This window comes from Streptomyces marinisediminis (assembly GCF_026262575.1).
Taxonomy (GTDB): domain Bacteria; phylum Actinomycetota; class Actinomycetes; order Streptomycetales; family Streptomycetaceae; genus Streptomyces; species Streptomyces marinisediminis.
The window spans coordinates 1-53,573 of the sequence record NZ_JAPKFL010000033.1 but is presented as its reverse complement, the minus strand read 5'-3'; the positions used below and the strand labels follow the sequence as shown (position 1 = coordinate 53,573).

Genomic DNA, 53,573 nt, shown 5'->3' with positions numbered 1-53,573 from the left:
CCCCACCGCAACCCCCCCCCCCGCTCCCCCACTCGTTCCCCCTCACGGACCCCGCTGCGGAGGTGGGGGGGAGGGGGCAGGCATGCCGATGCCCGACACCGGGGGCGCCCCGGGCGGGCCGCGGGCCGTCGGAGCGCGGCCGGGCGAGCGGCGCGGAACGGCCGCCGCGGCCGGGGGCTACGTGCGGGAGAAGCTCGCCGCGGCCGTCGCCCGCTCGACCACCTGGTCGGGGGTTCTGCGGGCGCTGGGCTTTCGACCCAGCGGCGGGCGCAGGCGCACCGTGCAACGGCGTGTGGCCGAGTACGGGATCAGTACCGCGCACTTCGCGGGGCGGAGCCACTGGCACGCCCACTCCGACGCCGCGCTCGCGGACGCCGTGCGGGCGTCGACCTCACTGCGGGAAGTCGCCGTCAGACTCGGCGTGCGGCCCGCGAGCGGCAGCCTGTCCCACCTCGGCCGCCGCGTCCGCGCGGCCGGTCTCGACGTCACGCACTTCCCGGGGTTCGCACGGCGGGAGCAGACGCTCGACCCGCCCGTCGAGGAGCTGCGCCGTGCCGCCGCTCACGCGTCGGACGTCCGCGCGCTGGCGCGCCTCCTGGGCGTCCCCGAGGACGCGGGCGGCCGGGCGGAGCTGCGGCGCCTGCTGCGTCGGCACGCCGTCGACACGAGCCACTTCCGCCACGCGCGGGTGCCGCTGCCCGAGGAGGAGCTGCGCCGGGCGGTCTCACGGTCCACGAGCATCGCGGAGGTGGTGCGCGCCCTCGGGCTGCCGGACTCCAGCGCCAACTGGCACAGGGTGCGCCGCCGGGTGACCCGGCTCGGCCTGGACACGTCGCACTTCCGCCGTCGCCTCCGCCCGGCGGTCCGGCCACCCCTGGCCGACCCGGGGACGGGCAGGGTCTTCCGGGTCCTGCCTCCCGGGTCGCCGCGCACGGAGCACGCGCGGCTGCGGCGCGCGCTGGACGCGGCGGGCGTCCCCTACGCGTGCGTCTCCTGCGGCAACACGGGTCAGTGGCTCGGCAGGCCCATGACGCTCCAGATCGACCACCGCAACGGGGACTGGCGAGACAACCGCCGGGACAATCTGCGGTACCTGTGCCCGAACTGTCACGCCGTCACGGACACCTGGTGCGGGCGCGGCCGGGGTCGGCGCACGGCGCGGGCGGCGCGACCCGTGACACCGCCCGGGCACGGACCAGTATCATGACCCGTACTTGCGGCGGTGGCGCAGCAGGTTGACGCAGCAGACTTAGGATCTGTGGCCCGCGAGGGCTTGAGGGTTCGAATCCCTTCCGCCGCACCAGCACGGCCCGTGACCCTGGGGGTTGCGGGCCGTAGTTGTTTCGGGGGTGGTGCCCGCGGTGCGGTGCGGGGTGGGTCAGGGGAGGAGGGTGCGGAGTTCGCGGGTGAGGGCGCGGAAGGCCTGGCCGCGGTGGCTGATGGCGTTCTTCTCGTCCGGGGTCAGCTCGGCGCAGGTGCGGGACTCGCCGTCGGGCTGGAGGATCGGGTCGTAGCCGAAGCCGCCGGCGCCCGCCGGGGCGTGGCGCAGGGTACCGCGCAGTCGGCCCTCGGCGACGCGCTCGGTGCCGTCGGGCAGGGCGAGCGCGGCGGCGCAGGCGAAGTGGGCGCCCCGGTGTGCGTCGTCGATGTCGGCGAGCTGGGCCAGGAGCAGGTCGAGGTTGGCCTGGTCGTCTCCGTGGCGGCCGGCCCAGCGGGCGGAGAAGATGCCGGGGGCGCCGCCGAGGACGTCGACGCACAGCCCGGAGTCGTCCGCGACGGCGGGCGTGCCGGTGGCGCGGGCGAGCGCGTGGGCCTTGAGGAGAGCGTTCTCGGCGAAGGTGACGCCGGTCTCCTTGACGTCGGGGACGTCGGGGTGGGCGTCGGCGCCGACCAGGTCGACGGCGAGGCCGGCCGCGCCGAGGATGGCGCGCAGCTCGGTCACCTTGTGGGCGTTGCGGGTGGCGAGGATCAGTCGCTGCATGGTTCGCGCTCGCGGGGTCGTGGGGCGGGGCGGGTCAGGCGGGCGTGCAGACGTTGGTGAGCTCGTCGGCGGCACTGCCGACCGGGCTGAGGTCGGGCGCCTGACCGCTGTCGAGGGAGGTGCGGACGCCGTCGACGGCGGTGCGCAGGTCGCTGACGGCCTGGTCGACGTCGCTGTCGCCGGTGTTCGCGTCGATCTTGTCGAGGTTGTCGTCTATGCGGTTCAGCGCCTCGCGGGCCGCGGCCGGGTCCTCGCCGGCGCCGGAGACGGCTTCCTGGAGGTCGGTCACGCTCTCGCCCACCACCAGGGCGGTGTTCGCGCAGCTCAGGGCCTTGTCGACGGCGCTGCACCCCAGGGCTGCGGTGGCGGCGAGGGCGGTGGCGGCGGCGGTGAGGAGGAGGCGGCGCACGTCGGGTCCTCTTTCGGTGTCCGGTGTCGGCCGGGGGCCGGGCTGGCCGGGCCGTACGCCGGTAAGCGTACGGCCCGTGTCGTCAAGGACGTGCGGGGGCCGCCGGTGGTTGCCGCGCCCGGGCCACGCCGGGCCGCGCCCGGGTCCCGGTGGGTGCCGTCCCGGTGCCGGTGCCCGCTTGGGCCGGGGGCGCCGGGGCGCGTCAGGCGTCGGTGAGGGCCTGGCGCTGGGCGCCGTCGAGCTGGGCGCAGCCGGCCAGGGCGAGGTCGAGCAGCGCGTTCAGCTCGTCGCGGGCGAACGGCGCGCCCTCGGCCGTGCCCTGGACCTCCACGAAGCGCCCGTCGCCGGTGCAGACGACGTTCATGTCCGTCTCGGCGCGCACGTCCTCCTCGTAGCAGAGGTCGGCCAGGGGGGCGCCGTCGACGATGCCGACGCTGACGGCGGCGACGGTGCCGGTGAGCGGCTGGGCCTTCGCGCGGATCAGCTTGCGCCGCTGGCACCAGGCGACGGCGTCGGCGAGCGCGACGTAGGCGCCGGTGATGGCGGCGGTGCGGGTGCCGCCGTCGGCCTGGAGGACGTCGCAGTCCAGGACGATGGTGTTCTCGCCGAGCGCCTTGAAGTCCACGACGGAGCGCAGGGAGCGTCCGACGAGGCGGGAGATCTCGTGGGTGCGGCCGCCGATCTTGCCGCGCACGGACTCGCGGTCGCCGCGGGTGTTGGTGGCGCGGGGCAGCATCGCGTACTCGGCGGTGACCCACCCCTCGCCGCTGCCCCGGCGCCAGCGCGGCACGCCCTCGGTCACGCTGGCGGTGCACAGGACCTTGGTGTCGCCGAAGGCCACGAGCACGGACCCTTCGGCGTGCTTGCTCCAGTGCCGCTGGATGGTGACGGGGCGGAGCTGTTCGGCGGTACGGCCGTCGATACGAGACATGCGGCGAGCCTATGCGGTGGGCGCCGATAAGCCGAACGAGGCGGGGCGCCGGCGGCCGCGCGGCTCCGACAGGGTGCCGCCCGCCGGGCCCCCGGGGGCGCCGCCCGTTTCGGCTCCGGGAACGCCGACGGCCCGCCGCGGGGGCGGCGGGCCGGTGTCCCGCGGGTCCCGCGTCCGCCGGGCCTGCGCGGCGTGGTGAGCGGGGCGGGGCGGGGGTGCGGGCGGCGCGGTGGGCGTTACATCATGTCTTCGATTTCGCCCGCGATCGGGTCCGCGTCGGTGCCGATGACGACCTGGATCGCGCTGCCCATCTTCACCACGCCGTGCGCGCCGGCGCTCTTGAGCGCGGCCTCGTCGACCAGCGCCGGGTCCTCGACCTCGGTCCGCAGGCGGGTGATGCAGCCCTCGACCTCGATGATGTTCTCGACGCCGCCGAGTCCGGCGACGATCTTCTCAGCCTTGCTGGCCATATGGCTTCTCCTGTGTGTGTCGAGCCGCCGGGCGGTCAGATTGCCACATTAACCCACGGTTGGCGCACGCTCGCGCGCGTCGGCGCGGGTTGTGCCGAAAGATGGCGGTCACCGGACCCCGCACCCGCTCCGGCTGGTCTACACCAGTCGGGGGCTCCAGGCCAAACCGGGAGGGCCTCATGCGTTCCGAGACCGACGGCAGGCCCCAGCGCGGCTGGCGACAGGCGATCCTGCACGCCCTGCAGAAGCTCGGGCGCAGCCTCCAGCTCCCGGTGGCCGCACTGCCCGCCGCCGGCCTCATCCTGCGGATCGGGCAGCCCGACGTCCTCGGCGCGGAGGGGCTGGGCTGGGACCGGCTGGCGGCGGTGTTCGGCGGCGCGGGCGGCGGCATCATCGACAACATCGCCGTGCTGTTCTGCGTCGGCGTCGCGATCGGCTTCGCGCGCAAGGCGGACGGTTCGACGGCGTTCGCGGCCGTCGTCGCCTACCTGGTCTTCACCTCCGTCCTGGAGAGCGCGTTCACCGACGAGGTCACCGGCGACCCGGTGGATCCCGGGGTACTGGGCGGCGTGGTCCTCGGCGTCGTCACGGCGAAGGTCTGGGAGCGCTACCACCGCACGCGGCTGCCGGACTGGCTCGGGTTCTTCAGCGGGCGCCGCTTCGTACCGGTGCTGATGTCCTTCCTCGCCCTGGTGCTCGCCGTGGCCTTCGGCTACCTCTGGGCGCCCGTCGGCAACGCGCTGGACGGCTCCGCCGAGGCGCTGTCCGATCTCGGCGCCTGGGGGTCGGGCGTCTTCGGCGTCCTGAACCGGCTGCTCATCCCGTTCGGCATGCACATGTTGATCAACACCTTCGCCTGGTACCAGTTCGGGGAGTACACCGACGAGGAGGGCAGGGTCGTCAACGGCGACTTCTTCCGGTTCCTGGCGGGCGACCCGGAGGCCGGGATGTTCATGACCGGCTTCTACCCGATCATGATGTTCGCGCTGCCCGCCGCGGCGCTCGCCATCGCGCACAGCGCGCGCCCGGAGCGCCGCAAGGCGGTCTCCGGCATGATGCTCTCGCTGGCGCTGACCTCGTTCGTCACGGGCGTCACCGAGCCGATCGAGTTCTCCTTCGTCTACCTCGCGCCCGTGCTCTACGGCATCCACGCGCTCCTCACCGGCGTCTCGATGGCACTCACCTGGGCCCTGGGCATCCGCGAGGGCTTCACCTTCTCGGCCGGCCTCTTCGACTACCTGCTCAACTTCAACGAGGCGACGCGGCCGCTGCTGCTCATCCCGATCGGGCTGGCGTTCGCGGTCGTGTACTACGTACTGTTCCGCCTCGTGATCGTGAAGTTCGACCTGAAGACGCCGGGCCGCGAGTCGGACGAGGAGATCGCCGAGATGGAGCGCGAGAACCTGAAGTGAGCCGCCCGGGCGGCACCCCGACGGGGAGCCCGGGGCGGGGCCCGGACGCCACCGGGTGGGAGCGCTCCGGCGGCGGCTCCGCGCGGGGCCGGGACGGCCGTCTGACCGGCGGCGGCGGTGCCGCACCGCGTGCGTCCCGTGGCAGCCGGTGAGGGCCCTCGGCCGCGGGTTCCTGATCGGGTCGGCGGCATGCTACAACAGGTCTAAACCACTGGGCGGCGTCGACGGTGGCGTCGCGCCCCGGCCCAGCACTCGGACGCCGCCGTCCTCCCCCTTCCCCTTGGGCGGCGCACCTGTGCCTCTTGGAGGAAGTACATGTCCACCGCCAACGCCACGGCGGCCCCGGCGAAGCAGAAACCGCCGCTGCGCTCCCGTCTGTTCCAGGGCCTGCAGAAAGTGGGCCGGTCGCTGCAGCTCCCCATCGCCGTGCTGCCCGCCGCGGGCATCCTGCTGCGCCTGGGCCAGCCCGACGTCTTCGGCGCCGACGGCCTCGGCTGGGACGCCGTCGCCAAGGTGTTCAGCGGCGCGGGCGGCGCCCTGCTCGACTCGCACTTCGGCCTGCCCCTGCTGTTCTGCATCGGCGTGGCCATCGGCTTCGCCAAGAAGGCCGACGGCTCCACCGCGCTCGCGGCCGTCGTCGGCTTCCTCGTGTACTACTCGGTGATCCACCAGTTCCCGCTGGACGGTCCCGAGGGCGCGGAGTTCGTGTCGACGAGCTCGCTGACCGGTGCCTGGCGCGCGGGCGAGGAGGTCACGGCCGCCGCCTACCACAACCCGGGCGTGCTGGGCGGCATCATCATGGGGCTGCTCGCCGCGTCCCTGTGGCAGCGCTTCCACCGCACCAAGCTGGTGGACTGGCTGGGCTTCTTCAACGGGCGCCGGCTGGTGCCGATCCTCATGGCGTTCGTCGGCACCGGCATGGGCGTGCTCGTCGTGCTCGGCTGGCAGCCCATCGGCGACGGCATCACCTGGCTGGGTGAGGAGATCACCGCACTCGGCGCGATCGGCGCGGGCGTGTTCGGTCTGATCAACCGCGGGCTCATCCCGGTGGGCATGCACCAGTTCGTCAACACCGTCTCCTGGTTCCAGATCGGCGAGTACACCACGCCGGACGGCACCGTGGTGCAGGGTGACCTGAACCGGTTCCTCGCGGGCGACCCGAGCGCGGGCATGTTCATGTCCGGCTTCTTCCCGATCATGATGTTCGGCCTGCCCGCGGCGGCGCTGGCCATCGCGCACTGCGCCCGCCCCGAGCGGCGCAAGGCCGTGACCGGCATGATGCTCTCGCTCGCCCTCACCTCGTTCGTGACCGGCGTCACCGAGCCGATCGAGTTCTCGTTCATGTTCATCGCGCCGCTGCTGTACGCGATCCACGCGGTGCTCACGGCGATATCGATGGCGGTGACGTGGGCCCTCGGCGTCCACGCGGGCTTCATGTTCTCGGCCGGCATGATCGACTTCTCGCTGAACTGGAGTCTGGCGACGAAACCCTGGCTGATCATCCCCATCGGCCTGGTCTTCGCCGTCGTCTACTACGTCACGTTCCGCTTCGCGATCGTGAAGTTCAACCTGCCGACCCCGGGCCGGGAGCCCGAGGAGGAGGTCGAGGACGCGACCAAGGCGTAGGCCGCACGGCCCGCCCGAAGGGGGGTGGGGGGGGAGCACCGGCTCCCCCCACCCCCCTTCCGCCGCTTCGGCTGCCGCGCCGCTACAGCTCGTACACCGCTCCGGGACGGGCCAGGTCGACGGGGCCGTCGAAGGCCGCCTTCGCGTCGCGGAGGTTGACCTGCGCGTCCGTCCAGGGCGGCACGTGGGTGAGCACCAGGCGGGAGGCGTCGGCGCGGCGCGCGCACTCCCCGGCCTCGCGGCCGTTGAGGTGCAGGCCGGGGATGTCCTCCTTCCCGTGAGTGAAGGACGCCTCGCACAAGAAGAGGTCGGCGTTCTGGGCCAGCTCGTCCAGGGCCCCGCACACGCCGGTGTCCCCCGAGTAGGTGAGGACCTTGCCCGCGTGCTCGACGCGGAAGCCGTACGCCTCCACCGGATGGTTTACCAGCGCGGTGCGCACCCGCAGGGGGCCGAGGTCGAACACGGCGCCGGAGGTGAGCGTGCGGAAGTCGAAGACCTCGCGCATCGCGGTGTCCGACGGGGTGTCGGCGTGCGCGGCGGTCAGCCGCTCCTCCGTGCCGCGCGGCCCGTACACCGGCAGCGGCGGGCAGCGGCCGCCGTCGAAGCGGTAGTAGCGCACGACGAAGTAGGCGCACATGTCGATGCAGTGGTCGGCGTGCAGGTGGCTCAGCACGATCGCGTCGAGGTCGTAGAGTCCGCAGTGGCGCTGGAGCTCGCCGAGCGCCCCGTTGCCCATGTCGAGCAGCACGCGGTAGCCGTCGGCCTCGACGAGATAGCTCGAACAGGCCGAGTCCGCGGACGGGAACGAGCCCGAGGAGCCGACGACGGTGAGCTTCATAGGGGTGGGAACCTCCGCGCAGCCCGGTGAGAGGGAGTTTTCCGAGCGTAAGCGCCGTGCGGGCGGGCGGCTCCTCAGGAACGCTGGGGTGTGGGCGGAATCACCAGCGCGGGGTACGCCCGAAAACCCGTGCCGCACGGCCCCGCCCCGCCCGCCACGGACCGGCCCCGGCCGGACGGCCGGCGGCGGCCCGTGGCGGACGGGGTGGACGGGGTGGAGGCGGAAGCCGGGGGCGGCCGCGACAGAAGTCGGCCGGAGGCGAAGGGCGGGCGGCGGCGCGGTGGCGGATGCCGCACCGCGGAGTCAGGCCGGAACTCGTCCGAAGAGCCGAGCCGGAGCCGGGCTGAAGGCCCGGGCCGCAGCCACAGGGCGGGGCCGAAGTCGGGTCGGACCGAAAACCCAAGCCGGGCTCGGACCCAAACCCCGGGTCGGAGCCGCAGCCGGAGCCGGACGAAGGACGGGCCGAAGCGAAACCCCGAGCCGCAGCCGGAGCCGGACGAAGGCCGGGGCGGAGCCCGGGGCCGGGCCCCCGGCGGGGCCGCCCGGTCCGCTTGGGGCCGGGCGGCCGGGGTCGTCAGGCGCTCAGGCCCAGAGCTGACCCTTGAGCTGGGCCACGGCCTCGTCGGTGGTCGCGGCCGTGTAGATGCCGGTGGACAGGTACTTCCAGCCCCCGTCGGCGACGACGAAGACGATGTCGGCGCTCTCGCCCGCCTTCACCGCCTTGCGGCCGACGCCGATGGCCGCGTGCAGGGCGGCGCCGGTGGAGACCCCGGCGAAGATCCCCTCCTGGGACAGCAGCTCCCGGGTGCGCGCCACGGCGTCCTCGGAACCCACGGAGAAGCGGGTGGTGAGCACGGAGGCGTCGTACAGCTCGGGGACGAACCCCTCGTCCAGGTTGCGCAGCCCGTACACCAGGTCGTCGTAGCGCGGCTCGGCGGCGACGATGTGCACCCCTGGCCGGTGCTCGCGCAGGTAGCGGCCGGCGCCCATGAGGGTGCCGGTGGTGCCGAGCCCGGCGACGAAGTGCGTGACGGACGGCAGGTCGGACAGGATCTCGGGCCCGGTGGTGGCGTAGTGGGCCCCGGCGTTGTCCGGGTTGCCGTACTGGTAGAGCATCACCCAGTCCGGGTGCTCCCCGGCCAGCTCCTTGGCGACGCGGACGGCGGTGTTGGACCCTCCGGCGGCGGGCGAGGAGATGATCTCCGCGCCCCACATGGCCAGGAGCTGGCGGCGCTCCTCGCTGGTGTTCTCGGGCATGACGCACACGATGCGGTAGCCCTTGAGGCGCGCGGCCATGGCCAGTGAGATGCCGGTGTTGCCGGAGGTGGGCTCCAGGATCGTGCAGCCCGGGGTGAGCCGCCCGTCCTTCTCGGCCTGCTCGATCATGTGCAGGGCGGGACGGTCCTTGACCGAGCCGGTGGGGTTGCGGTCCTCCAGCTTGGCCCAGATCCGCACCTCCTCGGAGGGCGACAGCCGCGGGAGCCGCACCAGCGGGGTGTTCCCGACGGCGGCGAGCGGCGTGTCGTAGCGCATCAGCGCATGCCTCCGGCCACGGCGGGGAGGATGGTGACGCTGTCCCCGTCGCTGACCTTGGTGTTGATGCCCTCCAGGAAGCGCACGTCCTCGTCGTTGAGGTAGACGTTCACGAAGCGGCGCAGCTCCCCGCCGTCCACCAGGCGCTCGTGGATGCCGGTGTGCCGGGACTCCAGGTCCGTGAAGAGCTCGGCGAGGGTCGAGCCGTCGCCCTCGACGGTCTTCTGGCCGTCGGTGTGGGTGCGGAGGATGGTGGGAATGCGGACCTCAATGGCCATGGGTGTGCTCCTGACGGGGTCGATGGGATGCGCGGGGCGTACGGCGGCGGCGCGCACGCCCGCCGACCCGGGGCGTGCGGCCGGCGGGCAAGGGCGCGGACTCAACACATGGCGCTGGAAAGGCGGCACAGATCGACGTGCGGGCGCGTGACGAGCAGGCTGCCCGGGGCCTCGTTGTTCACGTCGTGGATAACCATGGGCTCATCGTAGCGATTCCCGCACTCGATTTCGGAGTCGGGTTTCGCACTGCGGACTCACCCGTCTCACGATGTGTCAGACGGCGGTTTCCACGACCTTCACGTCCTCCTCGGTGACGACACCGTCCACGATGCGGAACGAACGGAAGGACACCGGCCCCTCGTCGTTGCCGCACTCGGCGGTGGACACCAGGACGTAGTGCGCGGCCGGTTCGTTGGCGTAGGAGATGTCGGTGCGCGAGGGGTAGGCCTCCGTGGCGGTGTGCGAGTGGTAGATGACCACCGGCTCCTCGTCCCGGTCGTCCATCTCGCGGTAGAGCTTGAGCAGGTCGCCCGAGTCGAACTCGTAGAACGTCGGGGAGCGCGCGGCGTTCAGCATCGGGATGAACCGCTCGGGTCGCCCGGTGCCGACGGGGCCTGCGACGACGCCGCACGCCTCGTCGGGGTGGTCGGCGCGCGCGTGCGCGACGATCTGGTCGTGCAGCGTTCGGGTGATGGTCAGCATGGGCCGAAGCATACGCAGCACTCCCGCGCTCGTCGGCCGAACCGCCTCACATCGCGAGACGGCGGCTCACTGTGCGAGACGTCGCAGGAAGACGCCGTGCGGGCGCCCCGGCGGAGGGCGGCGGACGGGGCGGGGCACAGCGCGGGACGCACCGGCGGGAGCCGCCGGGCGGAGGGAGGCAGCGGGCGGAGCCTGGCACGGCTCCCTCACACGGCACGCCGCCCCGTGCGGCACGGCCTCCTCCCCTCACGCGGCACGGCCGCCGCGTGCCGCGCGGCTCTCCTCCACCGCGCGGCCGCGCCACGGGGCACGGCGGCCGCCCCGGGAACGCGGCGTGCCCCCGGCCTGGTCGGCCGGGGGCACGTGCGGTGCGCGGAGTGGACGCCCGTGGGGCGCCGGGGGCGTCAGATGCTCTTGCGCACGTCGACCGGGGCTTCGGCCGCCGCCTCGTCCGCCTCGATCTGCTCGTCGGACTCGCCCGCGTCGCGCCGGCGGACGTAGTCCAGCACCTTGCGCAGCTCCTTCTTGACCACCGGGGCCAGCAGGTAGAGGCCGATGATGTTGAACAGGGCCGCCATGAACAGCGTGGAGTCGGCCAGGGAGACCAGCGTGCCCAGGCCCAGCAGGGCGCCGGAGATCACGATGGCGCAGAAGACGACCTTGTAGATCAGGTCCTTGGTCCTGCTGTGGCCGAAGAGGAAGCCCCAGCACTTGAGGCCGTAGTAGCCCCAGGTGATGACGGTGGAGAAGGCGAAGAGCACGACCGCGATGGTCAGGATGTAGGGGAACCAGGGCAGCGCGGTGTCGAAGGCGTCGGAGGTGAGGGAGATGCCGAAGCTGGTGCTGCCGTCGACCTCGCCACCGCTGATCGCGGTCTCCCGGGCCTCCTGGTAGAGCGGGCCGCTGGCGATGACGATGGTCAGCGCCGTCATGGTGCAGATGACCACGGTGTCGATGAAGGGCTCCAGCATGGCCACGAGGCCCTCGGTGGCCGGGCGCTTGGTCTTGACCGCGGAGTGGGCGATGGGCGCCGAGCCGATGCCGGCCTCGTTGGAGAACGCGGCGCGCTTGAAGCCGATGATCAGGGCACCCAGGACACCGCCGGCCACGCCCTCCGGGTTGAACGCCTCGCTGACGATCGTCCCGATGGCCTCGGGCACGGCCGTGATGTTGAAGCCGATGACCAGCAGACAGGCGATGACGTAGACGATCGCCATGGCCGGGACGAGGCGGCTGGTGACGGCGCCGATGGAGCGCATGCCGCCGATGAGGACGAGCGCGACGAGCGCGGCGATCACCACGCCGAAGAAGAGCGCGCCCCCGCTGGTGGCGAAGACGCTGTCCTCGCCGCCGGTGACGGAGACGACCTGCTCCAGGGACTGGTTGACCTGGAAGAGGTTGCCGCCGAAGAAGGTGAAGAACAGCAGGCTGATGGCCGCGCCGACGGCCAGCACTTTGCCCAGGGTCGCCAGGCCGCGCTCGGCCAGGCCCTTGCGCAGATACATCATCGGACCGCCGTTGACGGTCCCGTCGGCGTTGAACTCGCGGTACTTCACGCCGAGCGTGCACTCCACGAACTTCGTCGCCATGCCGAGGAGGCCGCAGAGGATCATCCAGAACGTGGCCCCGGGGCCGCCGATGGAGATCGCGATGGCGACACCGGCGATGTTGCCCAGGCCCACGGTTCCGGAGACGGCCGAGGTCAGAGCCTGGAAGTGCGGAACCTCACCGGGCGCGTCCTTCTGGTCGTACTTGCCCCGGACCAGTCGGGTGGCGATCCGCACGTGCCGGAACTGCGCGAATCCGAAGTAGGCCGAGAAGACGGCACCGGCTACGACGAGCCAGCCGACGATGAGCGGAAAATCAGTTCCGAAGACGTTGACGGTGTAGAAGACGATGTCGCCCAGAAAGTTGGAGACCGGGTCGAAGACGTTGTTTACAGCTTCGTCGACCCTGTCGGTCCAAGAGGTTTCGGTGGTTGCCATGAATGACCTCTGGCTCAATGCGGCTGGCTGGTGTAGGGGGTCACCGGCGGGGTGCCGATACCTGATCTGCGAGCGGTGCGTGAAGCGTGGGTGCCCGGGGGCCGTACGCAGTGTGCTCCGAAATTCGCCCGGGCGTCAGCCCTGTGTAAATAACGGATTGGCCGTTCCTACCACGCAGCGCGACACGGGACGTGTGACCTGGATCACATGCTCGCATTACGGTCGGGCGACAGGTCGACATAGCGCAGCAAAACGGGCAGTCGCTGTAATGAGCGTAAACCTCGACACCGATTATCGGCGCATTCCGCTCACCATACGTGACGGTAATCGGGCACAACGCGCGTAGCCCGAACCCGGTGGAAGAACACACGTGAAAGCCGCCGGAAAGCCCCCGGCGGGCCGAACGATGACCACGCGATGACCACCCGGTGAGCGCCACGACCGGCACGGCGGAACCCGGAGAGGCCGGAGAAGCCGAAGCACCCGGAGAGGCCGGAGAAGCGGAGAAGAAGGCGCGGACACCAGGCCGAGCCCACCGCGTCCGGTCTGGCGTAACCGGAAGAACGCGGGCCCGCGCCGACGGCGGAGGCGACAGCCGACGGCGCGGCTACCCGAGGCGACAGCCAGCAGCCGTGGCGCGGACGGAGGCGACAGCCAGCGGCCGCGACGCGGACGGAGGCGGCGGTCGGCGGTCGTGGCGCGGACGGGGCCGGCCCGCGGGCGCCCGCGCCACGTCAGGGCAGCAGCGTCTCGACGAGCGTCTCCTGGAGCCCGCCCAGCCACAGGTAGGCCATGACCAGCGGCTTGCGCGGGTCCTCGTCCGGCAGCCGGTACAGCTCGTCGGCCGTGTCCTCGTCCCCGACGTCCAGGCGGGACCCGAGCGTCAGCCGCAGGTCGTTGAGGGTGCCCAGCCAGCGCCGGGACTCCTCCGGGGCGAGGGTGAGCACCGCGGCGCCGGAGCCGTCCGGCCGCAGGGCGTCCAGCGCGTGCACCACCGCGAGGCCGTCCTCGCGCTTGCGGGTGCGCAGCTCGTTCTCGGTGTACCGGCGGAACTCGGCCGACGCCTCTCGCGCGGCGCGGTCCTCGCGCTCGCCGGGGGCCGAGTAGGCGTCGGGGAAGAGCCGGGCCAGCGCGGGGTCGCTGGGCGGTTCGGTGGGCCCGTCGGTGAACAGCTCGGCCAGCGGGTCGTCGGCGGCGTCGGCGGGCTGCTCGCCGGGGCCGATGAGCTCCAGGAGCTGCACGGTGAGGCTGCGCAGGATGGACAGCTCGATCTCGTCCAGCGCGATCGCCGCGCCGCCGGGCACGCTGGTGGAGGGTTCGAAGTGGCCGGCCATCAGCGCTCCTGCTGCAGCGTCGCCCACAGGCCGTAGCCGTGCATCGCCTGCACGTCCCGCTCCATCTCCTCGCGGCTGCCGCTGGAGACGATCGCGCGGCCCTTGTGGTGCACGTCGAGCATGAGCTGGTGGGCCTTGTCCTTGGAGTAGCCGAAGTACGCCTGGAAGACGTAGGTCACGTAGCTCATGAGGTTGACCGGGTCGTTGTGCACGACCGTCACCCACGGGACGTCGGGCTCAGGCACCGCGGCCGCGGCCTCCTGCTCCTCCGTCTGTTCGATCTCCAGGGGTACCGTCACGGGTCCCATGCTGCCACCGCCCCCCGGTGGGTGCGCAAACGCCCCGCGCCATCGGGGTACCGGGTCCGCCGCCGGGCCCGCCCCCCGATATCGTCACGTTGACGAGATGTGGGGTACGATCGGCCGTATGGACGTTGCTGGAGAGCTGGGTCTGCCGGTCGCCGTGCCCTCGACCGCGCTGTTCACCGACCACTACGAGCTGACCATGGTGCAGGCGGCGCTGCGCGCCGGCACCGCGCACCGGCGCTCGGTGTTCGAGGTCTTCACCCGGCGGCTGCCCGAGGGCCGCCGCTACGGCGTCGTGGCCGGCACGGGGCGGGTGCTGGACGCGGTGGAGAACTTCCGGTTCGAGCCGGACGTGCTGGACTTCCTGCGCGAGCAGCGCGTCGTGGACGAGCCGACGCTCGCCTGGCTCGCCGACTACCGCTTCCGCGGCGACATCTCCGGCTACCCGGAGGGCGAGGTCTACTTCCCCGGCTCCCCGATCCTGCGCGTCGAGGGCACCTTCGCCGAGTGCGTGCTGCTGGAGACGGTCGTGCTGTCGGTCCTCAACCACGACTCCGCCGTCGCCGCGGCGGCGTCCCGCATGGCGGTGGCCGCCGGGGAGCGCCCGCTGATGGAGATGGGCGCCCGGCGCACCCACGAGCTGTCCGCGGTGGCCGCCGCCCGGGCCGCCTACGTCGGCGGGTTCTCGGCCACCTCCGACCTGGCCGCCGGGTTCCGGTACGGCATCCCCACCGTCGGCACGAGCGCGCACTCCTTCACGCTGCTGCACGACACCGAGCGCGACGCCTTCACCGCGCAGGTCGCCTCGATGGGCCGCGGCACCACGCTGCTGGTGGACACCTACGACGTCGCGGAGGCCGTCCGCACCGCCGTGGAGGTCGCCGGGCCGGGGCTCGGCGCGGTGCGCATCGACTCCGGCGACCTGCTGCTGCTCGCCCACCGGGTGCGCGGCCAGTTGGACGAGCTCGGCGCGCACGACACCCGGATCATCGTCACCAGCGACCTGGACGAGTACGCCATCGCCTCACTGGCCGTGGCCCCGGTGGACGCCTACGGGGTGGGCACCCGGCTGGTCACCGGCAGCGGGCACCCGACGTGCTCGATGGTCTACAAGCTCGTCGCCCGCGCGGAGAGCGACGCGCCCGGCGCGCCGCTGTGCCCGGTGGCGAAGAAGTCCATGGGCGGGAAGCTGTCGCTGGGCGGCGCCAAGTGGGCGGCGCGGCGCCCCGACGCCGACGGGGTGGCCGAGGCGGAAGTGGTGGGCACCGGGACGGTTCCCGCGGAGCTGGCTGGGCATGAGCTGGCCGTGGAGCTGGTACGCGGGGGCGAGGTCGTCGGCCGGGAGCCGCTGGAGGTGCCGCGCGAGCGGCACCGGCGGGCCCGCGCGGGGCTGCCGCTGTCGGCGACCCAGCTCTCGGCGGGCGAGCCCGTGCTGCCCACGGAGTACGTAAGCGGCACCGCCCGGGGGGACGAGGGGGCGTCGCGGACGCCGGAAGGAGCGCGGCGGCATGCGGCGGGGTAGAGGGCGCGCGAGCGCCGGCAAGGCCGAGAGCGAAGGGTGTGCACCATGCACCGGGCACTGATCGTCGTCGACGTGCAGAACGACTTCTGCGAGGGCGGCAGCCTCGGGGTGGCCGGCGGCGCCGAGGTCGCCGCCGCCATCACCGACCTGGTGGGTGACGCGACGGCGGGTTACCGCTACGTCGTGGCCACCCGTGACCACCACGTGGACCCCGGGGACCACTTCCACGAGCAGCCCGACTACGTGCGCACGTGGCCGCCGCACTGCGTGGCCGGGACGGAGGGCGTGGGCTTCCACCCCAACTTCGCCCCCGCGGTCGCCTCCGGCGCGATCGACACCGTCTTCGACAAGGGCCACTACTCGGCGGCGTACAGCGGTTTCGAGGGCGCGGACGAGCACGGCACGGCGCTGGCGGACTGGCTGCGCGCGCGGGAGGTGAGCGAGGTCGACGTCGTCGGCATCGCCACGGACCACTGCGTGCGGGCGACGGCCCTGGACGCCGTCCGCGCGGGGCTGCGCACCCGGGTCCTGCTGGACCTGACGGCGGGCGTCGCCCCGGAGACGGTGGAGCGGGCGCTGGAGGAGCTGCGCGAAGCCGGCGTGGCCCTCACCGGCAAGCCGGCCGGCTAGCGCGCCCGGGCTCCGGCAGGCCCCGGCAGGCCCCGCGACACGGCACGCCCGCACGGCGCGCGCCCCGGGCGGGCAGGCCCGGGGTGCTCAGGCGCGGGCTCCGGCGCGCAGGAGGGCGCGCATGGGCTGCCAGAGACCGGCCTCCGCGCCGCGCCACACCACGCCGTCGGGGTGGTGCAGCACCGCCGAGACCTCGTCCGGCGTCGGCGGGTCGGCGTTGCCGCGCAGGTAGACGGCGCGCAGCCCCAGGTTGCGCAGCCGGGTCAGCGCGCGGGCGCGGTTCACCGCGTGCACCAGGACGCGCACCCGGCCGTGCCCGGGGCCCGGGAGGGACACGGCCACGACGACGCTGCCGTCCGGCTGGAGGGCGTACCCGCCTCCCGTCATGATCGGCTCCCCCGTGTGGTGGTGTCGGTCGGTCCCCCGCATCACAGCACGATCGGCCGCCGCCCCGCTAGGGGGCGACGGCCGATCGCCTGCTGACCTCAGGTGTTGCCCGAGCGCCACGCGAGGGTGACGCTCAGTGGCGGGTCACCACCACTTCGAGGGGCCCACCATGACCGTCAGGTGCTTCCCGTGCCAGGGCTGGCCCAGGATGGTGATGCGGGTGTTGGTGTTGGGCACCTTCACGCCGCCGGTCGGGTTCGACTCGTACCAGTAGGTGCCGAGGCGGTCGTCGAAGAACGGCTTGGGCAGGTTGCCGCTGATCTTCGTCGGCTCGCCGCCCTTGTGGAGCGTGAAGCCGCGCGTCGGGTACCAGCTGAACGTCGAGTCGTAGCCCTGGATGCGGTTGCGCATCAGCGAACCGTCCGACCACTTCTCCGGCTTGGCGTGCGCGTCGACCGGGAGGACCAGGCCCTCGCCGGGGTGGACGCCGACGTTGTTGTCGAGCTGCGAGGTGTCCCACAGCCACACCAGCATGCCGGTCTGGTACTTGAAGTGCTCGACCCAGTCGGGACGCTCCGGGTGACCGAAGTTGTACGGGCCCGTGCGCAGCGTCTTGTCGTAGCCGGTGTACTGCCGGTTCTCGACGATGTAGAACTGCGGGTACGACTTGGTGAAGGACTCGCCGATACGGGTGAAGCCGTCGGCCGTCCAGCCCGCGTCGCCGTCCTCGGCGCCGTCCTCGAGGACCGGCTCGCCGTCCGCGGTGATGACCATCTGGTCGCCGGCGAAGCCCATCTCGGCCACACCGCCGTCCGTGCGGTACCAGAACCGCAGGTCGACCTCCTGGCCCGCGTAGGCGTCCAGGGAGTACGAGAGGTCCACGTAGCCGCCGGACTCGCCGTCCAGCGCCGGGGTGCCGGAGCCGTCCCGCGAGATCGGCTCGCCGTTGGCCGTGCCGTCCAGCGCCGTCCAGCTCTGGCCGCCGTCCGTGGAGACCTGCGTGTAGAGGTAGTCGTACCCGGCCTCGATCTCCCACCAGCCCTTGAGGTCGAGGGAGGCGGAGGACGCGCCGGTCAGGTCGACCGAGCGGGTCAGGGTGTTGCTGAGGTCGTCGCCGCTGCCGCTCCACCACTGCGTCTCGCCCTCGGCGGGCTTGACGACGGTCGTGGTCAGCTCCTTCTCGGGCAGCTCGACGAGGACCGCCTGGGCGTCCTTGCGCTTCTTGCGGCCGTTCGGCTCGTCGGCCTGCGGCGCGAGCCGGTGCACCGAGGTGGTGGCGGCCTTGGCCGTCTCGTAGTCGAGCCAGCCGAGCTGGAGCTTGTCCCAGGCCGTCATCTCGCCGGCCCAGTCGCCGATGGCGTCCTCGCCCTTGCCGAGCCAGGAGCCGGAGGACATGAGCGACCAGTAGGCGACGGCCGACTCACCGGTGCCGGTGGTGTCGTAGAGGTCCGGCAGGCCGAGGTCGTGGGCGTACTCGTGGGCGAAGACGCCCAGGCCGCCGTTCTCCGGCTGCACGGTGTAGTCGCCGACCCAGATGCCGGTGTCGCCGATCTGCGTGCCGCCGGCCTTGTTGAACTCGGGGCCGGTCTTGCCGAAGTCGGTGCCGTAGGCGTACCAGCGGTGGGCCCAGATGGCGTCCTCGCCCTGCGCGCCGCCGCCGGCCGACTCGTCCTCACCGGCGTGGACGAACTGGAAGTGGTCCAGGTAGCCGTCCGGCTCGTTGAAGTCGCCGTCGGCGTCGTAGTCGTAGCGGTCCCACACGTCGTACTCGGCGAGGGTCGCCTTGATCTGCTCGTCGGACCGGCCCTTGTCCTTCTGGTCCGCCACCCAGGCGTTGACGCCGTCGCGGACGGCGTCCCAGACCGTGTTGCAGGTGGTCTGGCCGCAGGCGTTGTTGCCGTAGCGGGCCTCGTTGTAGTCGACCTTGACCCAGTCCGAGACGGTGCCGTCGACGGTGTACTTGCCCGAGGACTGGGTCTCGAAGTAGGTCTTCACGCTGCCGGGGCCATCACCGAAGTAGATGTCCTCGAAGTGCTCGCGGTCGAAGTCCTCCTGCCACAGCGTGGTGTTGTTCTCGCTGCGGTCCGGACGCTCGATCTGGTTGTGCAGCGGGCCGGGGGTGCCGCCGTAGCGCGGGTCGACCTTGTCACCGAACTCCAGGAGGATGGTGAAGATCTTGTCGGTCTTCACCTGCTCCATCTCGACGTACTTCTCGTCGTCGAGCTTCATCACCTTGGAGCCGTTGCGCTCCTGCGGCTTCTCACCCGAGGCGAGCGCTTCGAGCGCGGCGAGCTTCTGCCCGTTCTGCTTCTTGGTGAGGGGGCCCTCCAGGTTGTGCTCGACGTGCCCCTTGTGCTCCGCCTGCGGGTGCGGCTGCTCGTCGTGGGCCTCCTGGGCGTGCGCCGCGGTAGCGGGCAGCACCGGCAGCACGGCGGCTGCGCCCATGGCGGCGACGGCGGTGGCCAGCGCCGTTGTTCTCGATCTTATGGATCGACGTGGTCTGGTCACGAGTGTGTGTTCCTCCCCTTGCCACGCTGTCCTGACGGTCGCATTGGACATGAGGGGAGGCCGAAAAGACAGACCTTGTTTTAGACACGTCAAGCAGGTAGGTTGCGCTTCTTACGTGTGACTTGACGCCTTCTGACCACGAGGTGACGCTTTCCGACGCCCCGGCCCGGCGACGTGACTCCGTGCGCCCCCTCGTGCACCAGCGTCGTGGGTAAGGTCGCGCTTACCAGACGCCCCCGAGGGGCATCCCGGATCGTAGAGTCGTTCGACGGTGCACGACCTGATCGGGTGACTCACGTAGTCGACCCCCCGAGGACGGATTCCGCCATGCCGCGTCCGAACCCCGCCCAACTCGCCTTCGGTTTCCTGGCCGTCGTGCTCACGGCGGTCGTTCTGCTGTTGCTCACCCGCACGGAATCCGGTGTCGGGGCGATCCTCGTCGCGAGCGGTTCGCTGGCCGCCGGCCTGCTGGCCGCCGTCGCGGCGCCCACCGGCCGCCCGTCCCCGGCCGCCCGGCCCGAGCCGACCGCGGCCAGCGCCGAACGGCCGCTGGCCGCACCGTCGTTGCGCCGCTGAGCCCGGCCGGTCTCAGCCGCCGCCACCGCGCGGCGCGGAGCGGCGCGCGGGCGCCGGGGAGCAGGTGACGACGACCGTGCGCGACACCCTGTCGTGCAGGCACCGGCGGTTCCCGTCACCCAGGCACCACAGCGCGTTCAGCGTCCAGAACAGCGCGCCCAGGAACGGCACCAGCGGCGGGAGCGCGAACACCGCCGCGCGCAGCCACGCGGGGTGGCCGCGCGGGGCGGCGCCGTCGTCCAGCCTCACGACGCGCAGGCCGAACGCCAGCTTGCCCACGGTCCGCCCGCGCGACGCCAGCATGAGCCCCTCGTAGCCGAAGAACGCCAGGGCGACGAGCACGGTCTGGGTGAACGCCGAGGCGTCGTAGGTGGCGCCGGAGCGCGCCGCGTGGGGGTCCTGCGGGGTGATCGCCCACGGCTCCAGCAGCAGGGCCGAGGCCACGAACACCGGCACGGCGACGAGCACGGCGTCCACCAGCCGCGCCAGCAGCCGCGTGCCGCGCGCGGCCGGAGGCGGCCGCGAAGCCGGGTCGACGCCGCTCATGGCCCGAGTGCACCGCGCTGGCGCCCCGCCCGCATCCCACGTTCGGCCATCCGGGGACGGGCCCACGGCATGCGGCCGGAGCGGGCGCCCGCCGAGGCGGACGTCGACCGGAGCGGGGCGTCGCCCCGGGAGGCCGCCCGACCTCGGACCCACCCGAGGCGGCATCAGGCAAGAGAAGGTCAGCCGATACGGCGTCAGCCCGCATGCCGTCAGCCGATACGGCGCCAACCGATACAGCGGCAACCGGAGGCGGCGGCCCGGGCAGACGCGGCACCGGGTCGGCACCGCGCGCCGCGCGCGTCGGCCGACCGGTGTCGACCGGGGCGCGCCCCGGGCGGGGCGGCGGTGGGCGGGGTGTCAGGAGAGGTGGGCCGGGTCGTGGGATCGGCGGGCCACGAAGGTGCGCGCGGCCTTGTCGTGCCAGCACTGCCGCCAGGGGCGGTCCACCAGGCACCACAGGACGTTGACCACCCCGACCAGCGCCGCCGCCAGCACCCCGTACAGGAGCCAGCGCGTCAGCGCGCCGCCGAAGCCGGGCGGCGTCTGCTCCTCCACCCGCAGCACCTGCACACCGCACAGCTTCTTGCCCAGCGTGCGGCCCCACCGCGCCGTGGGCAGCGCCTCGTAGAACAGGCCGAAGAGGAGGAGGGCGCCGACGACCAGGGCGAGGTAGCCGCCCGTGGTGCCGTCCACCAGCCACACGTCCCGGGTGACGCCGGCCTGCTCGACCGCGTCGACCTTGGCCCGCACGTGGTCGACGGCCCGGGGCACCAGCGGGGCGGCGACGGCGGCGGCCACCGCGCCCTGGACGAGCGTGTCGACGAGCCGGGCGGCGAACCGGCGGCCGAGCCCGGCGGGGCGGGCCTGGGCCTGCGCGGCCCGCAGGAAGGGGTCGTCGACCGGCGGCCGCCACGGCGTGACCGGCCCCTGCTCCCCGGCCGGGGCCGCGTCGGCGAAGGACCCCGACGGCCCCGGCGCCCCGGGCGGCCCGGACGCCGCCGCGGCGGGCGGGCCCGCGGCCGCGGGGGCGCCCTGCCCGCCGGGCGCGGTGGGCGCGGGCCCCTGCGGGCAGGGCCGGGCCAGCTCCTGGACCTGCCGCGCCCAGCCCCCGGGCCGCTCCGGCTCGGGCGAGGCCTGCCGCGCCCGGTCCGGCGCCTCCGGCGCCACGGCGCGCGCCTCCCCGGGGCCGGGCGGCAGGGTGCCGGGGCGGACGGCGCGCAGGGTGAAGGTGTCGTCCTGGCGGGGCGCGGACGGCCCGGAGGGGCGGACCGCGGCGTCGGCGCCGCCCGGCGCGGACGGGGGAGCGGCGTCGGCGGCGGCGGCCTCGGCCCGGTCCCCCGGGGCGGCGCCCCGGGGGACCGGCCGCTGCCAGCCGCCCCGGGGGTCGGCGGCCGGCTGCCCGCCGGCGCCGGGCCGCTGCGCCGCGCCCGCGACCGGCCCGGAGGCGGCGGGCGGCGCGGAGCGCGCGGCGGGCCCGGAAGGCGGGGCGGGCGCGGCGGACTGGGCACCCCAGTCGACCTGCTGGCCGTGCCCGCCGCCGAAGCCGGACTGCCGGTCGGCGTCGGCCCGCCAGGCGGGTGCGGGCTCGGGCCGGGCCGACGCCGAAGGCTCCGGGGCCGCGGCGGCCTCCTCGTCGAGGAACACCGGACCCGTCTCGTCGCGCGGCCCCTCCGCCTCCCGCTGCTCCGGGACGGCGGCGGGCCCGGGAGCGGGCGCGGCAGGCGCGGGCGCGGGCGCAGCAGGCGCGGGCGCGGGCGCGGCGGGAGCGGGCGCCGGGGGCTCGGCGGCGGACGCGGGGGCGGGCGCGGCGTCGCCCGCCGGGGTGCGCGGGAGCGGCTCGCCGCCGCGCGGCTCGGGGCGGCTGGTGCCCGGGACCCATGCCGCGCCGTCCCAGTAGCGGATGTACCCCGGGATCGACGGGTCGGGGTAATAGCCCGCGGGGGTGCTGCCGTTGGCGGATGCCGAGGGGGGCGCGCTCATCTGTCCGGTCCCGTATCTGCTTGGCCGAAGTGGGGTGTACTGCTCCCGTAGCGCGGCAGTACGCCACCCACATCTACCAGAGTCCGATGACCGGCCGCCGGGACCTCGGCACTCCCCCACCACATCGGGGCGAAAAGTCGCGTCATGAACCGCCCGCCACCCGCTCTCCCCCGGTGCGGCCCGTCGGGGGCCGCCGCGCACCGCACCAGGAGGGGACCGTGCACACCACCATCGAACGGGAACTCGACATGACGCTGGTACACCCGCCCGACCGCCGTTTCCCGGTGCCCACGCGCCTGCGCTACCGCACCGACGACCCGTTCGCCGTGCACGTGGACTTCCACCTCGACGCAGCCCGGCCCGTGCACTGGACGTTCGCCCGGGACCTGCTGGTCGAGGGCGTGTTCCGGCCGTGCGGGGACGCGGACGTGCGGGTGTGGCCGGCCGGCGCCCAAGGCGCCCCCGCGGCGCGGCGCGTGGTGTGCGTGGCGCTCAGCTCACCGGAGGGCGACGCGCTGCTGGAGGCCCCGGCCGGTCCGCTGGCCGCCTGGGTGGAGCGCACGCTGCGGCTGGTGCCGCCGGGCGAGGAGTGCGCGGACGCGGACCTGGAGGCGGCGCTGGGCGCGCTGCTGGGCGGGGGGCTGGGCGGGTGAGGCACCGGGCCGCCCGCGCGGCGGCCCGGCCCGGCCTCAGAACAGCTTGCCGGGGTTGAGGAGGTTCAGCGGGTCGAACACCTGCTTCACCCCGCGCTGGAGTTCCAGGCCGACCGGGCCCAGCTCCCTGGCGAGCCACTCCTTCTTCAGCAGCCCCACGCCGTGCTCGCCGGTGATCGTGCCGCCCAGCTCCAGGCCGAGCGCCATGATCTCGTCGAACGAGGCGCGGGCGCGGGCGGTCTCGTCGGGGTCGGCACCGTCGAAGCAGACCGTGGGGTGGGTGTTGCCGTCCCCGGCGTGGGCGCAGACGCCGATGGTGAGGCGGTGCCGGTCGGCGATGGCGGCGACGCCGGTGAGCAGGTCCGCCAGGCGGCTGCGGGGCACGCACACGTCGTCGATCATCGTCGTGCCGCTGACCTTCTCCAGCGCGACCAGGGCCGAGCGCCGGGCCTGGAGCAGCAGGTCGGACTCGGCGGCGTCCTCGGCGGGCACGACCTGGGTCGCCCCGGCGGCCGTGCACAGCTCGGCGACGGCGGCGAGGTCCTCGGCCGGGTCGGGGGTGTCGAAGGCGGCGAGGAGCAGCGCCTCGGTGGTCTCCGGCAGCCCCATCCGGGTCAGGTCGTTGACGGCGCGCAGGGTGGTGCGGTCCATCAGCTCCAGCAGGGCGGGGGTGTGGCCGGGGCGGACGCCGTCGCCGCCCATGACGCGGCACACCGCGTCGCAGGCGGCCTCGGCCGAGGGGAACTCGGCGGCGAGCGCGAGCCGGCGCGGCGGCTCGGGGCGCAGTGCGAGCACGGCGCGCACGACGACGCCGAGGGTGCCCTCGGAGCCGACGAACAGGCGGGTGAGGTCGTACCCGGCCACGCCCTTGGCGGTGCGCCGCCCGGTGGACAGCAGCCGCCCGTCGGCCAGGACGACGTCGAGGCCGAGCACGTACTCGGCGGTGACGCCGTACTTGACGCAGCACAGGCCGCCGGACGCGGTGCCGATGTTGCCGCCGATCGTGCACTCCTCCCAACTGGAGGGGTCCGGCGGGTAGAACAGACCCCGCTCGGCGACGGCGCGCGAGAGCACGGCGTTGACGACGCCGGGTTCCACGACGGCGATCCGGTCGACCTCGCTGATCTCCAGGATGCGGTCGAGCTTCGTCAGCGACAGCACGACGCAGCCGTCGGTGGCGTTGGCGGCGCCGGACAACCCGGTGCGGGCGCCCTGCGGGACCACCGGGGTGCGCGTGGCCGTCGCCGTGCGCATCACGTGCTGGACCTGCTCGACCGTCCTGGGCAGGGCGACGGCGGCGGGTTGCCCGGCGGGGCAGAAGCCGGCCGTGTCGCGGGCGTAGGACGCGAGGACGTCGGGGTCGGTGAGGACGCCCTCGTCACCCAGGCCCTCGCGGAGCCGCTCGATCACCGTCCGTTCGTCGCCCATGCGGTCAGAGTGGCACAGGGCGGGGCGGGCCGGAAGCGGGTGCGGGCCGCCCGAGGGGCCGCCGCGGGGGCTCCGGCCCCCCGGCCGGAGCCCCCGGGCGGCGGCGCCGGGGCGGGCCGGGGGCCAGCGCGTCGCCGTCGGGCCACCACCGGCGGTGGTACGACGGCGACGCCGGGCGCCGGTTCGGCACCGGTCACCGGGCGACCGCCGGCAGCGGCCCCGGCGGCGTGCCCGCGCCCGGCCGTCCCGCGCGGTCGTGGGGCGGATACGGCACCGGGCGCGGGGGACGCCGGGGGCGGCGCGGCCACCGGCCCGGGTGCCGCCGCCCGGGGGAACGGCCCGGGCGGGCGCCGGCGCCCCGGGCGGCGGCTCCGGGGCGCGCTGCGCGCCCGGAGCAGGCCCCGGAGCGCCGGCGCCCCGGGCGCGCGGGGGCGTCACAGGTTGCCGCGGCGCTCCTGCTCGCGCTCGATGGCCTCGAAGAGCGCCTTGAAGTTGCCCTTGCCGAAGCCCATGGAGCCGTGGCGCTCGATCATCTCGAAGAAGACGGTCGGGCGGTCCTGGACCGGCTTGGTGAAGATCTGCAGCAGGTAGCCGTCCTCGTCGCGGTCGACCAGGATCTTCAGCTCGCGCAGCTCCTCGACCGGCACGCGGGTCTTGCCGGCCCACTCGCCGAGCGTGTCGTAGTAGGCGTCGGGGACGTTGAGGAACTCCACGCCCGCGGCGCGCATCGCGCGCACCGTGGAGACGATGTCGTTCGTGGCCAGGGCGATGTGCTGGACGCCGGGGCCGCCGTAGAACTCCAGGTACTCGTCGATCTGCGACTTCTTCTTCGCGACCGCCGGCTCGTTGATCGGGAACTTCACCTTCTTGGTGCCGTCCGCGACCACCTTGGACATCAGCGCCGAGTACTCGGTGGCGATGTCGTCGCCGACGAACTCCTTCATGTTGGTGAAGCCCATGACCTTGTTGTAGAAGGTCACCCACTCGTTCATCCGGCCGAGTTCGACGTTGCCCACGCAGTGGTCGATCGCCTGGAAGGTGCGCTTGGCGGCCGGCTCCACGATCGGGTTCGCGGCGACGAAGCCGGGCAGGTAGGGGCCGTCGTAGCCGGAGCGGTCGACCAGGGTGTGCCGGGTCTTGCCGTAGGTGGCGATGGCGGCCAGGACGACCGTGCCGTGCTCGTCCTTGAGCTCGTAGGGCTCGGCCAGGCCGGTGGCGCCGTTCTCCACGGCGTAGGCGTAGGCCGCGCGGGCGTCGGGGACCTCGATGGCGAGGTCCACCACGCCGTCGCCGTGCTCGGCGACGTGCTGGGCGAGGAACTCCCCGTGCTCGGTGGTCGGCTTGATGACCGAGGTCAGCACGAAGCGGGCCGAACCGGACTCCAGCACGTAACTGGCCGTCTCCCGGCTGCCGTTCTCCGGCCCGGAGTAGGCGACCAGGCGCATGCCGAAGGCCGTGGAGTAGTAGTGGGCCGCCTGCTTGGCGTTGCCGACGGCGAACACGACCGCGTCCATCCCCTTGACCGGGAAGGGGTCGTCCTGCCGCGAGGTCTGGGTGTGGTTCTGAAGCGTCTCAGTCATGGCCGCAGGGTCCCTCCGTTCCACAGGATGCGCAATGCTTCCGCGTCTGGGTAGACAACATGCACACCCCTCTGGCGCCCGGGCCGGGCGATCTGTACACAATGACCACGGACATGAGGCGACGGCGTACGGGAGGTCGACGGTGGGCATCGACGAGCTGGACGGCAGGCTGCTCCACCTCCTCGCCGACGAGCCGCGCATCGGCGTGCTGGAGGCCTCCCGGCGGCTGGGCGTGGCGCGGGGCACGGTGCAGGCGCGGCTGGACCGGCTCCAGGCCACCGGCGTCATCCGGGGCTTCGGGCCGGACGTGGACCCGGCCGCCGTGGGCTACCCGGTCACCGCGTTCGCCACGCTGGAGATCAAGCAGGGCCAGGGCGCGGACGTGCGCGCCCACCTGGCCACCGTCCCCGAGATGCTGGAGCTGCACACCATCACCGGCCACGGGGACATGCTGTGCCGCCTGGTCGCCCGGTCCAACGCCGACCTGCAGCGGGTGATCGACCGCGTGGTCGGCTTCACCGGCATCGTCCGCGCCTCGACGGCGATCGTGATGGAGAACCCGGTGCCGCTGCGCATCATCCCGCTGGTGCGCCAGGCCTCCGGGCTCGCCGACGGGCCGGGCTAGCGACGGGCCGGGCGCGCGCTCAGCAGGTGGGAACGGTGCCGCCGTCGCGCAGGGCGGCGAGCGCGTCCAGGGCCCCGTCCAGGGTCTCCACGGGGACCAGGCGCAGCCCGTCGGGCAGTTCGGCCCCGGCCTGCGCGCACTCGGCGCGCGGCACCAGGAAGACCTCGGCGCCGTCGCGCCGGGCGGCCTGCGTCTTCAGCGGGACGCCGCCGACCGGGCCCACGGTGCCGTCGGCGGCGATCGTGCCGGTGCCGGCGATGGTGCGGCCGCCGGTGAGGTCGTCGCCGCCGCCTTCGACCTTCTCGACGATGCCGAGGGCGAAGAGCAGCCCCGCGCTGGGGCCGCCGATCTCGTCCAGCCGCAGGGTGACCTCCACGTCGTCGCCGGAGAGGCCGAGCGCGCCGAACGCGGCGGCCCGGGCGTCGGTCTGCGAGGCGGTCATCTCGCCGCGGTTGTGCTCGCGGATCTCTCGCGGGCTGTCGCCCACGGGGTAGACGACGTCGGTCGGCAGCACCGCGCGGTCGTCGGCGAGCCAGCCGGAGAACACGTCGGCGAGGCCGACCGAGGCGTCCGGCGGGGTGGCGGCGATGGTGGTCATCAGCAGCTCGCCCTCGGAGGGCTCCGGCGTCGCGGGCCCGCCCCGCACAGTGATCACCGGCTCGCCCCGGTGCTCGCCGAGCACGTCGGCGGTCACGCCCGGCTGGACCAGGGTGTAGGGCAGCGGCACGAGGGCGGCGACCGCGAGCAGCGCCGCGCACGCGAGTGCGCACAGCGCGAGCACCGGGCCCCGGCGGGCGGCGAGAGCGTCAAGCACAGGTGCAATCTAGAACACGCCGCCCGCCGGAGCGGGGCCCGGACCCCGGCGGGGGCGGCGCGGGCCGTCGACGCGGGCACGGCGGAGCGCGGCGCGCCCGGCCGCGGCGCGCGCACCGGTCCCGGCGCGACCGCCCCGGGGCTCCGGCGCGCGGGGGTCAGCGCAGGGCGTCGGCCACCTCCCGCGCGGCGCTGACCACCCGGTCGCCCACCTTCTCCGGCACGGAGTCGGAGAGCATCACGACGCCGACGCTGCCCTCGATGCCCGCCACGCCGAGCAGCGGCGCCGCCGCACCGCTGGCTCCGGCCTCCAGCTCGCCGTGGGTCAGGACGCAGCCGTCGGTCAGCTCCGGCTCCGGGTGGCGGCCGGCGAGGATGGCGCGGCCGGCGGCGCCCCGGTCCAGCGGGTGGCGGAAGCCGGGGCGGTAGGCCACGTGGTAGTCCGTCCAGCTCGGTTCGACCACGGCGACGGCGAGCGCGTCCGCCCCGTCGACGAGGGTCAGGTGCGCGGTGGCGCCGACCTCCTCGGCCAGCGCGCGCAGGGCCGGGAGGGCGGCTTCGCGCACCAGGGGGTGCACCTGGCGGCCGAGCCCGAGGACGCCGAGCCCGACGCGGGCCCGGCCGCCGAGGTCGCGGCGTACGAGGGAGTGCTGCTCCAGCGTGGCGAGCAGCCGGTAGATGACCGTGCGGTTGACGCCGAGCCGGTGGGACAGCTCGGTGACGGTCAGACCGTGGTCGGTGTCGGCGAGGAGTTTGAGGACCCTAAGGCCTCTGTCGAGCGTCTGAGAGGTCTCCGCGGTCACGACGCCCCCCTTTCGGGTGAGAGCCGGCGACCGACCACACGGGTGTGCCGTGTACCGCCGCCCAGGTCCCGTGGACGGCGATGAGGGGAGGCCACCGGCTGCGCTGGCAGGGCCGCACCGGCTGCGCTCCGAGGCGACGCTGCCACGGGGCGTGTGCGTGTCCGAAACCTAGCGACCCGATCCGCTCTCCGGAAGACTCCGTCCAGAATCCGGTCACAAGGGTGCCGAATCTGGCCCCGTTTGTGCGGTGGGTGTCCGAAAGGCTTCGACTCCGGGCGGCTCCCGGTCCGGTGGCGTTCGCGCCGGGCCCGCCGGGCCGCCCCGGCCGGGTGGCGCTCCGCGCCCGGCACCGGTCAGCGCATGCGCGTGGCCCACTCGCGCACCTTCGCGATGCGCTGCTGGAGCTGGCCCGCCGTCGCCTCGGCGGTGGGCGGCCCGCCGCACAGGCGGCGCAGCTCGGTGTGGATGACGCCGTGCGGCTTGCCGCTCTGGTGCGCGTAGGCGCCGACGAGGGAGTTGAGCTGCTTGCGCATCTCCAGCATCTCCTTGTGGGAGACCACCGGGCGCCGCTCGGCCGGGATCTCCGGCAGGTCCGCCTCCTCGTCCGGACGGCGGCGGCTGTGCGCGATCTGCCGCGCCTGCCGCTTCTGGAGCAGGAGCTGCACCTGGTCGGGCTCCAGCAGGCCGGGGATGCCGAGGTAGTCCTGCTCCTCCTCGCTGCCGGGGTGGGCCTGCATGCCGAACTCGGCGCCGTCGTACATCACCCGGTCGAAGACGGCGTCCGACTCCAGCGCCTCGAAGGGGAGCTGGTCCTGCTCGCCGGTGTCCTCGTCCTGCTCCCGCTCGGCCTCCTTGAGCAGCTCGGCCTCCTCGGCGTACGGGTCCTCCTCACCGCCCTTCTTCGGCTTGTCCAGCACGTGGTCGCGCTCGACCTCCATCTCGTGCGCGAAGCCGAGCAGCATCGGGATGGTGGGCAGGAAGACCGACGCCGTCTCACCGCGCCGCCGCGAGCGCACGAACCGGCCGACGGCCTGGGCGAAGAACAGCGGGGTGGAGATCGTCGTCGCGTACACCCCGACGGCCAGGCGCGGCACGTCCACGCCCTCGGAGACCATGCGCACCGCGACCATCCAGCGGTCGTCGGAGCCGCTGAAGTCCTCGATGCGCTGGGAGGCCCCGGCGTCGTCCGAGAGCACCAGCGTGGCCGCGTGGCCGGTGATCTCGCGGATCAGCTTGGCGTAGGCGCGGGCGGAGTCCTGGTCGGTGGCGATGACGAGGCCGCCCGCGTCCGGGATCGCCTTGCGCACCTCCGTCAGCCGGCGGTCGGCGGCGCCGAGCACGCTGGGCATCCACGCGCCGCGCGGGTCGAGCGCGGTGCGCCACGCCTGGGAGACGGCGTCCTTGGTCATCGGCTCGCCGAGCCGGGCGGCGATCTCGTCCCCGGCCTTGGTGCGCCAGCGCATGTTGCCGCTGTAGGAGAGGAAGATGACCGGCCGCACGACGCCGTCGCCCAGCGCGTTCCCGTAGCCGTAAGTGTAGTCGGCCACCGAGCGGCGGACGCCCGCGTTGTCCTCGGCGTACTCCACGAAGGGGATCGGGTTGGTGTCCGAGCGGAAGGGCGTGCCGGTGAGCGCCAGGCGCCGCGTCGCGGGCTCGAACGCCTCGGAGCAGGCCTCGCCCCAGGACTTGCTGTCGCCCGCGTGGTGGATCTCGTCCAGGATGACCAGCGTCTTGCGCTGCTCGCACCGGTTGCGGTGCAGCATGGGCCGCACGCCCACGCCCGCGTACGTCACCGCGACCCCGTGGTACTCCCGGCCCACCGGGCCCGCGCTGTAGTCCGGGTCCAGCTTGATGCCCACCCGCGCGGCGGCCTCGGCCCACTGCTTCTTCAGGTGCTCGGTGGGCGCGACGACGGTGACCTGCTGCACGACGTGGTGGTGCAGCAGCCAGGAGGCCAGGGTGAGCGCGAACGTCGTCTTCCCGGCACCCGGGGTCGCGACGGCGAGGAAGTCGCGCGGCTGGGCCTCCAGGTAGCGGTCCATCGCGGCCTGCTGCCAGGCGCGCAGCTTGCCGGCGGTGCCCCAGGGGGCGCGGCCGGGGAAGGCCGGGGAGAGGTGAGTGGTGGTAGTCACAGCATCCGGTCAGCGGTCGGCGTCGGACAACCGCGCCAGCGTAGCCGCTCCGGCCGCCGGGACGCCGCGCGCCCTCGCACCTCCGGCCGGACCCGGCCCGCGCCGCCCGGTGCGGGCCCGTGCGCGCCGCGTGGCGCCCCGGCCCGGCCGTGCCGGCGTCGTCGCGCGGGCCCGCCCCGCCCGCGCCCGCGCCCGCGTCACCCCGCGCCCCGGGGCGCGGCCGGACCCGCTCGGCGCCGTCCGCCCTCGGTGGGGGCCGCCCTCGGCCGCGAGCGGGCCCGGCCGACGGCCGCCCGGGGGAGCACCGTCCGCACGGCGCGGCGTCGAACGCGGCACCGGCGGGGCGGAGCCCGCCGCGCACGGCGGGCTCCCGGGGCGCGGCCCACCACCGGGCCCCGCCACGAGCGGCCGTCACTCAGCGTGGCCACCGGGTCGGTGTCCACCGCCGCCGGGGCGGCCGAAAAGCGCCGCCGGAGCGGCGTCTCGCACTTCCTTTCGGCCTTGCCGAGCACCACTTTCGGCCAATTGGCTCCGCATACCCGGCCTTTCATTGCACGAACACCCCGCGGAATTCGACAGTGATCCACAGACAGGTGTGCACGGTGTTCCCACTCTTCGTGAGGCTCTCATGGGTTACGACATGCTCGGCACGGCGCGACACCGTCCTCGGGGGTGGTGATCATGGCGCGCGACGCACGCGACGGTGAGCACGGCGTCTGGTTCCGGCGCTTCCACGCGGACGCCGGTGCGGAGGCGGACTGCGAACTGGTCTGCTTTCCGCACGCGGGCGGCTCGGCCGCCACCTGGCGCACCCTGTCCGCCGCGCTGGCGGGCGACGCCGACGTCCTGGCGGTGCAGTACCCGGGCCGCCACGACCGCTACCGCGAGCCGCCCGTGGCGGACCTGCACGTGCTGGCCGACGGCGTCGCCGAGGCACTGCGCCGCTCCGGCGGCCGGCCCCGGGTGCTGCTCGGGCACAGCATGGGGGCGTCCCTGGCCTACGAGGTGGCCGTGCGGCTCGCCGACGAGCCCGGAAGGGGGCCGCACTCGCTGGTCCTCACCGCCCGCCGCGCGCCGAGCGTCCCGGAGCCGAGCTGGGACTGGATCGAGGACGACGCGGCCCTCGTCGCCCGGCTGCGCGCGCTCGGCGGGACGGAGGCCGCCGCCCTGGCGGACCCGGAGCTGCTGGAGATGGTGCTGCCCGCGCTGCGCGGGGACTACCGGGCACTGGCCGCCTACCGGCCCACCCAAGGCCGCCCGCTGGCCTGCCCCGTGCTGGCCTGCGCGGGCGACCGGGACGCCGAGGCGCCGGTGGCCGAGGTCGAGGCGTGGCGCGAGCACACCGCGGGCGGCTTCGAGCTGCGCGTGTTCGAGGGCGGTCACTTCTTCCTCCACGAGCGGGTGGAGGAGGTGGCCGACCTCGTCCGCGGCAGGCTCCCGGTGGGCAGCCACTGACCGGATCTCGCCGGTGGCCGGCCCCGTGGGCGAGGGTGTACCTCCCCCGCCGCCGACCGCCCGACGGTCGTGTTCCGGCCACGCTTCGGTCCCACGCGGCCTCGGCTTCGGCGGAGCCCGGTGGGTAAGCTGTCACCGCATCCACAATGTCGGAAGAACACCGCGTTGGAGGAACACCGCGCTGGAGAACACCGCGCTGGAGAACACCGCGCTGGAAGAACACCGCGCTGAAGTGCGCCTGTCCGGTGGCCGGAGTATGTCCACCCGGAACGGCGCGGGCGTCTTCGGCGTTGTCCGATTCGAGCCGTCCACGACCTCGTCGACTGTGGGAACTGACGCGTAGATGACGTGGCGAAGGTGGGGAACGTGATCTGGGATCGCCGTGCGTTGACGCTGAGACAGCGCCGGGGCGACGGTGTCGGAAGACATCCGGTCAGCACCGGCACGATGGGCTGACGTCTTGTCAACGGGGGGAAGTGAAATGCGGTTTCGCATGCTGGGCCCGCTCGAGGTCGCGGACAGCGGCCAGTCGGTCAGACTCGGAGGAGCGCGGCAGCGCGCCACACTGGGCTTCCTGCTGCTCCACGCGAACCAGGTCGTGGCCAGCAGCCGGCTCATCGAGGCCTTATGGCCGGCGGGCAGGGCCCCGCAGTCCGCGCGCAAGATCCTGCAGAACTCCGTGTGGCGGCTGCGCAGGGCGCTGCCCCTGAGCGGTGGCGGGTCGGGCTCGATGGCGCTGCTGAGCCAGGCGCCCGGTTACATGCTCTGCGTCGAGCCCGACGAGATCGATTTGCACGCCTTCCGCCGGCTGGCGGACCAGGGGCACGCGGAGCTGGCGATGGGCACGCCGGAGGCGTCGGCGGGCCTGCTGCGGGACGCGCTGGCCCTGTGGCGCGGGCCGGTGCTGGCGGATCTGGTGGAGACGGGCATCGACTGGCCGGAGCTGACGGCCGTCCAGAACGCCCGGCTGAACGCCCTGGAGGACTACTACGAGGCCGAGCTCGCGTGCGGCCACCACCACCGGGTGCTCGCCGATCTGGAGAAGACGGTCGCCACCGAGCCGCTGCGGGAGCGGCTGCTCGGCCAGCTCATGCTGGCGCTGTACCGGTCCGGGCGGCAGTCCGAGGCGCTGGACGTCTACGCCGGCGCGCGGGCCGTGATGGTGGACCGGCTGGGCCTGGAGCCCGGCCGGGAGCTGCGGGCGATGCAGCAGGCGGTGCTCACCCACGACCCGGCGCTGCTGCCCACCCGCGTCCGCGAGCAGGTCGAGGTGCGCACGGCCGGCCCCAGCACGAGCCCGGCGGAGGCGGCGCCCGAACCCGTCCGGGCGCGGTCGGCGCGCTCGCTCCTGGTCGCGGAGCGCTCGCCCGAGCGCCGGGCCGCGCGCGCCGCGCCGCGTGAGGGGACGGGCGGGCCACCGGCCGCCGCGCCGCCGCGGACCATGGTGACCGAGCGGCGGGAGGTCAGCGTCCTGATCGCCCGGGTCCAGCTCAGCCCGGATCTCGGCGAGGACGATCCGGCGCGGATCGACGAGAAGGTCGAGCGGGCGGCGGCCGTCATCCGGGAGGAGGCCGAGTGCCTCGGCGGCACGGTCACGGCGTCGATCGGGCCCGTCTGGCTGGCGCTGTTCGGCGTCCCGGAGACCGCCGAGGACGACGCGGAGCGCGGGGTCCACCTGGCGCTCGCGGTGCGGGACCGGCTCAGCGCGGGGCAGGGCACCGCCCTCTCGCCCGGGCCCTGCGCCTCCGGGGTGTCCGGGGTCTCCGTCCAGGTCGCGGTGGCCACGGGCGAGGCGGTCGTGCGGTACCAGCCCGGGCACGGCGGCGCCTCACCGTCGGTCAACGGCGCGCTGCTGGACGAGTGCCACACCCTGCTCTCCCGGACCTCCGCCGGCGAGATCCGGGTCTGCGACAGGACCCGCCGCTCCACCAGCTTCGCGATCACCTACCACAACGGCGACCCGTCGTCCGGGTGGAAGGTCGGGGGGCTGCGCCAGGAGTACACCGCGCTCCACGCGCTGCCCGTGATCGACCGCGAGTACGATCTCGACGTGCTGCGCTGCCTGCTCCAGCGGACACGCCACCAGTCGGCGCCGCATCTGGTGACCGTACTCGGGGAGCCGGGCATCGGCAAGACGCGGTTCGTCATGGAGTTCGAGCGCCGCATCGCGGCCAACCCGGACGTGGTGCGGGTGCTGTTGGCGCGCGTCCAGCCCCACGGCGGCGCCCACCCGCTGGAGGCGCTGCACGACCTGCTGTTCTCCTGCTGCGGGATGTCCCAGGGCGACTCGGTCGAGACGCTGCGGGCCAAGCTCACCGGCACCGTCCACCGCCTGATCGCCTCGGAGGAGACCCGCAACGGGGTGCTGCGGTGCCTGCTGCCGCTGGTCGAGCCGTGCGCGCCGCAGCCCGCCCCGGCCGAGGTCGTCGACGCGTCGCGGCAACTGCTGGGGGCGATCGCGGCGAGCGCCCCGCTGGTGGTGATCTTCGAAGACCTGCAGTGGGCAGACGAACTGCTCCTGGACTTCGTCGAGAACCTGCCGGCGACGCTGGGCAGACTGCCGCTGTACGTGGTCGCCACCGGGCGGCCGGAGCTGCTCACCCGGCGCCCGGGGTGGGGCTGCGGCTGCGCCCACGGGCTCACCCTCACCCTGGAGCCGATCTCCGACGCGGCGATCGACCGGCTCCTGGAGTTCCTGACGTCCACCACGGAGAACGGGGTGAAGAACTCCGACAGCGGGGTGCTGGGCGCGCTGCTGGAGAGCGTGGGCAAGGAACGCGACGCCCGGCGCCACAACCTGCGGCGGATACTGGCCTCCGGCTCGGCCTCGCTGCGCTACGACAGGTGCACCGGCGTCAGCGGCTGGCAGGCCGCTGCGCCGGACTCCTGCACCCCGCTGCCGTCAGGCCACTCGTATCGGTAGCCGCTTCGGGGAGAGCAACTGCCAGGGGTTCTCGAACTCCACCGTCCCGCTCTCGTCCACCGCGATGTCCCTGTAGCGGTCCATCAGGATGCCCAGCGCGATCCGGCCCTCCAGCCGGGCCAGCGGCGCGCCGAGGCAGAAGTGGATGCCCTGGCCGAAGACCAGGTGGCCGCCGGTGTCGCGGCGGATGTCGAACCGGTCGGGGTCGGGGAAGCGGGTGGCGTCCCGGTTGGCGGCGCCGATCCAGGGCGTCACGAGCTCCCCGGCGGCGATCCGGTGGCCGCCGAGCTCGGTGTCGGTCGTGGTGACGCGGGCCAGCCGGGGGAACGGCGGGCGCAGGCGCAGGACCTCCTCGACGGCGCCCGGCAGGAGGTCGCGGTCGGCGCGCACGGCGGCGCCCGCCTCCGGGTGGCGGTCGAAGAGGAGCACCGCGTTGGCGACGAGGGCCAGGGTGGTGGCGTGGCCGGCGAACATCGTCAGCCCCGTCACGCCGACGATCTCGCCGTCCGCCAGCCGCTTGCCGTCGACCTCGGCGTTGGCCAGCTTGCTGATCACGTCGTCCGTCGGCTGCCTGCGGCGCCGGCGCACCTGCTCCATCAGGTACGCGTTCATCTCCCGCACGGCCGGGACGACCTCGTCGGCCATCTGCTGAGGGGGGACGGTGGCCGCGTCCACGGTGCCCAGGGCCTCGCCCCAGACCCGGAAGAGCGGCTCGTCCTCCATCGGCAGCCCGAGCAGTTCGCAGATCACGGTGATCGGCAGGGCGTAGGCGACGGAGTCGATCAGGTCGAACCGGTCGGCGCCGTCCACGGCGTCGAGCAGCGCGTGGGTGATCCGCTCGATCCGGGGCGTCAGCCCGGCCACCGCGCGGGGGGTGAACCCGGAGCTGATGAGCGAGCGCAACTGCCGGTGCCGCGGCGGGTCGGTGGTGACCAGGTTGCCCATGTCGAAGAAGTCGAGGTCGGGCTGCGGCGGGTTGAAGGCCCGGGCGGTGTCGGAGGAGAAGGTGGTGGTGTCGGCCAGGATGCGGGCGATGTCGGCGTGGCCGAAGACCTGCCAGCCGTTCTCGTCGCGGTACACCGGCTCGGTGTCGAGTTTGGTGCGGAACCAGGCGAACAGCTCCTCGGCCGGGTCCTTCGCGGTCGTGTCCAGGGTCACGGTCATGTTCTTCAGTCCTCGCCTTCGTCGTGTGGACGTCTGGGGGGCCGCCGCCCTCCGGCGGTCCGGGGCCCGGCGGCCCCGGCGGCGTTCCGCAGGGGTGCCGCCGGGCCCGCCGGGCCTTCGGGATCGGGTCCGGGGCGGGTCAGAACGCCCAGAGGGAGCGGTAGGACCCGCGGTCCACCCGGGGCAGGGCGGCGGCGCTGGCCATGGACATGGCCTGGGCCTGGGAGAGCGTGGGAGACCCGGCGACGCGCAGCCCGGACTCGATCGCGCCGTCGATGTAGCCGCTCCAGCCGTCGGCGATGTCCGCGGTGGCGAACTTGACGTTGCCGTGCGGCTGCTGGATGTCACGGTGCAGCCTGATGAGCTGGAACGGCTGCCGGAACACCCCGACGCCGAGCGCGAACTCGTCGGCGTGCCAGTCGGTGGCGGTGTACCCGGCCAGCCTGGCGTCCGGGATGATGTCGCGCACGGCGGACTCGACCTGGGCGCGGTCGGAGACGTCGAAGGTGTCCTTCACGCTGAAGGCGACGGTGAGGGCGCCCTCGTTGAACCGGCCCATGATGCAGATCGGGTAGCCCTCGGGCGCCTCGGCGACGAAGCGGTCGTCGGGGTTGGCGAGGTCCAGCCACAGCTTCTTCTCGTGCGGCACGCCGAAGCCCTGCCGGGAGGCGACCCGGTGGGCGACGGGCAGCGGCGGGTCGAACTCGATGGTGCGCCAGACGTTGACCGGCACGGCCATGACGACCTCGGGGGCCAGGTGGTGCCGGCCGGCCCGGGTGGTGACGCGCACCAGGCGGCCGCGCTGGGTGACCGAGGCCACCGGGGAGTTCAGGCGCACGTCGGCGTCGGCGTCGTCGAGGATGGCGCGCACCAGGGCGATCGTGCCCGGCTGGGGGCGGAAGGTGTTCACGCCGTGGAAGCCCTCGAAGTTCCAGCCCGCCAGGGCCCACCACTGGGCGAGGTGCGTCATGGCGCCGCGCTCGCTGGAGCCGCCGTAGAGCGAGGTGGTGCTGGTGAGCCGGATCTCGTCCTCGGGCGCGTAGTTGAGCTGGTCGAGCCGGTCGCGCAGGGAGAACCGGTCCAGCCGCCGGATCAGGTCCTCGCGGGCGAAGGGCTCGTAGGGGCGGGGGAAGTACTCCCGCGAGCCGTCGAAGAACGGGGTGAAGAGCTCCTTCTGGCGCTCGTACGCCTCGACCGGGTCGTACTCCTGGAAGCCGGTCAGGGTCGGGAGGATGGCGCGGTCGACGCCGGAGTCGGCCACGATCGGGATGTTGTAGCGGCTCAGTTCGCGCCACACGTGCGGCTGCGTCGGGTCGACCCAGGTGCCGCCCCGTTCGATCTGCTGCCCCTGCCAGGTGTCCGTCCACGTCCGGCCGCCGATGCGGTCCCGCGCCTCCAGCAGCAGCACCCGCTTGCCCTTGGCCCGCAGTTCGCGTGCGGCCGTCACCCCGGCGAGGCCGGCGCCGACGACGATCACGTCGTGGCGGGTCTCCTCGGCCGCCGCCGCCGGACGCTGCGCGACGGTGAGGCCCGCGGTGGCGAGGGTGGCGGCACCGGCCGCCTTGAACAGGGTGCGCCGGGCGGGGTGCGAAGCGGCTTCGCCATGGCCGGAAGCCGCGCTCGCGGTCGCTGATATCGGGCCGCGGTCAGTGGTGGTTCTCACGATTCTCCTTGATGTGTCGCCAGCACGATGGCCAGGAACTCCCTTTGCTTCCGGGGGGCCCTCAAAGGGCAGCGGGGGGCCACCCGGCCGACGGGGCCGCGGTGCCATGTCCGGAAAGCGCGGGCTCAACGTAGCCGAGCACCGTCGATTTCCGGTCACCTGCGGGTAATTCCGCTCGCGGGCGCCTCGGCAGCGTTCCGGTGATCGCGCGGAGCCCGGGCGGGGAGAGAATTGTGAGACTCCTGTTCCCGCTCGTACGCGGGCAGGCGGAAGCGCGGGACCGGGCACGCCGGTCCCGCACACGGCCGCCGGGGCACGGCCTCACGGCCGTACCCCGGCGGGAACTGCGGTGCGGTGCCGCTCCGCGTCAGGCGGAGGGCTTGCGGAACTGCTCGATCATCGCCGCGTAGCCGCTCCCGGCGTGGCCGTCGGCCACCGCGCGGTCGGCCATGGCCTTGAGGAAGCGGGGCAGTTCGGCGTTGATGCCGAGGGTCTCGCTCTCCTCGGCGAGGTGCTCCATGGCCTCCTGGTGGACGGTCATGGTGGCGTCGCCCGCGGGGTAGGTGCCCTCGTCGACCTGCGGCGCGTAGGTGGACACGTACTCGGTCACCACGTTGATCATCGTGTTGGCCAGCGGGGCGAAGGTCGTGGCCTTCACCTTCGCGGTGCCCAGCAGCGCGGCGCCGTGCAGGAAGCCGTTGAGGATGCCCCACATGATGCCCAGCAGCGACATGTCGTAGAGCGCCGACAGGCCGTGGTCGGTGTCGAGGTAGATGGTGCCCACCGGGCCCAGGCACTTCAGCGTGGACTCGTGCGCCTCGAAGGACTCCTTCGGGCCGCTGTAGAGCATGACGGCGGCGTCCGTCGCGATGGCCGGCGGGATGGCCATGATGGCGCCGTCGAGGTAGGAGACCTGGCGCTGCGCGGCCCACTCGGCCGTGTCGCGGGCCTGCGTGGAGGTGCCCGTCGTCAGGTTCACCAGGACGCGGCCCTCGAGGGCGCCCTCCAGCGGGTCGAGCAGCTCGTGCACCGCGGTGTAGTCCGAGACGCAGACGATGACCAGCGGGCTCGCCTCGACGGCCTCCTTCACCGAACCGGCCAGCGTGGCGCCCTGCGCGACCAGGTCGTCGGCCTTCTTGGCCGTCCGGTTCCACACCGTGGTGGGGTGGCCGGCCTTGACCAGAGCGGCGGCCAGCGCCTGACCCATCAGCCCCAGTCCGAGAACCGTCACCGGTGCTTGTGCTGCATTGGTGTTCGACATGAACTTACTCCCGTTTCCGTTTTCCTCTGGTCCGCATCGGGGCGATGGCCGACCTGTTCATCTGACCTTCGCACCGCCGCGGGTTGGCCGGACAGTGGCAGAACTGACCGATGTCGCAAAATTCCTGCCGTAGACTCAGGTTTATGAGACCTGGCTCCGTCGCTCTCGCGTTAATCAACGACACCGATATGCAGGCCTGCGAGGTGTACGAGACGTCCATCGCCTACGCGGTGTTCGGCGATCCGCAGCCGGATCTGGCCGACCCCTGGTACGACCTGCGGCTGTGCTCGGTGACCCAGCCCTCCGCGGACGGAGTGCAGGGGTTCTCCGTACGGACCCGGCACGGCCTGGACCACCTCGTCACCGCGGACACCGTGATCGTCCCCTCGGTGCCGGACGGGGTCGTCTCCCGGGGCGAGAGGCTGCCGCCCGAGTTCATCGACGCCCTGCGTGCCGCGGCCGCCGCCGGAGCCCGGATCGCCTCCCTGTGCACCGGGGCGTTCGCGCTGGCCGAGGCCGGCCTGCTGGACGGCCGCCGGGCCACCGCGCACTGGATGCACACGGCGGACCTGGCCAAGCGGTACCCCAGGGTCGAGGTCGACGACTCGGTGCTCTACATCGACGAGGGCCGGGTCCTCACCAGCGCCGGGATGTCCGCGGGCCTCGACCTGTGCCTGCACCTGGTCCGCCGTGACCTCGGGGCGCACGTGGCCAACCAGCTCGCGCGGCGCATGGTGGTCTCCGGCCACCGGCCCGGCGGCCAGGCGCAGTTCGTCGACCTCTCGGTCCCGACCACCGACGACGACAGCCTCGGCCCGGTGATGGACTGGGCGGCCCGGCACCTCGACCAGCCGCTCACCGTGGACGTCCTGGCCCGGCGGGCCGGGATGAGCACCCGGACGTTCTTCCGGCGCCTGCACGCCGCCACCGGGATGACGCCCCTGAAGTGGCTGCTCAACCAGCGCCTGGCCCGCGCGCAGACCCTCCTGGAGACCACCGACCTGCCGATCGAGCAGATCGGCGAGCACAGCGGCCTGGGCACGGCGGCCAACCTGCGCCGCCACTTCACCCTGCACGTCGGCGTGTCGCCCACGGACTACCGGCAGGCCTTCGGGACGGTGCCGGCGCGGCGCGCCCGGGTCTGACGCGCCCGCCGCCCGCTCCGAGGGCGCCGGTGCGGCCGGCGTCCCGGGATTCCGCCCGGGGCGCCGGCCGCCGCCGGTCACTCGTCCGCCGTGTGCGGGCCGCTGGCGCCGTAGGGGTTGTCGATGACGTAGCGCCAGTTCCCGTCCTCGCCGCGCCGCAGCACGTCCACGGCGGTCCCTTCCAGGTGCTCGGGCTTGCCGTCCTCCCCGGTGGTCTCCATGGACCACTCGACGATCAGCATCGCGGTGTCGCCGGTGACGACCGACTGCAGCACCTTCGCCTCGACGCTGGGGCCGCGGGACATGAACTCGGTGACCATGTCCCGCCGGGCCTGGCCGGTCAGGGGCTTGCCCGGCTCCCACACGCCGACCGCGTCCTCGGCGTACATGGAGTTGACCGCCTCCGCGTCACCGGAGTTGAACGCCTCCCCGAACACCTCCTGGTGCTTGTCGAGGTCGCCGGTCAGGTAGGTGGTGCCGTGCGCATCGCTGGCCATGGTGAGCCACTCCGTTTCTGGGTTCGTGTGCGTTGTCTGTGCGGGAAGTTCGTGGGGCTGCCCGTGGGGGCGCCCGGGCGGGGTGCCCCGGGGGTCGTCCGTCCGGGTCGGTGTGGTCGGCGGGCGAGGGGACGTGCGGCGCGTCGCAGCCCGTCTGACGCTAGCGGCCACCCGGCCGCGGCCGGGCAATCGCCGGGTAACCGCCGCCGACCTGCGCCCGAGAGCCGCCGGTTACCGCGCGAAGAGCCCGGCCGCGGCCGGCGGACCTCCCGTCACCGGGCGTCCACCGGCCACCCGTCACCGGGCCGCGCCGACCGCCCGTCACCGGGCGTCCACTGGCCGGCCCGTCACCCCGGCGCTCCCGGCCGGGGCCGACCACACGGTCTGGGCGACGTAGCGGGAGAAGTCGCGCGGCTCGCGCCCCAGTGCGCGCTGGACGCCGTCGGAGAGGTAGGCCGTGCGCCCCTCCCGGATGGTGTCGAGGATCTCGTACACGAAGTCGGCGAAGTCCGGGGCGTAGCCGCGCCGCACGAGGTGCGCGGTGTACTCCTCGCGGGTCGCCGGCACCCGCTCGATCGCGCGCCCCGACGCCTGCTCGATCTCCCGGACGCAGTCCCCGAACGTCATGAGCCGGGGGCCGGAGAGGCTGTAGACCTCCCCCTCGTGGCCATCCTGGGTCAGTGCGGCCACGGCGACGTCCGCGATGTCGTCGGCGTCGACGAACGGTTCGGGGCCCGCCCAGTCCGGCAGCACGAGGCGGCCCCGGGACACCTCGTCGCTGAACAGGGGTTCCTCGGTGAAGTTCTGCGCGAACCAGCACGGCCGCAGGATCGTCCAGCCCACCCCCGACTCGCGCACCGCCCGCTCGGCGCCGAACATCGACGTGTCGTGGGTCCACTGCTCCAGCGTCCGGGCCGAGAGCAGGACGAAGCGCCGCACGCCCCGGCCCACCGCCAGGCGCGTGAAGTCGGCCAGCAGGGAGGCCGCCTGTGGCCCCTGTTCGTCGACGACGTAGACGGACTCCACCCCGTCGACGGCGGCCACCCACGTCTCCTCGTCCCACCAGTCGAAGCGCTGCTCGCCCGAGCGGGAGGCGGCCCGGACCGCCCGACCGCCCTCGGCGAGCCGACGCGCCACCCGCCGCCCGGTCTTGCCCGTGGCGCCCAGGACCAGGAAGGGTGCTCCGCTCATGTGGCCGCCGCCTCGGGGGTGACGTCCCCGGTCCGGCCCCCGGACGCCGCGCTGACGGCCGCCTGGACCTCCGGTGCCGCGAGCGCGGCGGGCGGGTCGACCAGGAAGACGACCCGCGCGTAGGCCATGAGCAGCGAGTGGTCGTGCGCCGCCGCCGCCAGCAGCCGGTCGAGGTACTCCTGCTCGCGCAGCAGTTCCTCGGTGCGCTCCCCCTCGACACCGGGGAAGGCGAGGTCGGCGCCGGTGGTCATCGCCCAGACGTCGTCCACGGCGCGGGCGGCCAGGTCGGTGAAGAACGCGCCGGGGCGGGGTGCGCCGGGGCGCGCCGCGTGGTCCCGCAGCACCGTCGCGCCCAGCGCGGCCACCGTCATGCCCTGGCCGTAGACCGGGTTGAAGCTGCACACCGCGTCACCGAGGACGAGCAGCCCGTCGGGCAGCGCGGGCATCAGCTCGTAGCGGCGGCGCAGGTTGGCCGGAAAGCGGTAGGCGACGGGGTCGCCCAGCGGCTCCTGGTCGTGGACGGTGTCGTGGATGTCCGTGGCGGACAGCGACTTCAGGAAGGCGAGGAAGCCCTCCGGGTCGGTGGGCGGGTAGTCCCCGAGGTAGCCGTACGCCGTCACCACGACCCGGTCGCCCTCGATTTTCGCGCAGATCGCGCCGCGCGGCAGGGACGCGGAGGCGACGACGTCGATGGAGACCTCGTCGGTCATCAGCTCCGGGCGCAGCCGGTAGTACCGCGTGGCGTACCCCACGCTGATGGCCTGCCGGTCCTCCCGCACCTCGCCGTAGCCCAGCTCCCTCAGCCACCCCGGCGAGCGGGAGCGCCGCCCGGTCGCGTCCACCACCAGGTCGGCCGGCAGCGGGCGCGCGGTGCCCTCGTCGACCACCGTCACGCCGGTGACCGCGGAGCCGTCCTCGGCGGTCAGCAGGCCCGTGACGTCGTGGCGGGTCAGGAACCGCACGTTCGGCAGCGCGCGGACGCGGTCGCGGACGTGCCGCTCCACGTGCGGCCTGCTCATCGACAGCAGCAGCATGTCCGAGTGCGGCTTGGGCATGCGGTGGCCGTCCATGACCCAGCGCACGTTGCCGGTGACGTCGCCGGAGCGGGCCCCGGCGGCGATCAGCTCCTCGGTCATGCCGGGGAACAGCTCGTCCAGGATGTGGCGGCCGCGGGCGAGCAGGGCGTGGACGTGCCGGCCCTGCGGCACGCCGCGCCGCCAGGCCGCGTGGCCGTCGGCGTCCGCGCGGTCGGTGAGGTCGTCGCGGTCCACCAGCACCACGTCGGTGTAGGAGTCCGCCAGGACCCGCGCGGCCAGGAGCCCGGCCATGCTCGCGCCCAGCACGACGGCGCGGTTGTGATCAGCTATCCCCACGGTGGTAGCTCCTCCTTGGTGTGGAACGGGCCGGCGGTGCGGCCCGGTTCGGCTCAGGCACCGGTCGCCGGGAAGTAGCCGGCCCGGACGAAGAAGTCGACGTACCTCTCGAAGAGGTCGCGGTCGACGGGCGGGCACGCGATGCCGCTGCCCGCCAGGGCGCGTTCGGTGTCCGACACGTCCATCGGCGGGTACGTCTCGCGCCCGTCGCCGGTCATGATCGCCTCGAAGGCGTCCAGCAGCGGGGCGAGCGCGTTGTCGCGGTCGGCGCGCACCCGGTCCCGCCACGCGTCCCACGCCAGCTCGGGCAGCGGGTAGCCGGACGCGGTGAGGTGGTCGACGAAGTCGGCGAACGACTGGGTCTGCTCGTTGTAGAGGTGGAAGGTGCGGTTCGCCGCCTCGCGCCGCGCCGCGAGGTGCACGATCGCCGCGCTGACGTAGTCGACCGGGACCATGTGGAAGACCCCGGCGAGCCGGTCGGGCACCGCGCCCGCCTGGAGCAGCCCCTTCAGGCTCAGCCAGACGAAGTCCCGCGTCTGGCAGGCCCCCGTCCGCCGGTCGCCGCAGACCACGTCCACCCGGTACACCGAGACCGGCAGGCCCCGGTCCCGGGCCAGCTCGATGACCTGCTCGGCCACCCACTTGCTCTGCAGGTAGCCGTTCCACAGCGACTCGGCCGGCCCGGTCGGGTCCGTCGGCGCGACGGGCACGCCGGGGGTGGCCGGGGCGGGGAAGACGCCGGTCGTGGAGACGTAGTGCACCGGCACGCTCCGGTGCCGGGCGGCCAGCCGCAGCACCTCCCGGGTCCCGCCGACGTTGGCCGGGCGCAGCGCGGTGTAGGGCCGCACCCAGCTCACCGTCGCCCCGGCGTGGTAGACGACGTCCACCCGCCGGGCCAGGTCGTCGAAGGCGGCCTCCGCCAGCCCCAGGCGCGGCGCGGTGAGGTCGCCGACGTGGACGGTGACGCGCTCCTCGTCGACCTCCTGGAGCACCTGGTACCACTCGAGGCTCTCGCGCAGCCGGCGCCGCGCGTCGGCCTCGTCGGAGCCGCGCACCAGGCAGTGCACCCGGGCGGTCGTCGTGCGCATCACGTCGCGCAGCAGGAAGGCGCCGAGGAAGCCGGTGGCGCCCGTCAGCAGGACCTCGCGGGGGTCGGCGGCCACGTGGCTGACCTCCGCGGCCGGCCGCACGTCGTCGGGCAGGTGCACCTCCGCGGCGAAGTCCACCGCGGCGCGGGCCGCCTCCGGCGCGGGCGCCCCGCCGCCCGGCGGGAGCAGTTCGGCGCTCAGGTGCTTCGCCAGGGCGGCCGGGGTGGGGTGGTCGAACGCGAGGGACGCCGGCAGCCGCACCCCGGTCGCGGCGCTGAGCCGGTTGCGCAGTTCCACCGAGATGAGCGAGTCGAACCCGAGCTCGGTGAAGAGGCGGTCGGTGTCGATGGTCTCCGGGGCTCCGTGGCCGAGCACCAGGGCGACCTCGCCCCGGACGAAGTCGGCCACCACCTCGCGCTGTTCGGCCTCGGGCAGCCCCTCCAGGCGCTGGGCGAGCGCCTGGGGCCCCGCGTCGGCCTCCCGCACCGAGCCCCGGGACGGGGACCGCGTCAGGTGGCCGAAGACCAGCGGCGTGTCGCCCTCCCGCGCGCGCAGGGCGGCGACGTCCAGCGGCGTGGCCACCACCGCCGCCCGGCCGAGTTCCAGCGCGGTGTCCAGCAGCCGGGGGCCGCTCTCCCCGGTGACGGGCAGCAGGCCGGTGCGGGCGATGCGCCCCAGGTCGGCGTCGCTCAGGCTCCCGCCCATGCCGCCCGCGGCGTCCCACAGGCCCCAGGCCAGCGAGGTGGCGGGCAGGCCGAGGTCGGCGCGGTGCTGGGCGAGCGCGTCCAGGAACGTGTTGGCCGCCGCGTAGTTGCCCTGGCCGAGCCCGCCCACGACACCGGCGACGGAGGAGAACAGCACGAACGCCGACAGGTCGTGGCCGCGGGTCAGCTCGTGCAGGTTCCAGGCCGCGTCCACCTTCGGGCGCAGCACCTTCGCGAGCTGTTCGGGGGTGAGGTCGCCGATCATTGCGTCGTCCAGCACGCCCGCGGTGTGCACCACCGCGGTGAGCGGGTGGTCGTCGGGGACGGCCGCCAGGACCGCGGCGAGCGCGTCGCGGTCGGCGGTGTCGCAGGCGGTGATCGTCACCTTGGCCCCGAGTTCGGCCAGGTCCTGGGCCAGCTCCTCGGCCTCCGGGGCGGCGGGGCCGCCCCGGCTGACCAGGAGCAGGTGGGAGACGCCGTGGGCGCGCACCAGGTGGCGGGCGAACAGGGCGCCGAGCGCGCCGGTGCCACCGGTGATCAGCACGGTGCCGCCGCGCCGCCACGGGCCGGCCGCCCCGGCCGCCGCCTCCGCGTCGGGCGCGTCGGGTGCGTCGGGTGCGTCGGGTGCGGTGACGCGGGCCAGGCGCGGCACGAACACGTCACCGCCGCGGACGGCGACCTGCGGCTCGCCGGAGGCGATGACGTCCGGCAGCACGGCCGCCGAGGCGGGGTCGTCGTCCAGGTCGACCAGGACGATCCGGCCCGGCATCTCCGACTGCGCCGAGCGCATCAGGCCCCAGACGGGAGCCGCCACCAGGTCGCGCCCGCCGGCGCCGCCCTCGGCCTCCCGGGTGCACACCGCGCCCCGGGTCACCACGACCAGGGGGGTGTCGGCGGCCCGGTCGTCGGCCGGCCACGACTGCGCCAGGCGCAGGGCCCGCCGGGTGGCCTCCCGCGCGCGGGCGGGCACGTCGCCGCCGGAGGAGAACACGAACGGGGCGAGGAGCGCCTCGAACGCCAGGGGCGACTCCAGGGCCGCCTCGACGTCGTCGAACCTCCGGCCGCCCAGGGCGCCGAGGTCCCCGGCGCCGGTGTCCAGCACCGCCCACCGCGGGGCGGGCCCGCCGCGGGGCGTGGGGGCGAGGGGGTGCCAGGCGACGTCGAACAGCGCGTCGTGCGGGCGCGAGCGGGCCGTGGCGACCTCCTCCTCGCCGACCGCGCGCAGGACAACCGAGTCGACGGAGGCGACCGGCCGCCCGGCCGGGTCGGCCAGGTCCATCCGCACCGTGCCGTCGGCGCCCGGGGTGATCCGCGCGCGGAGGGCGGACGCGCCGACCGCGTGCAGCCGGACGCCGTGCCAGCCCACCGGGACGCCCGGCAGCCCGGCGGCCGACGCGGCCTCCCGCACGGCGGCCGCCAGCAGCGCCGGGTGCAGCCCGAAGCCGTCGACCGCGGTGCCGTCGGCCAGGCCGACCTCGGCGAACAGCTCCTCGCCGCGCCGCCAGAGCGCGGTGGCGCGCCCGTCCGGCCCGGCCGGGGAACCGCCCGGCACCGGGCGCGGACCGGCCGGCTCGACCGGCTCGGCGTCCGCGGGCGGCCACGGGCCGGGCGCGGAGGCGGGGGCCCGGCCGCCGGGGCTGAGCGTGCCGGACGCGCAGGCCGTCCACCCGGACCGGTCGTCCCCGACCGCGGTGTGCACGGTGAAGGAGCGCCTGCCGTGCGCCTGCGGCGGGCCGACGGTGAGCTGGAGCCGCAGGGGCCCGCGCTCGGGCACCGCGACGGTCCGGCTCACGGTGAGGTCGTCCACGCGGGTGCAGCCGACCTCGTCGCCCGCCCGCAGCACCAGGTCCACGAGCGCGGCCGAGGGGAGCACCGGCGCGCCGAACAGGTGGTGCTCGGCGAGCCAGGGCGCGGACCGCGCCGACAGGCTCCCGGTGAACACCGTCTCGTCGCGTCCGGCGATCTCGACCGCGGCCTCCAGCAGCGCGTGGTCGGCCACCGCACCGGCACCGGCGCCCCCGGCCGGCGCGGCGGCCGCCTCGACCCAGTACCGCTGCCGCTGGAAGGCGTAGGTGGGCAGGGCCACCCGCCGCGGCGCCGCCGGGGCGGTGAGGGTCGGCCAGTCGACCGGCACCCCGGCCTGCCACAGCCGGCCCACGGCGGAGACGACGGCGCGCGGCTCGGGGGTCGTGGAGCGCACGGCGGGCACCGGCACGACGGCCCCCTCCTGGGGGACGCAGTCCCCCACCAGCGCGGAGAGCACACCGGCCGGGCCGACTTCCAGCAGGGTGGTGACGTGCTGCGCGGCGAGGGTGCGCACCGCGTCGAGGAACCGGACCGGCTGACGCACCTGGTCGACCCAGTACTCCGGGGAGCACACCTCCTCCTCGGTGGCGACGCGACCGGTCACCGTGGAGACGAGGGGCACGCGCGGCGGGCTCAGGGTGACACCGCGCACGACGCGGGCGAACTCGGCCAGCATCGGCTCCATCCGCGGGGAGTGGAAGGCGTGGCTGACCGTCAGCCGCTTGGTCGCCCGTCCCCAGGACCGCACGGCCGCGGCGATCTCCCCGACCGCGTCCTCGTCGCCCGAGACCACCGTGGCGGACGGGCCGTTGACGGCGGCCACGCCCACGCGTCCGGCGTAGGGGGCGAGCAGGGGCCGCACCTCGGTGGCCGAGGCCTGGAGCGAGACCATCGCGCCGCCCTCGGGCAGCGCCTGCATCAGCGTGCCCCGGGCGGCGACCACGGCCGCCGCGTCCGGGAGCGTCAGGACGCCCGCCACGTGGGCGGCGGCCAGCTCCCCGATCGAGTGCCCGGCGACGAAGTCGGGGCGCACGCCCCAGGACTGGACCAGCCGGGCCAGCGCGACCTCGAAGGCGAACAGCGCCGGTTGGGCGTACCCGGTCTCGTCCAGCCGGTCCCCGGAGTCGATCACGTCCCGAAGGGGCCGGTCCAGGTGGGCGTCGAGCTGGGCGCACACCTCGTCGAACGCCTCGGCGAACACGGGGTAGGCGGCGCGCAGCTCCCGGCCCATGGCCGCGCGCTGGCTGCCCTGGCCCGTGAAGAGGAAGCCCAGCTTGCCCGGGCGCACGGCCTCCGAGGTGGTGGCGGCGTCCGCCTCGCCGTTCGCGAACGAGCGCAGGGCGGCCAGGAGCGCGTCGCGGTCCGTGCCGGTCACCACGGCCCGGTGCTCCAGCGCCGCCCGGGTGGTCGCCAGCGAGTGGGCGACGTCCTGCACGGCGAGGCCGGGACGGTCCTCGACGTGGGCGAGCAGCCGCTGGGCCTGGGGGCGCAGGGCGTCGGCGGTCCGGGCGGACAGGACCCACGGCACGACCGCCGGCGGCGCGGACCCGGCGTCCGCGGTGGCCCGCCCCTCGGCGTCCCGCCGGACGGTGGCCCGCTGTTCGGGGGACCGCTGCTCGGGAGCCGGCTGGTCGGTGTCCTGGCGCTCGGGGGCCTGCTCCACGATGACGTGCGCGTTGGTGCCGCTCACCCCGAACGCGGACACCGCGGCCCGGCGCGGCCGCCCCGTCGACGGCCACTCCCGCTGCTCGGTGAGCAGCTCCACCGCGCCCGCCGACCAGTCGACCAGCGGCGTCGGCTCGTCCACGTGCAGCGTTCTGGGCAGCACGCCGTGCCGGATGGCCTGCACCATCTTGATCACACCGCCCACGCCGGCCGCCGCGACCGCGTGGCCGATGTTGGACTTCAGCGAGCCCAGCCACAGCGGACGCCCGGCCGGGCGGGCCGCGCCGTAGGTGGCCAGCAGGGCCTGCGCCTCGATGGGGTCGCCGAGCCGGGTTCCGGTGCCGTGCGCCTCGACCGCGTCCACGTCGGAGGCGTCGAGGCGGGCCTCGGCGAGCGCCTGCCGGATCACGCGCTCCTGGGCGGGGCCGCTGGGCGCGGTGAGCCCGTTGGAGGCGCCGTCCTGGTTGATCGCCGTGCCGCGCAGCACCGCCAGCACCTGGTGGCCGTGGCGCACCGCGTCGGACAGCCGCTCCACGAGCAGCAGGCCCACGCCCTCCGACCAACTGGTCCCGTCGGCGGCGCCGGCGAACGACTTGCACCGCCCGTCCCGCGCCAGCCCGCGCTGCCGGGAGAAGTCGACGAACCCCCCGGGCGTGCCGCTGATCGTCACCCCGCCGGCGAGCGCCATGGCGGACTCGCCGCTGCGCACGGACTGCGCCGCCAGGTGCAGGGCGACCAGCGACGAGGAGCACGCGGTGTCCACCGTGACCGCCGGGCCCTCGAAGCCGAACGAGTAGGCGACGCGGCCGGAGACGACGCTGCTGAGCTTGCCCGTCATCAAGAAGCCCTCAAGCTCCGCGGGCCCGTCCAGGCCGAGGTAGGTCTGGTCCACGGCGCCGACGAAGACGCCCACCTCGGCCGTGCGCAGGGACGTGGGGTCGATGCCGGCGTGCTCGAAGGTCTCCCAGGCCGCCTCCAGCAGCACCCGCTGCTGCGGGTCCATCGCGGCGGCCTCGCGCGGGGAGATGCCGAAGAACCCGGCGTCGAAGTCGGCCGCGCCGTCCAGGAAGCCGCCCTCGCGGGTGTACGACGTGCCCGGCGCGTCCGGGTCCGCGTCGTACAGCCCCTCCAGGTCCCACCCGCGGTCGGTGGGGAACGTCGATATGCCGTCGCGGCCCTCGGTGACCAGCCGCCACAGGTCGTCGGCCGACGCCACCCCGCCGGGGTAGCGGCACGCCATGCCGACGATGGCGATCGGCTCGCCGCGGCCGGACTCCAGCTCCGCGATGCGCCGGCGGGCCTGCTGCAAGTCGGCCGTGACCCACTTCAGGTATTCGGCCAGTTTCTTCTCATCTGCCATGTGCTGACTCGCATCTCCTAGTGACAGCGGCGCCGGACATCACTTGTTGGCTCGGCCGAGCTCGTTGTCGATGAAGTCGAGGAGCTCCGCGGTCGACGCCGCCTCCAGCGACGTCTCGGCGGTGTCCTCGGTGGGCGTGCCCCACGCCTCCATCCAGCGCGACAGGATGGTCTGGAGCCGCACCGTGACGGTGGTGCGGTCGCCGTCGTCCTCGGAGACCCCCGAGAGGACCTCCTCCAGCCGGTCGAGCTCGGCGAGTACCGGGGAGGTCTGCTCGGCCGCGCCGCCGGGGGCGACCTTGGACAGCAGGAAGTCGGCCAGCGCCGCCGGGGTCGGGTGGTCGAACACGGCCGTCGCCGGCAGCCGGACGCCGCCGGCCGCGCTCAGCCGGTTGCGCAGTTCCACGGCCGTGAGCGAGTCGAACCCCAGCTCCTGGAAGGCCCGTCGCGCCTCGACCGCGGCCACGTCGCGGAAGCCCAGCACGGCGGCCACCTCGCCGCGCACCAGGTCGAGCGTCACCTCCCGCTGCTCCTCGGCGCTCAGCCCGGCCAGCCGCCGGGGCAGCGGCGTGCTCCCGGCGGCCTCGCCGCGCGCCGGGCGGCCGGTCGGCGCGACCAGGGCGCGCAGCAGCGGCGGGACGCGGTCCCCGGCCCGCACCGCGGACAGGTCGAACGGCGTGGCGGTCAGCGCGGGGCGGTCCACCGTGAGGGCGGCGTCGAGGAGTTCCAGTCCCGCCTCCACGCCGACCGGGAGGAAGCCGTCCCGGGCGAACCGGGCCCGGTCGACCTCGTGCAGCCCCGCGTTGATCCCGCCCGGCACGTCCCACAGCCCCCAGGACAGCGCGTGCGCGGGCAGCCCCCGGGCGCGCCGGTGGTGCGCCAGGCCGTCCAGGAAGGACCCGGCGGCCGCGTAGTTGGCCTGGCCGGGCCCGCCGAACACGCCGACGACCGAGGAGAAGAGCACGAAGGCCGACAGGTCCTCCTCGCGCGTCAGCTCGTGCAGGTGCCAGGCGGCGTCGGCCTTGGGCCGCAGCACCGACGCCAACTGGTCGGCCGTCATCGCCGTGAGCAGGTCGTTGTCCAGCACGCCCGCGGCGTGGACGACGCCGGTGAGTGGGTGCTCGGCCGGCACCTCGGCCAGCAGCCGCTTGAGCGCGTCGCGGTCGGCGACGTCGCAGGCGGCGGTGGTCACCCGCGCGCCCAGGGCGGTCAGTTCCTCGCGCAGCCGGTCGGCGCCGGGCGCCCGCCCGCCCTGCCGGCCGGCCAGCAGGAGGTGGGAGACGCCGTGGGCGGTGACGAGGTGGCGGGCGACCTCGGCCCCGAGCGCACCCGTCCCGCCGGTGATCAGGACGGTGCCCTCCGGCCGCCAGACCGGGGCGGGCCCGGCCTCCGGCGTGGAGCCGCCCTGCGGCGCGGGGCCGTCCTGCGGCGCGGCGGCGGCCCGCTGCAACCGGGGGACGAGCACCCGCCCGTCCCGGACGGCGGCCTGCGGCTCGTCGGCGGCCAGGACGGCGGCGAGCAGCGCCGCGGGCGGGTGCTCGGTGTCCGCGTCCAGGAGCACGATCCGGCCCGGGTGCTCCACCTGCGCGGAGCGGACCAGGCCCCACAGCGCGGCCGCGTCGAGGTGTGGGTCCTCCCCGTCGGCCGCGCTGACCCCGTGCCGGGTGAGGAAGACCAGGCGGGTGTCGGCCAGCCGCTCGTCGGCCAGCCAGTCCCGCAGGAGGGAGAGCGCGCTGCCGGTCGCGTGGTGGACGCCGCCCAAGACGTCGGCGTGGGTGGCGGGCTCGGGCCGGACGACGAGGACCGGCACGGGCTCACCGGACTCCACGGCCCGGCCGACGGCGGCGAGGTCGGCGTAGTGCGGGGTGTCCGCGTCCCGCGCCGGGCCGTGGCCCAGCACCGCCCAGGACGCGGCGCCGGCGGCGTCCCGCACGGGGGCGGCGGTCCAGGCGAGGTGGTGCAGCGCGGCCAGCGGCCCGGGTCCGCCCAGGAGGTCGCCGGGCCGCGGGGCGCGGAGCCGGACGGACTCCACGGAGGCGACCGGGGCTCCGGACGCGTCCGTCAGCAGCACCGAGACGGCGTCCTCGCCCGCCGGGACGAGCCGGGCGCGCGCCGCGGTGCCGCCGGGCCGGTGCAGCCGCACCCCGCGCCAGCGGACCGCCAGGCGGCGGGCGGCGGGGGTTCCCGCCCGCGCGTCCGCCTCCAGGGCGGCCTGGAGCAGCGCCGGGTGCAGGGCGTACCGGCCGGCGTCGGCCGCGGCCTCCTCGGCCAGCGGCACCTCGACGACCCCGGCGTCGTCCCCGGTTCCGGGCGCGGGGGCGCCGGCCGGGCCGTCGCCGTCCTCGCCGCGCAGCGTGCCGGTGGCCACCTGGGTCCACTCGGCCGCGTCGGGGCTCGTCCTGGCGTGCACGGTGACCGGGCGCGCGCCCGCCTCGTCCGGCGCGCCCACCCGGACCTGGACGGGGGCCTCGCCGGTTTCGGGCACCGCGAGGTGGGCGGCCACGGCCAGTTCGGCCAGGACCGGGGTGCCCACCTCGCCGCCCGCCCGGAGCACCGCGTCGACCAGCGCGGCGGCGGGCAGGACCATGCCGTCGGCCGGCGTGTGCCCGGCGAGCCAGGGCAGGGTCCGCGCGGTGGCGCGGCCGTCGAACAGCACCTCGTCGGCGTCGGCCACGGCGATCGCCGGGCCCAGCAGCGGGTGGGCGGCGGGGTCGGGGCCGAACGCGTCGGCGGTCGCCGAGGGTTCGAGCCAGTACCGCTCCCGCTGGAACGGGTAGGTCGGCAGCTCGGCCGGGCGGGTACCGGCGCCGGTGAAGAAGGACGCCCAGTCCACCGGGACGCCGGCCACGAACGCCTCACCCAGCGAGGCCAGGACGCGTTCGGGCCCGCCGTCGTCGCGGCGCAGCGAGCCGAGGCAGGTGGCCGCCGTCCCCGCGGCGTCGGCGGTCTCCTCGACGCTGTGCAGCAGCACCGGGTGCGGGCTGCACTCGACGAAGACGCCGTACCCGTCGCGGATGAGGGTGCGCGTGGTCGGCTCGAACAGGACGCTCTGCCGCAGGTTGGTGTACCAGTACGCGGCGTCCAGCCCCGTCGTGTCGAACAGGGCGCCGGTGACGGTGGAGTAGAACGGCACCTCGGCGGGGCGGGCCTCGATGCCCGCCAGGTCGGCGAGCAGCCGCTCGCGGACGGACTCCACGTGCGGGCCGTGCGAGGCGTAGTCCACCGGAAGCCGCTTGGCCCGCCCGCCGTCGGCCACGACCGTCTCGCGCAGCTCGTCCAAGGCGTCGGCGTCGCCGGAGAGCACCACGGAGGCGGCGCCGTTGACGGCGGCGACGGACACCCGGCCGTCGTAGGGGGCGAGCAGCTCGCGCACGCGGGGCTCGGGCAGGGCGACGGACATCATGCCGCCGCGTCCGGACAGGTCCTCGGCGATGGCCCGGCTGCGCAGGGCCACGATGCGGGCGCCGTCGGCCGTGGAGAGCGCCCCGGCCACGCAGGCCGCGGCGATCTCGCCCTGGGAGTGGCCGATGACGGCGGCCGGCCGCACCCCGTGGGCGCGCCACACGGCGGCCAGCGACACCATGACGGCCCACAGGGCGGGCTGGACGACGTCCACCCGCTCCAGCGGTCGCCCGGACCGCAGCGTCTCGATCAGGTCCCAGTCGGTGACGGGCGCCAGGGCGGCGGCGCAGTCGGCCATGGCGGCGGCGAAGACCGGCGAGGTGTCGAGCAGGTCGGTGGCCATCCCGGCCCACTGGGAGCCCTGCCCGGGGAAGACGAAGGCGACGCGGGACTCCGGGGCCCGCACGCCGCGGACCACGGCGGGCGCGGTGGCCCCCTCGGCGACGGCGGCCAGGCCGTCGGTCAGGGCGGGCAGGTCCGCGCCGACGACCACGGCCCGGTGGTCCAGCGCGGCGCGCGTGGTGGCCAGGGCGTGCGCCACGTCGGGGACCGGGTCGTCGCCGGCGGTCAGGCGGTCCAGGAGGCCGCGCGCCTGGGCGGCCAGCCCGCGCTCGCCCTTGCCGGAGAGCACCAGCGGCAGCGGCCCCCGCCACAGGGGCGCCGGCGGCTCGTCCGGTTCTTCCGCGGGGGGTGCGGCGGGCGCCTGTTCGATGACGACGTGGGCGTTGGTGCCGCTGAATCCGAAGGAGGAGACGGCGGCGATGCGGGGGTGGGTGGTCTCGGGCCAGTCGCGGGCCTCGGTGAGCAGGGCCAGGGCGGAGCCGTCCCAGTCGACGTGGGGGGTGGGCTCCTGGGCGTGCAGGGTGCGCGGCAGCACGCCGTGCCGCATG

40 protein-coding genes and 1 tRNA gene are annotated in these 53,573 nt (G+C 74.6%); 12 read left to right on the top strand and 29 right to left on the bottom strand.

Features of this window, described 5'->3' with window-relative positions; genetic code table 11:
* The first annotated feature begins 82 nt into the window (after positions 1-82).
* Together OSB71_RS21810 and OSB71_RS21805 are read left to right on the top strand one after the other, a co-directional pair.
* A complete protein-coding gene (locus OSB71_RS21810) occupies positions 83-1,207 on the top strand; it encodes an HNH endonuclease signature motif containing protein (RefSeq protein ID WP_265950499.1) in 1,125 nt (374 codons plus the stop codon).
* 9 nt (positions 1,208-1,216) lie between these two features.
* A tRNA-Leu gene (locus OSB71_RS21805) sits at positions 1,217-1,303 on the top strand.
* 75 nt (positions 1,304-1,378) lie between these two features.
* On the opposite strand, the gene rdgB is transcribed toward OSB71_RS21805, so the two are convergent.
* From rdgB to OSB71_RS21785, 4 genes are all read right to left on the bottom strand, one after another.
* Entirely contained in the window at positions 1,379-1,981 is a 603-nt protein-coding gene (rdgB, locus tag OSB71_RS21800) for an RdgB/HAM1 family non-canonical purine NTP pyrophosphatase (RefSeq protein ID WP_265950498.1), read from the bottom strand.
* 34 nt (positions 1,982-2,015) lie between these two features.
* A complete protein-coding gene (locus OSB71_RS21795) occupies positions 2,016-2,390 on the bottom strand; it encodes a hypothetical protein (RefSeq protein WP_265950497.1) in 375 nt (124 codons plus the stop codon).
* Between the two features lie 202 nt (positions 2,391-2,592).
* Entirely contained in the window at positions 2,593-3,321 is a 729-nt protein-coding gene (gene rph / locus OSB71_RS21790) for a ribonuclease PH (protein ID WP_265950496.1), read from the bottom strand.
* A 236-nt stretch (positions 3,322-3,557) separates the two neighbouring features.
* Positions 3,558-3,791, bottom strand: coding sequence for a PTS sugar transporter subunit IIB (locus OSB71_RS21785; protein WP_265950495.1), 234 nt, complete (start codon positions 3,789-3,791; stop codon positions 3,558-3,560).
* 179 nt (positions 3,792-3,970) lie between these two features.
* Between OSB71_RS21785 and OSB71_RS21780 the strand changes: the two genes are divergently transcribed.
* Both OSB71_RS21780 and OSB71_RS21775 read left to right on the top strand, forming a co-directional pair.
* Positions 3,971-5,203: a PTS transporter subunit EIIC gene (locus OSB71_RS21780; protein ID WP_265950494.1), complete on the top strand. Its 1,233-nt coding sequence runs from the start codon at positions 3,971-3,973 to the stop codon at positions 5,201-5,203.
* 315 nt (positions 5,204-5,518) lie between these two features.
* Complete coding sequence (locus tag OSB71_RS21775) at positions 5,519-6,829, top strand: PTS transporter subunit EIIC (RefSeq protein WP_265950493.1); 1,311 nt, start codon at positions 5,519-5,521, stop codon at positions 6,827-6,829.
* Between the two features lie 82 nt (positions 6,830-6,911).
* Here the strand turns inward: OSB71_RS21775 and OSB71_RS21770 are convergent, their stop codons facing one another.
* The 8 genes from OSB71_RS21770 to clpS all read right to left on the bottom strand — a co-directional run bounded on the left by OSB71_RS21770 (position 6,912) and on the right by clpS (position 13,807).
* Entirely contained in the window at positions 6,912-7,667 is a 756-nt protein-coding gene (locus tag OSB71_RS21770; RefSeq protein ID WP_265950492.1) for an MBL fold metallo-hydrolase, read from the bottom strand.
* 582 nt (positions 7,668-8,249) lie between these two features.
* Positions 8,250-9,200: a PLP-dependent cysteine synthase family protein gene (locus OSB71_RS21765; protein ID WP_265950491.1), complete on the bottom strand. Its 951-nt coding sequence runs from the start codon at positions 9,198-9,200 to the stop codon at positions 8,250-8,252.
* Positions 9,200-9,478, bottom strand: coding sequence for a MoaD/ThiS family protein (locus OSB71_RS21760; protein ID WP_265950490.1), 279 nt, complete (start codon positions 9,476-9,478; stop codon positions 9,200-9,202). The genes OSB71_RS21765 and OSB71_RS21760 overlap by 1 nt, the downstream gene beginning before the upstream one ends.
* A 101-nt stretch (positions 9,479-9,579) precedes the next feature.
* On the bottom strand, positions 9,580-9,675 hold the full coding sequence (locus OSB71_RS24550) for a putative leader peptide (protein WP_323055329.1): 96 nt from the start codon (positions 9,673-9,675) through the stop codon (positions 9,580-9,582).
* Positions 9,676-9,751: 76 nt separating this feature from the next.
* Complete coding sequence (locus tag OSB71_RS21755; protein ID WP_265950489.1) at positions 9,752-10,180, bottom strand: M67 family metallopeptidase; 429 nt, start codon at positions 10,178-10,180, stop codon at positions 9,752-9,754.
* A 404-nt stretch (positions 10,181-10,584) separates the two neighbouring features.
* Entirely contained in the window at positions 10,585-12,165 is a 1,581-nt protein-coding gene (locus OSB71_RS21750) for an alanine/glycine:cation symporter family protein (protein ID WP_265950488.1), read from the bottom strand.
* Positions 12,166-12,899: 734 nt separating this feature from the next.
* Entirely contained in the window at positions 12,900-13,499 is a 600-nt protein-coding gene (locus tag OSB71_RS21745) for a DUF2017 domain-containing protein (RefSeq protein WP_265950487.1), read from the bottom strand.
* Complete coding sequence (clpS, locus tag OSB71_RS21740; protein WP_265950486.1) at positions 13,499-13,807, bottom strand: ATP-dependent Clp protease adapter ClpS; 309 nt, start codon at positions 13,805-13,807, stop codon at positions 13,499-13,501. The genes OSB71_RS21745 and clpS overlap by 1 nt, the downstream gene beginning before the upstream one ends.
* 118 nt (positions 13,808-13,925) lie before the next feature.
* Here clpS and OSB71_RS21735 point away from each other — a divergent pair, with 118 nt between their 5' ends.
* A complete protein-coding gene (locus OSB71_RS21735; protein ID WP_265950485.1) occupies positions 13,926-15,326 on the top strand; it encodes a nicotinate phosphoribosyltransferase in 1,401 nt (466 codons plus the stop codon).
* Positions 15,327-15,371: 45 nt separating this feature from the next.
* Entirely contained in the window at positions 15,372-15,956 is a 585-nt protein-coding gene (locus OSB71_RS21730) for an isochorismatase family protein (protein WP_265950484.1), read from the top strand.
* Positions 15,957-16,043: 87 nt separating this feature from the next.
* Here the strand turns inward: OSB71_RS21730 and OSB71_RS21725 are convergent, their stop codons facing one another.
* The gene (locus OSB71_RS21725; protein WP_265950483.1) at positions 16,044-16,343 is read right to left on the bottom strand and encodes a hypothetical protein; all 300 of its coding nucleotides are present in this window, start codon (positions 16,341-16,343) and stop codon (positions 16,044-16,046) included.
* A 144-nt stretch (positions 16,344-16,487) separates the two neighbouring features.
* Positions 16,488-18,851, bottom strand: a complete 2,364-nt coding sequence (locus OSB71_RS21720) for an immune inhibitor A domain-containing protein (RefSeq protein WP_265950482.1) — start codon at positions 18,849-18,851, stop codon at positions 16,488-16,490.
* Between the two features lie 327 nt (positions 18,852-19,178).
* Between OSB71_RS21720 and OSB71_RS21715 the strand changes: the two genes are divergently transcribed.
* The gene (locus OSB71_RS21715; protein WP_265950481.1) at positions 19,179-19,427 is read left to right on the top strand and encodes a hypothetical protein; all 249 of its coding nucleotides are present in this window, start codon (positions 19,179-19,181) and stop codon (positions 19,425-19,427) included.
* A gap of 12 nt (positions 19,428-19,439) precedes the next feature.
* Here the strand turns inward: OSB71_RS21715 and OSB71_RS21710 are convergent, their stop codons facing one another.
* A complete protein-coding gene (locus OSB71_RS21710) occupies positions 19,440-19,973 on the bottom strand; it encodes an RDD family protein (protein ID WP_265950480.1) in 534 nt (177 codons plus the stop codon).
* Between the two features lie 357 nt (positions 19,974-20,330).
* A complete protein-coding gene (locus OSB71_RS21705; protein ID WP_265950479.1) occupies positions 20,331-21,953 on the bottom strand; it encodes an RDD family protein in 1,623 nt (540 codons plus the stop codon).
* Between the two features lie 218 nt (positions 21,954-22,171).
* On the opposite strand from OSB71_RS21705, the gene OSB71_RS21700 reads away from it, so the two are divergent.
* Positions 22,172-22,606, top strand: a complete 435-nt coding sequence (locus OSB71_RS21700; protein ID WP_265950478.1) for an SsgA family sporulation/cell division regulator — start codon at positions 22,172-22,174, stop codon at positions 22,604-22,606.
* 36 nt (positions 22,607-22,642) lie between these two features.
* Here the strand turns inward: OSB71_RS21700 and OSB71_RS21695 are convergent, their stop codons facing one another.
* The gene (locus OSB71_RS21695) at positions 22,643-24,034 is read right to left on the bottom strand and encodes an FAD-binding oxidoreductase (protein ID WP_265950477.1); all 1,392 of its coding nucleotides are present in this window, start codon (positions 24,032-24,034) and stop codon (positions 22,643-22,645) included.
* Positions 24,035-24,468: 434 nt separating this feature from the next.
* Complete coding sequence (gene hppD, locus OSB71_RS21690; protein ID WP_265950476.1) at positions 24,469-25,614, bottom strand: 4-hydroxyphenylpyruvate dioxygenase; 1,146 nt, start codon at positions 25,612-25,614, stop codon at positions 24,469-24,471.
* Between the two features lie 142 nt (positions 25,615-25,756).
* On the opposite strand from hppD, the gene OSB71_RS21685 reads away from it, so the two are divergent.
* Positions 25,757-26,239 carry an Lrp/AsnC family transcriptional regulator gene (locus tag OSB71_RS21685; RefSeq protein ID WP_265950475.1) on the top strand — a complete coding sequence of 161 codons (483 nt, stop codon included), beginning with the start codon at positions 25,757-25,759 and terminating at the stop codon, positions 26,237-26,239.
* A 19-nt stretch (positions 26,240-26,258) separates the two neighbouring features.
* On the opposite strand, the gene OSB71_RS21680 is transcribed toward OSB71_RS21685, so the two are convergent.
* The 3 genes from OSB71_RS21680 to OSB71_RS21670 all read right to left on the bottom strand — a co-directional run bounded on the left by OSB71_RS21680 (position 26,259) and on the right by OSB71_RS21670 (position 29,987).
* Positions 26,259-27,053, bottom strand: coding sequence for a S16 family serine protease (locus OSB71_RS21680; RefSeq protein WP_265950474.1), 795 nt, complete (start codon positions 27,051-27,053; stop codon positions 26,259-26,261).
* A 157-nt stretch (positions 27,054-27,210) separates the two neighbouring features.
* Positions 27,211-27,855: an IclR family transcriptional regulator gene (locus OSB71_RS21675; RefSeq protein ID WP_265950473.1), complete on the bottom strand. Its 645-nt coding sequence runs from the start codon at positions 27,853-27,855 to the stop codon at positions 27,211-27,213.
* A gap of 353 nt (positions 27,856-28,208) precedes the next feature.
* Positions 28,209-29,987, bottom strand: a complete 1,779-nt coding sequence (locus OSB71_RS21670) for a DEAD/DEAH box helicase (RefSeq protein ID WP_265950472.1) — start codon at positions 29,985-29,987, stop codon at positions 28,209-28,211.
* A gap of 681 nt (positions 29,988-30,668) precedes the next feature.
* Between OSB71_RS21670 and OSB71_RS21665 the strand changes: the two genes are divergently transcribed.
* Both OSB71_RS21665 and OSB71_RS21660 read left to right on the top strand, forming a co-directional pair.
* Entirely contained in the window at positions 30,669-31,442 is a 774-nt protein-coding gene (locus OSB71_RS21665; protein WP_265950471.1) for a thioesterase II family protein, read from the top strand.
* 493 nt (positions 31,443-31,935) lie between these two features.
* The gene (locus tag OSB71_RS21660) at positions 31,936-34,365 is read left to right on the top strand and encodes an ATP-binding protein (RefSeq protein WP_265950470.1); all 2,430 of its coding nucleotides are present in this window, start codon (positions 31,936-31,938) and stop codon (positions 34,363-34,365) included.
* On the opposite strand, the gene OSB71_RS21655 is transcribed toward OSB71_RS21660, so the two are convergent.
* From OSB71_RS21655 to OSB71_RS21645, 3 genes are all read right to left on the bottom strand, one after another.
* Complete coding sequence (locus tag OSB71_RS21655) at positions 34,345-35,529, bottom strand: cytochrome P450 (RefSeq protein WP_265950469.1); 1,185 nt, start codon at positions 35,527-35,529, stop codon at positions 34,345-34,347. The two genes, OSB71_RS21660 and OSB71_RS21655, sit on opposite strands and share 21 nt — an antisense overlap.
* Before the next feature lie 139 nt (positions 35,530-35,668).
* Complete coding sequence (locus OSB71_RS21650) at positions 35,669-37,192, bottom strand: flavin monoamine oxidase family protein (RefSeq protein WP_323055328.1); 1,524 nt, start codon at positions 37,190-37,192, stop codon at positions 35,669-35,671.
* 367 nt (positions 37,193-37,559) lie between these two features.
* Positions 37,560-38,453: an NAD(P)-dependent oxidoreductase gene (locus OSB71_RS21645; RefSeq protein ID WP_265950468.1), complete on the bottom strand. Its 894-nt coding sequence runs from the start codon at positions 38,451-38,453 to the stop codon at positions 37,560-37,562.
* Between the two features lie 143 nt (positions 38,454-38,596).
* Between OSB71_RS21645 and OSB71_RS21640 the strand changes: the two genes are divergently transcribed.
* Positions 38,597-39,598, top strand: coding sequence for a GlxA family transcriptional regulator (locus OSB71_RS21640; protein ID WP_265950467.1), 1,002 nt, complete (start codon positions 38,597-38,599; stop codon positions 39,596-39,598).
* A gap of 77 nt (positions 39,599-39,675) precedes the next feature.
* Here OSB71_RS21640 and OSB71_RS21635 read toward each other — a convergent pair whose 3' ends face one another.
* The 5 genes from OSB71_RS21635 to OSB71_RS21615 all read right to left on the bottom strand — a co-directional run.
* Complete coding sequence (locus OSB71_RS21635) at positions 39,676-40,095, bottom strand: YybH family protein (protein WP_265950466.1); 420 nt, start codon at positions 40,093-40,095, stop codon at positions 39,676-39,678.
* Between the two features lie 321 nt (positions 40,096-40,416).
* On the bottom strand, positions 40,417-41,286 hold the full coding sequence (locus OSB71_RS21630) for an NAD(P)H-binding protein (protein WP_265950465.1): 870 nt from the start codon (positions 41,284-41,286) through the stop codon (positions 40,417-40,419).
* Positions 41,283-42,659 (bottom strand): NAD(P)/FAD-dependent oxidoreductase, encoded by a 1,377-nt coding sequence (locus tag OSB71_RS21625; protein WP_265950464.1) that lies wholly within the window; start codon positions 42,657-42,659, stop codon positions 41,283-41,285. Before OSB71_RS21625 ends, OSB71_RS21630 begins: the two co-directional genes overlap by 4 nt.
* 53 nt (positions 42,660-42,712) lie before the next feature.
* A complete protein-coding gene (locus OSB71_RS21620) occupies positions 42,713-49,282 on the bottom strand; it encodes a type I polyketide synthase (protein ID WP_265950463.1) in 6,570 nt (2,189 codons plus the stop codon).
* A 39-nt stretch (positions 49,283-49,321) separates the two neighbouring features.
* A partial coding sequence (locus OSB71_RS21615; RefSeq protein ID WP_265950462.1) for a type I polyketide synthase occupies positions 49,322-53,573 on the bottom strand: 4,252 nt, incomplete at its 5' end.

Coding starts and splice junctions, on each gene's coding strand:
- OSB71_RS21710 (WP_265950480.1), bottom strand. CDS start 19,973: ATGAGCGGCGTCGACCCGGCTTCGCGGCCGCCTCCGGCCGCGCGCGGC.
- OSB71_RS21660 (WP_265950470.1), top strand. CDS start 31,936: ATGCTGGGCCCGCTCGAGGTCGCGGACAGCGGCCAGTCGGTCAGACTC.
- OSB71_RS21715 (WP_265950481.1), top strand. CDS start 19,179: ATGCCGCGTCCGAACCCCGCCCAACTCGCCTTCGGTTTCCTGGCCGTC.
- OSB71_RS21785 (WP_265950495.1), bottom strand. CDS start 3,791: ATGGCCAGCAAGGCTGAGAAGATCGTCGCCGGACTCGGCGGCGTCGAG.
- OSB71_RS21775 (WP_265950493.1), top strand. CDS start 5,519: ATGTCCACCGCCAACGCCACGGCGGCCCCGGCGAAGCAGAAACCGCCG.
- OSB71_RS21725 (WP_265950483.1), bottom strand. CDS start 16,343: ATGACGGGAGGCGGGTACGCCCTCCAGCCGGACGGCAGCGTCGTCGTG.
- OSB71_RS21745 (WP_265950487.1), bottom strand. CDS start 13,499: ATGGCCGGCCACTTCGAACCCTCCACCAGCGTGCCCGGCGGCGCGGCG.
- OSB71_RS21665 (WP_265950471.1), top strand. CDS start 30,669: ATGGCGCGCGACGCACGCGACGGTGAGCACGGCGTCTGGTTCCGGCGC.
- OSB71_RS21695 (WP_265950477.1), bottom strand. CDS start 24,034: ATGGGCGACGAACGGACGGTGATCGAGCGGCTCCGCGAGGGCCTGGGT.
- OSB71_RS21645 (WP_265950468.1), bottom strand. CDS start 38,453: ATGTCGAACACCAATGCAGCACAAGCACCGGTGACGGTTCTCGGACTG.
- OSB71_RS21630 (WP_265950465.1), bottom strand. CDS start 41,286: ATGAGCGGAGCACCCTTCCTGGTCCTGGGCGCCACGGGCAAGACCGGG.
- OSB71_RS21780 (WP_265950494.1), top strand. CDS start 3,971: ATGCGTTCCGAGACCGACGGCAGGCCCCAGCGCGGCTGGCGACAGGCG.
- OSB71_RS21640 (WP_265950467.1), top strand. CDS start 38,597: ATGAGACCTGGCTCCGTCGCTCTCGCGTTAATCAACGACACCGATATG.
- OSB71_RS21705 (WP_265950479.1), bottom strand. CDS start 21,953: ATGAGCGCGCCCCCCTCGGCATCCGCCAACGGCAGCACCCCCGCGGGC.
- OSB71_RS21620 (WP_265950463.1), bottom strand. CDS start 49,282: ATGGCAGATGAGAAGAAACTGGCCGAATACCTGAAGTGGGTCACGGCC.
- hppD (WP_265950476.1), bottom strand. CDS start 25,614: ATGACTGAGACGCTTCAGAACCACACCCAGACCTCGCGGCAGGACGAC.
- rdgB (WP_265950498.1), bottom strand. CDS start 1,981: ATGCAGCGACTGATCCTCGCCACCCGCAACGCCCACAAGGTGACCGAG.
- clpS (WP_265950486.1), bottom strand. CDS start 13,807: ATGGGACCCGTGACGGTACCCCTGGAGATCGAACAGACGGAGGAGCAG.
- OSB71_RS21760 (WP_265950490.1), bottom strand. CDS start 9,478: ATGGCCATTGAGGTCCGCATTCCCACCATCCTCCGCACCCACACCGAC.
- OSB71_RS21750 (WP_265950488.1), bottom strand. CDS start 12,165: ATGGCAACCACCGAAACCTCTTGGACCGACAGGGTCGACGAAGCTGTA.
- OSB71_RS24550 (WP_323055329.1), bottom strand. CDS start 9,675: ATGGTTATCCACGACGTGAACAACGAGGCCCCGGGCAGCCTGCTCGTC.
- OSB71_RS21655 (WP_265950469.1), bottom strand. CDS start 35,529: ATGACCGTGACCCTGGACACGACCGCGAAGGACCCGGCCGAGGAGCTG.
- rph (WP_265950496.1), bottom strand. CDS start 3,321: ATGTCTCGTATCGACGGCCGTACCGCCGAACAGCTCCGCCCCGTCACC.
- OSB71_RS21730 (WP_265950484.1), top strand. CDS start 15,372: ATGCACCGGGCACTGATCGTCGTCGACGTGCAGAACGACTTCTGCGAG.
- OSB71_RS21765 (WP_265950491.1), bottom strand. CDS start 9,200: ATGCGCTACGACACGCCGCTCGCCGCCGTCGGGAACACCCCGCTGGTG.
- OSB71_RS21735 (WP_265950485.1), top strand. CDS start 13,926: ATGGACGTTGCTGGAGAGCTGGGTCTGCCGGTCGCCGTGCCCTCGACC.
- OSB71_RS21635 (WP_265950466.1), bottom strand. CDS start 40,095: ATGGCCAGCGATGCGCACGGCACCACCTACCTGACCGGCGACCTCGAC.
- OSB71_RS21755 (WP_265950489.1), bottom strand. CDS start 10,180: ATGCTGACCATCACCCGAACGCTGCACGACCAGATCGTCGCGCACGCG.
- OSB71_RS21810 (WP_265950499.1), top strand. CDS start 83: ATGCCGATGCCCGACACCGGGGGCGCCCCGGGCGGGCCGCGGGCCGTC.
- OSB71_RS21770 (WP_265950492.1), bottom strand. CDS start 7,667: ATGAAGCTCACCGTCGTCGGCTCCTCGGGCTCGTTCCCGTCCGCGGAC.